General features: G+C 71.3%; 53 protein-coding genes (1 of these 53 running past the window's edge). 20 read left to right on the top strand and 33 right to left on the bottom strand.

Features of this window, described 5'->3' with window-relative positions; all coding sequences use genetic code 11:
* Positions 1-78, bottom strand: the 5' end (the start) of a protein-coding gene (locus ABD211_RS02330; protein WP_344125671.1) for a TraR/DksA family transcriptional regulator. It extends 267 nt beyond the left edge of the window; the window shows 78 of its 345 coding nt (coding positions 1-78); its start codon is at positions 76-78; its stop codon lies beyond the left edge, outside the window.
* Between the two features lie 666 nt (positions 79-744).
* A complete protein-coding gene (locus tag ABD211_RS02320; protein WP_344125667.1) occupies positions 745-1962 on the bottom strand; it encodes an NADP-dependent isocitrate dehydrogenase in 1218 nt (405 codons plus the stop codon).
* Positions 1963-2097: 135 nt separating this feature from the next.
* Between ABD211_RS02320 and ABD211_RS02315 the strand changes: the two genes are divergently transcribed.
* Positions 2098-2844 (top strand): neutral zinc metallopeptidase, encoded by a 747-nt coding sequence (locus ABD211_RS02315; protein WP_344125665.1) that lies wholly within the window; start codon positions 2098-2100, stop codon positions 2842-2844.
* A 10-nt stretch (positions 2845-2854) separates the two neighbouring features.
* Here the strand turns inward: ABD211_RS02315 and ABD211_RS02310 are convergent, their stop codons facing one another.
* The 3 genes from ABD211_RS02310 to ABD211_RS02300 all read right to left on the bottom strand — a co-directional run bounded on the left by ABD211_RS02310 (position 2855) and on the right by ABD211_RS02300 (position 5289).
* Complete coding sequence (locus ABD211_RS02310) at positions 2855-3106, bottom strand: hypothetical protein (RefSeq protein WP_344125663.1); 252 nt, start codon at positions 3104-3106, stop codon at positions 2855-2857.
* 288 nt (positions 3107-3394) lie between these two features.
* The gene (mdh, locus tag ABD211_RS02305; RefSeq protein WP_344125661.1) at positions 3395-4345 is read right to left on the bottom strand and encodes a malate dehydrogenase; all 951 of its coding nucleotides are present in this window, start codon (positions 4343-4345) and stop codon (positions 3395-3397) included.
* A 77-nt stretch (positions 4346-4422) separates the two neighbouring features.
* Positions 4423-5289 carry a bifunctional methylenetetrahydrofolate dehydrogenase/methenyltetrahydrofolate cyclohydrolase gene (locus tag ABD211_RS02300; protein WP_344125659.1) on the bottom strand — a complete coding sequence of 289 codons (867 nt, stop codon included), beginning with the start codon at positions 5287-5289 and terminating at the stop codon, positions 4423-4425.
* 275 nt (positions 5290-5564) lie between these two features.
* On the opposite strand from ABD211_RS02300, the gene ABD211_RS02295 reads away from it, so the two are divergent.
* The 7 genes from ABD211_RS02295 to ABD211_RS02265 all read left to right on the top strand — a co-directional run bounded on the left by ABD211_RS02295 (position 5565) and on the right by ABD211_RS02265 (position 13249).
* Positions 5565-7208, top strand: a complete 1644-nt coding sequence (locus tag ABD211_RS02295; protein ID WP_344125657.1) for a peptide ABC transporter substrate-binding protein — start codon at positions 5565-5567, stop codon at positions 7206-7208.
* 142 nt (positions 7209-7350) lie between these two features.
* Positions 7351-8286, top strand: a complete 936-nt coding sequence (locus ABD211_RS02290) for an ABC transporter permease (RefSeq protein WP_344125654.1) — start codon at positions 7351-7353, stop codon at positions 8284-8286.
* 87 nt (positions 8287-8373) lie between these two features.
* On the top strand, positions 8374-9360 hold the full coding sequence (locus ABD211_RS02285; RefSeq protein WP_344125652.1) for an ABC transporter permease: 987 nt from the start codon (positions 8374-8376) through the stop codon (positions 9358-9360).
* Positions 9361-9371: 11 nt separating this feature from the next.
* Positions 9372-10418, top strand: coding sequence for an ABC transporter ATP-binding protein (locus ABD211_RS02280; protein WP_344125649.1), 1047 nt, complete (start codon positions 9372-9374; stop codon positions 10416-10418).
* A complete protein-coding gene (locus ABD211_RS02275; RefSeq protein WP_344125646.1) occupies positions 10402-11421 on the top strand; it encodes an ABC transporter ATP-binding protein in 1020 nt (339 codons plus the stop codon). Before ABD211_RS02280 ends, ABD211_RS02275 begins: the two co-directional genes overlap by 17 nt.
* A gap of 176 nt (positions 11422-11597) precedes the next feature.
* Positions 11598-12563 (top strand): hypothetical protein, encoded by a 966-nt coding sequence (locus ABD211_RS02270; RefSeq protein WP_344125644.1) that lies wholly within the window; start codon positions 11598-11600, stop codon positions 12561-12563.
* A gap of 86 nt (positions 12564-12649) precedes the next feature.
* Positions 12650-13249, top strand: a complete 600-nt coding sequence (locus ABD211_RS02265; protein ID WP_344125641.1) for a hypothetical protein — start codon at positions 12650-12652, stop codon at positions 13247-13249.
* 27 nt (positions 13250-13276) lie between these two features.
* Here the strand turns inward: ABD211_RS02265 and purH are convergent, their stop codons facing one another.
* The gene (purH, locus tag ABD211_RS02260) at positions 13277-14836 is read right to left on the bottom strand and encodes a bifunctional phosphoribosylaminoimidazolecarboxamide formyltransferase/IMP cyclohydrolase (RefSeq protein WP_344125639.1); all 1560 of its coding nucleotides are present in this window, start codon (positions 14834-14836) and stop codon (positions 13277-13279) included.
* On the bottom strand, positions 14833-15441 hold the full coding sequence (gene purN, locus ABD211_RS02255; RefSeq protein WP_344125637.1) for a phosphoribosylglycinamide formyltransferase: 609 nt from the start codon (positions 15439-15441) through the stop codon (positions 14833-14835). Before purN ends, purH begins: the two co-directional genes overlap by 4 nt.
* Positions 15442-15536: 95 nt before the next feature.
* Between purN and ABD211_RS02250 the strand changes: the two genes are divergently transcribed.
* Positions 15537-15821: a CD225/dispanin family protein gene (locus ABD211_RS02250; protein ID WP_344125635.1), complete on the top strand. Its 285-nt coding sequence runs from the start codon at positions 15537-15539 to the stop codon at positions 15819-15821.
* Positions 15822-15890: 69 nt separating this feature from the next.
* On the opposite strand, the gene ABD211_RS02245 is transcribed toward ABD211_RS02250, so the two are convergent.
* The 4 genes from ABD211_RS02245 to icmB all read right to left on the bottom strand — a co-directional run bounded on the left by ABD211_RS02245 (position 15891) and on the right by icmB (position 20186).
* Complete coding sequence (locus ABD211_RS02245; protein WP_344125633.1) at positions 15891-17174, bottom strand: cell division protein PerM; 1284 nt, start codon at positions 17172-17174, stop codon at positions 15891-15893.
* Between the two features lie 78 nt (positions 17175-17252).
* Positions 17253-18137, bottom strand: a complete 885-nt coding sequence (gene sucD / locus ABD211_RS02240) for a succinate--CoA ligase subunit alpha (RefSeq protein WP_344125631.1) — start codon at positions 18135-18137, stop codon at positions 17253-17255.
* Between the two features lie 4 nt (positions 18138-18141).
* On the bottom strand, positions 18142-19320 hold the full coding sequence (sucC, locus tag ABD211_RS02235; RefSeq protein ID WP_344125629.1) for an ADP-forming succinate--CoA ligase subunit beta: 1179 nt from the start codon (positions 19318-19320) through the stop codon (positions 18142-18144).
* 455 nt (positions 19321-19775) lie between these two features.
* Positions 19776-20186 (bottom strand): coenzyme B12-dependent isobutyryl CoA mutase small subunit, encoded by a 411-nt coding sequence (gene icmB, locus ABD211_RS02230; protein ID WP_344125627.1) that lies wholly within the window; start codon positions 20184-20186, stop codon positions 19776-19778.
* A 242-nt stretch (positions 20187-20428) separates the two neighbouring features.
* Between icmB and ABD211_RS02225 the strand changes: the two genes are divergently transcribed.
* Together ABD211_RS02225 and ABD211_RS02220 are read left to right on the top strand one after the other, a co-directional pair.
* Positions 20429-21151, top strand: coding sequence for a M23 family metallopeptidase (locus ABD211_RS02225; protein ID WP_344125625.1), 723 nt, complete (start codon positions 20429-20431; stop codon positions 21149-21151).
* 315 nt (positions 21152-21466) lie between these two features.
* A complete protein-coding gene (locus ABD211_RS02220; RefSeq protein ID WP_344125623.1) occupies positions 21467-22240 on the top strand; it encodes a M23 family metallopeptidase in 774 nt (257 codons plus the stop codon).
* A gap of 63 nt (positions 22241-22303) precedes the next feature.
* Here the strand turns inward: ABD211_RS02220 and pcrA are convergent, their stop codons facing one another.
* A complete protein-coding gene (pcrA, locus tag ABD211_RS02215; protein ID WP_344125621.1) occupies positions 22304-24670 on the bottom strand; it encodes a DNA helicase PcrA in 2367 nt (788 codons plus the stop codon).
* Positions 24671-24933: 263 nt separating this feature from the next.
* On the opposite strand from pcrA, the gene ABD211_RS02210 reads away from it, so the two are divergent.
* On the top strand, positions 24934-25254 hold the full coding sequence (locus ABD211_RS02210) for a chorismate mutase (RefSeq protein WP_344125619.1): 321 nt from the start codon (positions 24934-24936) through the stop codon (positions 25252-25254).
* Between the two features lie 89 nt (positions 25255-25343).
* A complete protein-coding gene (locus tag ABD211_RS02205) occupies positions 25344-26081 on the top strand; it encodes a PIG-L deacetylase family protein (protein WP_344125617.1) in 738 nt (245 codons plus the stop codon).
* A gap of 4 nt (positions 26082-26085) precedes the next feature.
* Here ABD211_RS02205 and ABD211_RS02200 read toward each other — a convergent pair whose 3' ends face one another.
* The gene (locus ABD211_RS02200; protein ID WP_344125615.1) at positions 26086-26745 is read right to left on the bottom strand and encodes a response regulator; all 660 of its coding nucleotides are present in this window, start codon (positions 26743-26745) and stop codon (positions 26086-26088) included.
* Positions 26742-28028 carry an ATP-binding protein gene (locus tag ABD211_RS02195; RefSeq protein ID WP_344125612.1) on the bottom strand — a complete coding sequence of 429 codons (1287 nt, stop codon included), beginning with the start codon at positions 28026-28028 and terminating at the stop codon, positions 26742-26744. Before ABD211_RS02195 ends, ABD211_RS02200 begins: the two co-directional genes overlap by 4 nt.
* A 163-nt stretch (positions 28029-28191) precedes the next feature.
* Between ABD211_RS02195 and ABD211_RS02190 the strand changes: the two genes are divergently transcribed.
* From ABD211_RS02190 to ABD211_RS02180, 3 genes are all read left to right on the top strand, one after another.
* Entirely contained in the window at positions 28192-29628 is a 1437-nt protein-coding gene (locus ABD211_RS02190) for a PspC domain-containing protein (protein WP_344125610.1), read from the top strand.
* Positions 29625-29885, top strand: a complete 261-nt coding sequence (locus ABD211_RS02185) for a hypothetical protein (protein WP_344125608.1) — start codon at positions 29625-29627, stop codon at positions 29883-29885. Before ABD211_RS02190 ends, ABD211_RS02185 begins: the two co-directional genes overlap by 4 nt.
* A gap of 113 nt (positions 29886-29998) precedes the next feature.
* Positions 29999-31258 (top strand): phosphatidylserine decarboxylase, encoded by a 1260-nt coding sequence (locus ABD211_RS02180; protein WP_344125605.1) that lies wholly within the window; start codon positions 29999-30001, stop codon positions 31256-31258.
* 51 nt (positions 31259-31309) lie between these two features.
* On the opposite strand, the gene ABD211_RS02175 is transcribed toward ABD211_RS02180, so the two are convergent.
* The 13 genes from ABD211_RS02175 to guaA all read right to left on the bottom strand — a co-directional run bounded on the left by ABD211_RS02175 (position 31310) and on the right by guaA (position 44560).
* Positions 31310-32260, bottom strand: coding sequence for a CDP-alcohol phosphatidyltransferase family protein (locus tag ABD211_RS02175; RefSeq protein ID WP_425560319.1), 951 nt, complete (start codon positions 32258-32260; stop codon positions 31310-31312).
* A gap of 252 nt (positions 32261-32512) precedes the next feature.
* Entirely contained in the window at positions 32513-33535 is a 1023-nt protein-coding gene (locus tag ABD211_RS02170; protein ID WP_344125601.1) for an NUDIX hydrolase, read from the bottom strand.
* A 57-nt stretch (positions 33536-33592) separates the two neighbouring features.
* Positions 33593-34525: an NUDIX domain-containing protein gene (locus tag ABD211_RS02165; RefSeq protein WP_344125599.1), complete on the bottom strand. Its 933-nt coding sequence runs from the start codon at positions 34523-34525 to the stop codon at positions 33593-33595.
* Positions 34526-34600: 75 nt separating this feature from the next.
* Positions 34601-35524: a type II secretion system F family protein gene (locus ABD211_RS02160; RefSeq protein WP_344125597.1), complete on the bottom strand. Its 924-nt coding sequence runs from the start codon at positions 35522-35524 to the stop codon at positions 34601-34603.
* Positions 35525-35537: 13 nt separating this feature from the next.
* Positions 35538-36557, bottom strand: a complete 1020-nt coding sequence (locus tag ABD211_RS02155) for a type II secretion system F family protein (protein WP_344125595.1) — start codon at positions 36555-36557, stop codon at positions 35538-35540.
* Positions 36558-36578: 21 nt separating this feature from the next.
* On the bottom strand, positions 36579-37934 hold the full coding sequence (locus tag ABD211_RS02150) for a TadA family conjugal transfer-associated ATPase (RefSeq protein ID WP_344125594.1): 1356 nt from the start codon (positions 37932-37934) through the stop codon (positions 36579-36581).
* A gap of 8 nt (positions 37935-37942) precedes the next feature.
* Complete coding sequence (locus ABD211_RS02145; protein WP_344125592.1) at positions 37943-39133, bottom strand: CpaE/TadZ family protein; 1191 nt, start codon at positions 39131-39133, stop codon at positions 37943-37945.
* 35 nt (positions 39134-39168) lie between these two features.
* A complete protein-coding gene (gene cpaB / locus ABD211_RS02140) occupies positions 39169-39945 on the bottom strand; it encodes a Flp pilus assembly protein CpaB (protein WP_344125590.1) in 777 nt (258 codons plus the stop codon).
* Positions 39946-39984: 39 nt separating this feature from the next.
* Positions 39985-41145, bottom strand: coding sequence for a pilus assembly protein TadG-related protein (locus ABD211_RS02135; protein WP_344125588.1), 1161 nt, complete (start codon positions 41143-41145; stop codon positions 39985-39987).
* Positions 41146-41168: 23 nt separating this feature from the next.
* A complete protein-coding gene (locus tag ABD211_RS02130) occupies positions 41169-41555 on the bottom strand; it encodes a TadE family protein (RefSeq protein WP_344125586.1) in 387 nt (128 codons plus the stop codon).
* Between the two features lie 209 nt (positions 41556-41764).
* Positions 41765-41965, bottom strand: a complete 201-nt coding sequence (locus ABD211_RS02125) for a Flp family type IVb pilin (protein ID WP_344125584.1) — start codon at positions 41963-41965, stop codon at positions 41765-41767.
* Positions 41966-42170: 205 nt separating this feature from the next.
* Positions 42171-42986 (bottom strand): prepilin peptidase, encoded by an 816-nt coding sequence (locus tag ABD211_RS02120; RefSeq protein WP_344125582.1) that lies wholly within the window; start codon positions 42984-42986, stop codon positions 42171-42173.
* Positions 42987-43006: 20 nt separating this feature from the next.
* Positions 43007-44560 carry a glutamine-hydrolyzing GMP synthase gene (gene guaA, locus ABD211_RS02115; protein ID WP_344125580.1) on the bottom strand — a complete coding sequence of 518 codons (1554 nt, stop codon included), beginning with the start codon at positions 44558-44560 and terminating at the stop codon, positions 43007-43009.
* Between the two features lie 84 nt (positions 44561-44644).
* Here guaA and ABD211_RS02110 point away from each other — a divergent pair, with 84 nt between their 5' ends.
* Complete coding sequence (locus ABD211_RS02110; RefSeq protein WP_344125578.1) at positions 44645-46009, top strand: hypothetical protein; 1365 nt, start codon at positions 44645-44647, stop codon at positions 46007-46009.
* Between the two features lie 83 nt (positions 46010-46092).
* A complete protein-coding gene (locus tag ABD211_RS02105; RefSeq protein ID WP_344125576.1) occupies positions 46093-46911 on the top strand; it encodes a TolB family protein in 819 nt (272 codons plus the stop codon).
* Here ABD211_RS02105 and ABD211_RS02100 read toward each other — a convergent pair.
* Genes ABD211_RS02100 through guaB form a run of 4 tightly spaced genes read right to left on the bottom strand, consistent with a single transcriptional unit; the run spans position 46908 to position 52727 of the window.
* Positions 46908-48608: an FAD-dependent oxidoreductase gene (locus tag ABD211_RS02100; protein WP_344125574.1), complete on the bottom strand. Its 1701-nt coding sequence runs from the start codon at positions 48606-48608 to the stop codon at positions 46908-46910. The genes ABD211_RS02105 and ABD211_RS02100 overlap by 4 nt on opposite strands.
* 34 nt (positions 48609-48642) lie before the next feature.
* Positions 48643-50097: a M1 family metallopeptidase gene (locus ABD211_RS02095; protein WP_344125572.1), complete on the bottom strand. Its 1455-nt coding sequence runs from the start codon at positions 50095-50097 to the stop codon at positions 48643-48645.
* Positions 50098-50111: 14 nt separating this feature from the next.
* Positions 50112-51233 carry a GuaB3 family IMP dehydrogenase-related protein gene (locus ABD211_RS02090; protein ID WP_344125570.1) on the bottom strand — a complete coding sequence of 374 codons (1122 nt, stop codon included), beginning with the start codon at positions 51231-51233 and terminating at the stop codon, positions 50112-50114.
* A 12-nt stretch (positions 51234-51245) separates the two neighbouring features.
* Positions 51246-52727 (bottom strand): IMP dehydrogenase, encoded by a 1482-nt coding sequence (gene guaB, locus ABD211_RS02085; protein ID WP_344125568.1) that lies wholly within the window; start codon positions 52725-52727, stop codon positions 51246-51248.
* Between the two features lie 278 nt (positions 52728-53005).
* Here guaB and ABD211_RS02080 point away from each other — a divergent pair, with 278 nt between their 5' ends.
* Complete coding sequence (locus ABD211_RS02080) at positions 53006-53437, top strand: DUF5319 domain-containing protein (protein ID WP_344125566.1); 432 nt, start codon at positions 53006-53008, stop codon at positions 53435-53437.
* A gap of 39 nt (positions 53438-53476) precedes the next feature.
* On the opposite strand, the gene ABD211_RS02075 is transcribed toward ABD211_RS02080, so the two are convergent.
* Complete coding sequence (locus ABD211_RS02075) at positions 53477-54271, bottom strand: LuxR C-terminal-related transcriptional regulator (RefSeq protein WP_344125564.1); 795 nt, start codon at positions 54269-54271, stop codon at positions 53477-53479.
* Between the two features lie 185 nt (positions 54272-54456).
* On the opposite strand from ABD211_RS02075, the gene ABD211_RS02070 reads away from it, so the two are divergent.
* Positions 54457-54903, top strand: a complete 447-nt coding sequence (locus ABD211_RS02070) for a WhiB family transcriptional regulator (RefSeq protein ID WP_344125561.1) — start codon at positions 54457-54459, stop codon at positions 54901-54903.
* Here the strand turns inward: ABD211_RS02070 and ABD211_RS02065 are convergent, their stop codons facing one another.
* Positions 54904-56439 carry a molybdopterin-dependent oxidoreductase gene (locus ABD211_RS02065; protein ID WP_425560318.1) on the bottom strand — a complete coding sequence of 512 codons (1536 nt, stop codon included), beginning with the start codon at positions 56437-56439 and terminating at the stop codon, positions 54904-54906. It lies immediately after the preceding gene.
* Positions 56440-56735 lie beyond the last annotated feature (296 nt).

The following is a 56735-nucleotide window of genomic DNA, read 5'->3' as shown; positions in this document are numbered from 1 at the left end:
GTCGGCGGTGAGCGCGGCGATCTGCCCGACGGTGTCCACCCGGGCGGCATTGAGGCGTTCGCGTGCGCCGTACTCCATGACTCAGGGTAGGTCGATATGCGCGGTGGCCGGGTCGCCACGTGCGACCCGGCCACCGCAGGGAAGGGACGGCAGGCTGTTAGCCAGACACCGGGCGCGACTGCGACCTCGCGGTCGCTTCCGCTGCCCACTGTGGGAGGCGACTGGTGTCGCTCTCACATCCTGTTCAACGAGGGCTCGGCGACCCGGGTAACGGCGGCCCGCTCAGCGGGTGAGGTAGTCGACGATCGCGTCGAACTTGACGTTGAACGTCTCGCCGAGAGCGTAGAAGGAGGCGATCATCACCATGACGATGAAGCCGAGCATGAGCGCGTACTCGACGGCGCTCGCGCCCCGGTCGTCAGCCCGTGACGTGGCCTTCCGCCGCGCTCGTGGGCGACTCCCTTGTGGCAACACTCCGCCAGGCTTCCTTACAGTCGTACCCCGCACCATCGGTTGAGGGTGGCGGTGAGGTGGACGATCGGCCCTTGCGGCGACACAAAGGGTGTTCGTCGGTCAGCCATTCTGACCAGGAGTCCCTGACGAAGGGCCAGCGGCGCCAGATCCCCCTGTGGGGGTCACACTAGGGCACCATCGGGACGAGCGCACCCTGGTGAATACGCACCATACGCAACAGCCCCGGACCCCGTCACGTAACGGGGTCCGGGGCTGCGGCTGTGCGCAGGGTCAGGCGCCCAGGGCGCGGGCGAGGTTCTCGTCGAGCGCCCCCATGAACTCGTCGGTGGTCAGCCACGGGGCGTCCCGCGAGATCAGCAGGGCCAGGTCCTTGGTCATCTGGCCACCCTCGACGGTGGCGACGCAGACCTTCTCCAGCGTCTGGGCGAACTCGGTCACCGCCGGGGTGCCGTCCAGCTTGCCGCGGTGGGCCAGGCCCTGCGTCCAGGCGAAGATCGACGCGATCGGGTTCGTCGACGTCTTCTCGCCCTTCTGCCACTGGCGGTAGTGCCGGGTGACGGTGCCGTGGGCGGCCTCCGCCTCGACCGTGCGGCCGTCCGGCGTCATGAGCACCGAGGTCATCAGGCCGAGCGAGCCGAAGCCCTGGGCCACCGTGTCGGACTGCACGTCGCCGTCGTAGTTCTTGCATGCCCAGACGAACCCGCCCTCCCACTTCAGGGCGGCCGCGACCATGTCGTCGATCAGGCGGTGCTCGTAGGTGATACCGGCGGCCTTGAACTCGTCGGCGAACTCGGTCTCGAACACCTCGGCGAAGATGTCCTTGAACCGGCCGTCGTACGCCTTGAGGATCGTGTTCTTGGTCGACAGGTAGACCGGCCACTGGCGGGCCAGGCCGTAGCGCAGCGAGGCGCGCGCGAAGTCGCGGATGGACTCGTCGAAGTTGTACATGCCCATGGCGACGCCGCCGCCGGTGAACTTGGCGACCTCCATCTGCACCGGCTCGCCGCCGTCGGCCGGCGTGTAGGTGATGGTCACCGTGCCCGGGCCGGGCACCACGAAGTCGGTCGCCTTGTACTGGTCGCCGTGGGCGTGACGGCCGATGACGATCGGCCTGGTCCAGCCGGGGACGAGCCGGGGCACGTTCGACATGATGATCGGTTCGCGGAAGACGACGCCGCCGAGGATGTTGCGGATGGTGCCGTTGGGCGAGCGCCACATCTTCTTGAGACCGAACTCGGCGACGCGCGCCTCGTCGGGGGTGATGGTGGCGCACTTCACGCCGACGCCGTGCCGCTTGATGGCGTTCGCGGAGTCGATGGTGACCTGGTCATCGGTCGCGTCGCGGTGCTCAATGCCGAGGTCGTAGTAGTCCAGCTCAACGTCGAGATAGGGCAGGATGAGCTGCTCGCGGATCTGCTTCCAGATGATCCGGGTCATCTCGTCGCCGTCGAGCTCGACGACCGGGTTGTCCACCTTGATCTTGGCCATGGCGCCGCGCGCTCCTTCTCCAGAGGTCACTAACAGTACGAGCGTACTGCAGCCCGATTCACCCGTGCGGGGGGTGTGGCGACTTCGTTCCGTGGGCAAGGAAACACCGACCCGATCCCCCTATCGGAGCCCACGATGCCCACCCCCTCGGTCCGCCGCCGCACCGCAGTCTGGCTCGGCGCCGCCCTGCTCGCCGCGGCCTGCGGGCTGCACGCCTTCGACGACGGCGGCTCCGGCGAGGGCGCCAACCCCGACCCATCGAGTACGCGGTCGCTGGAAGGCGCCTTCGACTACGAAACCATGGATGACTACGTCGACGAGGTCGTTCCGATGATCACGGAGTGGCAGCGGGCCACCTGGCCCGACCTGCCCTCGCCCCGGAAGGTGACCTACGTCCCGCACGGCGCCAGCGGACCCGAGGGCTGCCAGGACCGCGAGGGCCGCCAGGCGGTCTACACCTCCGAGTCGTACGAGTACTGCGGCGGCGACCAGATCGTCTACGTCGGCCAGGACCTGCTCTGGGCGCTCTACGACCGGGCGGGCGACGCCGGCCCGGCGGTGGGTCTGGCCCACGAGTGGGGCCACCACATCCAGAGCCTCGTCGGCGTCCCGGCCCCGCAGACCCCGGAGGCCAGCATCCAGCTGGAGAACCAGGCCGACTGCATCGCGGGCGCGTGGGTCCTGTTCACGAAGGAGAAGGGCTACCTGGAGCTGCCCGACGACATTGAGGACATCGAGCAGCTGTTCCCGCTGATCGCGTCCGCGGAGAGCGCCGACCGCGACCACGGCACGCTCGCCGAACGCGAAAAGTCCTTCAACCTCGGCTACACCAAGGGCGTCGAGCAGTGTGACCGCTTCTTCCCCGACACCCCGCTCACCTGATCAGCGCAGTTCAGGCGAGCAGCTCCTCAACCGAGGCAACCGTGGCAACCCGCCGCAGCCAAAGATCAATCTGGTCGACGGCGGTGCATTCGGCGATCTGCGCACGCGCCGCATCGGAGATCTCGATACCTCGAGCATCAAGGACCTTCAGCACCGCCAGCGCCTCACCGCGGGCCTCACCCTGGGCCTCACCCTGGGCCACGCCATCGTCGTAGTGACGGCGGCCGAAGTCGCTCAGCGGCCGCCCAGTTGCGATCGACATCAACGCCTCCGGGTCCCTCCGGGTCGCCTCGCGCACTGCCGCGCTGACGATGTCATAACCTCGTCGAACTCCGGAATGGTCAGGCCCAACTGGTCCACCAGGAGTTGGGCCGCCAAGGTGGGCCGTTCGCGGAACATCTCGATGAGGATCTCGTGAAGCGGTGAGGGCACGGCGCCGACGCTGGCGGCGGTCGACTTTGGCGCCGCAAGCCCGCGTGGCGGCATTCACCCGAAAGCGCGACGCGGCCCGGGCGTCCACAGGGGACGCCCGAGCCGCGGTCGGTTGGCCCTACAGGTCGGCGACGTCCGACTGCTTGGCGCGGACGGCCTCGGCGGCCTCCTTGAGCGACGCGAGCTCCGCGTCGGTGAGCGGCGTCTCGACGACCTTGCGGACGCCGGTGGCCCCCAGCTCGGCGAGCACGCCGAGGTAGACGCCGGAGATGCCGTACTCGCCGTCGACCCAGGCGCAGACCGGCCAGACCTCGCCGCTGTCCTCGGCGATCGCCTTGGCCATGCGGGCGGCGGCGGCCGACGGGGCGTAGTACGCCGAGCCGGTCTTGAGCAGCGCCACGACCTCGGCGCCGCCGTTGCGGGTGCGGGTGACCAGCTCCTCGATCTTGTCGGCCGGGAGCAGCTCGGTGAGCGGCCTGCCGTCCACAGTGCACTGCGACGGGACCGGGACCATGGTGTCGCCGTGCGAGCCCAGGGTCAGCGTCTTGACCGACTTCACCGGCACGCCGAGGGTCTCGGCGACGAAGTTGGTGAAGCGGGCGGTGTCGAGCACGCCGGCCTGGCCGAGCACCCGGTTCTTCGGGAACGCGGTGGCGATCTGGGCCAGCGCGGTCATCTCGTCGAGCGGGTTGGAGACCACCACGACGACGGCGTTCGGCGCGTACTTGGCCACGTTCTCGGCCACCTGGCGAACGATCTTCGCGTTGACGCCCAGGAGGTCCATCCGGCTCATGCCCGGCTTGCGGGGCAGGCCCGCGGTGATGACGACGACGTCGGAGCCCTCGATCGCCTCGTAGCCCTCGCCGTTCGGGCCGGTGCTGACACCGACCACCTTCGTCTCGAAGCCCTCGATGGCCCGCGACTGGTTGAGGTCGAGGGCGAGACCCTGCGGCTTGCCCTCGATGATGTCGGTGAGCACGACCGTCTCGAAGACGTCGTACTCGGCGAGGCGCTGTGCGGTCGTGGAGCCGTAGAATCCGGCGCCGACGACGGTGACCTTCTTGCCCATGGCGTGGTGTCTCCCGCGTTAACCGGCGTTAAAAAACCTGCTGTTTCTGCACAGTAACCCGCGGTGGTGGACGCCGCTCAGCCGGCCGCGCGTTCGGCGGTCTCCACCACATTCGACAGGAGCATCGCCCGCGTCATCGGGCCGACGCCGCCGGGGTTCGGGGTGAGGTAGCCGGCCACCTCGGCGACGCCCGGGTGCACGTCGCCGGCCAGGCGCGACACGCCGTCGTCGCCGACCCGCCGGCCCGTACCGAGGTCGACCACGGCCGCGCCGGGCTTGACCATGTCGGCCGTGAGGATGTCCGGGACGCCGGCCGCGGCCACCACGATGTCCGCGCGGCGGGTGTGCGCCACGAGGTCGTGGGTGCCGGTGTGGCAGTACGTGACCGTCGCGTTCTCCGAGCGACGGGTGAGCAGCAGGCCGAGCGGGCGGCCCACGGTGATGCCCCGGCCGATGATGACCACCTCCGCGCCCTCGATCGGCACCCCGTAGCGGCGGAGCAGTTCGAGGATGCCCTTGGGCGTGCAGGGCAGCGAGCCCGGGACGCCCAGGACGAGCCGGCCGAGGCTGACCGGGTGCAGGCCGTCCACGTCCTTGGCGGGGTCGACCGCCTCCAGCACGCGCTGCTGGTCGATCTGGCGCGGCATCGGGAGCTGGACCAGGTAACCGGTGCAGGCGGGGTCGGCGTTGAGCTCCGCGACGGCCCGGTCAACCTCTTCCTGGGTGGCCGTCGCGGGCAGGTCCTTGCGGATCGAGACGATCCCGACCTCGGCGCAGTCGCGGTGCTTCATCGCGACGTAGGTGTGCGAGCCGGGGTCGTCACCGACCAGGATGGTGCCCAGCCCGGGCTGGATGCCGCGCTCGGCGAGCGCCTTCGTCCGTACCCGGAGCTCGTCCTTGATCGTGGCGGCGGTGATCTTGCCGTCCAGAAGCGTCGCGGTCACCCCCCGATCCTGCCACGTGGCCGGTTCGCGCCCCCGGCCCGGCCCGGCCAAGCTGATAACTCTCTGTAATCGACCCGATAGCTCGCTATGAGCATCGGCGAATCAATTGCCGCCGTCCTACCAAGTGTTGGGAGAATCTGTGGTGATAATTCCTGATAAGTAGACCCTGGTCACGGTGAGTGCTGCCCGGAGAAAGTCCACCGGCCGCCGCCGTTGACCACCGGAGCGTGAAAGCGCCCGCCCGAGCCTCGGCGCCGGCGCGGCAAGGAGGAACCATGCAGGTCCGCAGGCGTGCCGCCTGGGCCGTGCCCGCAAGCCTGATCGTCGTGACCAGCGCACTGGCCGGCTGCGGCGGGGACGACGAGGGGGGCGGCAGTGCGAACACCAGCGCGGTGGTCACCATCGGCATCGCCGAGCCGCAGTTCCTGATCCCGACCAACACCAACGAGACCAGCGGCTCGCAGGTCCTCGCGGCGCTGTACACACCGCTGGTGGACTACGACGCGCAGAACAAGCCGTACGAGGTGGCGGCGGAGTCGATCACCCCGTCCAACGGCAACAAGACGTGGACCATCAAGCTGAAGGACGGCTACACGTTCCACAACGGCGAGAAGGTCACGTCCGACAGCTTCATCGACTCCTGGAACTACGGCGCCTACGGCCCGAACGGCCAGAACAACAACTACTTCTTTGACAAGATCGCCGGGTACGCCGACATGAACACGTCGGACCCCGACGGCGACGGCCCGAAGACGGCGCCCGTGCCCAAGGCCAAGACGCTGTCCGGCCTGAAGAAGGTCGACGACCTGACGTACACCGTCGACCTGACCAACCCGTTCATCGACTTCAAGACGCTGCTCGGCTACACCGCGTTCTACCCGCTGCCGAAGGCGGCGTTCGAGAGCGACGGCAGCGTCAAGAAGGACTTCGAGAACGCCCCGGTCGGCAACGGCCCGTTCAAGATGAAGGGCACGTGGCAGCACGACCAGCAGATCGAGGTCGAGCGCTACGACGCGTACCCGGGCACCAAGCCCAAGGTCGCCGGCGCCATCTTCAAGGTGTACCTGCAGCCCACGGCCGAGTACAACGACCTGCTCGCGGGCAACGTCGACGTGATGAAGCAGATCCCGACGGAGAACCTGACCACCGCCCCGAACGACCTGGGCGACCGGTTCCTCAAGAGCCCGGCGTCGTCGCTGCAGATCCTGGCGTTCCCCACGTACGACCCGAAGTTCGCCAAGGTCGAGGTCCGCAAGGCCATCTCGATGGCGATCGACCGGGACGAACAGGTGACCGCGATCTTCAAGGGTTCGCAGACCTCCGCCAGGTCGTTCGTGTCGCCGGTCGTGGCCGGCTACCGGCCCGACACCTGCGGCGACGCGTGCAAGTACAACCCGACGGCGGCCAAGGAGGCGTACACGGCCGCGGCCGGGCCGTCGAGCCTGGTCATCACGTACAACGCGGACGGTGGGCACAAGGACTGGGTCGAGGCGACCTGCAACCAGCTCAAGAACAACCTGGGCGTGACCTGCACCGCGCAGCCGGAGGCCAAGTTCGCGGATCTGCTCACCAAGCTGGACAAGAAGCAGAACGTCGGCATGTTCCGCATGGGCTGGGTCATGGACTACCCGTCCATGGAGAACTACCTGGGCCCGCTGTACACGACCAACGGCTCGTCGAACTACTACGGGTTCAGCAACAAGGAGTTCGACGACCTGGTGGCCGCCGGCCAGCAGGCCGAGACCGCCGAGGCCGCGATCGTCAAGTACCAGGCGGCGGAGGACATCCTCGCCAAGGAGATGCCGGTCATGCCCATGCGGTTCGGGCAGAACGTGTTCGGTCACTCCGAGCGCACCCGCAACGTCGCGATGGACCTGTTCAACCGGGTCGACCTGCTCCAGATCGAGGTCGTCTCCTGACCTCGTGACCGGGTCCGCGCCGGCGGGCCGCCCCTCATCGGGGCGGCCCGCCGGCGCGTAGGGGATACATCCCCGAAGCCTGAATACCGTCTTTTCCGCCGATAAGCCATGCTTAAGGGCGATCTGCGGAGAGACTAGGGGCATGTTCCGCTACATCGTGCGGCGGCTGCTCCAGATGGTCCTTGCCTTCTTCGGCACGACCTTGATCGTCTTCGCCCTCATGTTCGCGGGCCGGGGCGACGCGCGCAACGTCGCGCAGTCCCTGGCCGGCGAGCGGCCGGTCAGCGAAGCGCAGCTGAACGCGATGATCCAGGAATTCCACCTCAACGAGGGCTTCTTCGCGCAGTACTTCTACTACATCGGCGGACTGCTGCACGGGGACTTCGGCACCTCGCTCACCGGCCAGCCGATCAACGAGATCCTGGCCCGGGCCTGGCCGGTCACCGCCAAGCTCGCCGTCGTGGCGATCCTCTTCACGATCATCTTCGGCGTGACGGGCGGCGTGATCGCCGGCATCCGGCGCGGCGGCATCCTCGACAACAGCACGCTCGTGCTGACCCTCGTCGTGATCGGCATCCCGTCGATCGTGCTGGCGCCGGTCGCGCAGTACCTGTTCGCGGTGAAGTGGCCGATCTTCCCGGCCACGGCGGGCGCCGATCCCAGCCTGTACCAGATCCTGCTGCCCGGCATGGTCCTCGGCTCGTTGTCGCTGGCCACGGCCCTGCGCCTGACCCGCGCGTCGGTCGGCGAGAACCTCCGCTCCGACTACGTCCGCACGGCCCGCTCCAAGGGCCTGCAGCCGCGCCGGGTCATCGGCGTCCACGTGCTGCGCAACTCGCTCATCCCGATCGTGACGTTCCTCGGCGTCGAGCTGGGAAACCTCATGGGCGGCGCGATCGTGACCGAGGGCGTGTTCAACGTCCCCGGCGTCGGGCAGTACCTGTTCCGCTCCATCCGCACCGGCGACGGGCCGCTGGTGATCGGTTTCGTGAGCGTCCTCGTGGTCGTCTACCTCGTCATCAACCTCGTCGTCGACGTGCTCTACGCCGTACTCGACCCGCGGATCCGGTATGAGTGAGGTGGAGGCAGTGAACGAGCGTCAGCGAGTGAACCGTCAGCTCAGTGATGACTCACGCCAACGCCGGAGCGCAGCGGAGGTGTTGGCGTGAGCGACTTCGAGACGGTGGCGGCTACCGAGTTGCACACCGCCACGCCCGGGCCGGCCGGCAATCCGAACGCGCCCGGACAGCCGTCGGACATCGGGGTGCCGCCGACGCCCAGCGCGGTGCCCGGAAGGCCGCGCAGCCTGGCCGGCGACGCGTGGCGCGACCTGCGCCGCAACCCGCTGTTCTGGATCGCCCTGGTGATCGCGCTGATCGCCCTGCTCATGGCGATCGTGCCGCAACTGTTCACCTCGGCCGACCCGAACGACTGCGCCCTGCGTATGCAGCACCACGGCCCGCAGGGCGCGGCCATCTTCGGGTTCGACTTCCAGGGCTGCGACGTCTACGCCCGCGCCGTCTACGGGGCCCGCGCCTCGCTGCTCGTCGGCGGGCTCGCGGCGCTCACCGCGGGGCTCATCGCGATCCTCGTGGGCATGGTCGCCGGCTTCTTCGGTGGCTGGCCCGACGCGGTCCTGTCCCGGATCGTCGACATCGTCCTGGGCATCCCGCTACTGCTCGCGGCAATCGTGGTGATGGGCCGGGTGCCGAGCGGTCACGAGAAGACGCGCATCGCCGCCGTCGTCCTCGTCCTGGGTCTGCTCGGCTGGACCACGGCGGCGCGCGTCATCCGCTCCTCGGTCATCACCGCCAAGCAGCAGGACTACGTGCAGGCGGCGCGCATGCTCGGCGCGGGCAACGGCCGCATCATGTGGCGGCACATCCTGCCGAACTCGATCGCGCCCGTACTCGTCATCATCACGATCGCGTTGGGCTCGTTCATCGCCACCGAGGCCACCCTGTCTTTCCTCGGCATCGGCCTGCAGAGCCCGACCATCTCGTGGGGCATCTCGATCGACAGCGGCCGGCTGCACATGCGCGAGGCGGTCACGCCGCTGATCGTACCGTCGGTGTTCCTCGCGCTGACCGTGCTGGCCTTCATCATGCTGGGCGACGCGATCCGCGACGCCTTCGACCCGAAACTGCGCTAGCGGAGGCGGGCATGACACACCTGACAGTCGAGGCGTCCGGCGGGATCGGACCCGCCCCTCGTGGCGCCGCGCCGCACCTGCTGGAGGTCCGGGACCTGTTCATCGAGTTCCACACCCGCGACGGCGTGGCGAAGGTGATCAACGGCGTGTCGTACCACCTCGACCCCGGGGAGACGCTGGCCGTGCTGGGCGAGTCCGGCTCCGGCAAGTCGGTGACCGCGCAGGCCATCATGGGCATCCTCGACATGCCGCCCGGCAGGATCACCGGCGGACGGATCCTGTTCAAGGGCAACGACCTGCTGGAGATGGAGGAGGCCGACCGGCGGCAGGTGCGCGGCCAGAGCGTCGCCATGATCTTCCAGGACGCGCTGTCGGCCCTGAACCCCGTCTTCACCGTCGGCTACCAGATCACCGAGACGCTGCGCCGCCGCGCGGGGATGAGCAGGTCCGACGCGAACGCCCGGGCCGTCGAGCTCATGGACCTCGTCCGGATCCCGGCGGCGCGCACCCGGCTCGGCGACTTCCCCCACCAGTTCTCCGGGGGCATGCGCCAACGCGTCATGATCGCCATGGCGCTCGCGCTGAACCCCAAGGTGCTCATCGCCGACGAGCCGACCACCGCCCTCGACGTGACCGTCCAGGCGCAGGTCATGGACCTGCTCGGCGACCTGCGCCGGGACCTGAACATGGCGATGATCCTCATCACCCACGACCTCGGCGTCGTCGCCGACGTGGCCGACCGCATCGCCGTCATGTACGCCGGCCGCATCGTGGAGCACGCCGACGTGCACAGCCTGTACGCGAACCCGGCCCACCCGTACACGAAGGGTCTGCTCGAGTCGATCCCCCGGCTCGACACCCGCGGCACCGAGCTGACCACCATCAAGGGACTCCCGCCGAACCTGATGCATCCGCCGAGCGGCTGCACGTTCCACCCACGCTGCCCGTACGCCGAGGAGATCTGTGTCGAGCAGGTGCCCCCGCAGATGGAGCTGGGCAACGGCCGCACCAGCGCCTGCCACTTCGCCCAGGAGGTCCTCGATGGCACCATCCGGTGACCCCATCCTGACGGTCGAGGGCCTGGTCAAACACTTCCCGATCACCCGCGGGATCGTGTTCAAGAAGAAGATCGGCGCCGTCAAGGCGGTCGACGGGGTGAGCCTGACCCTGCACAAGGGCGAGACGCTGGGCGTCGTGGGCGAATCGGGCTGCGGCAAGTCGACGCTGGCGAAGCTGCTCATGCGGCTGGAGACGCCGACCGCCGGCCGGGTGCGCTTCGGCGACCGGGACATCTTCGCGATGTCCGGCCCGGAGCTGCGCCGGCTGCGCCGCAACGTGCAGATGGTCATGCAGGACCCGTACACGTCGCTGAACCCCCGGATGACGGTGGGCGACATCATCGGTGAGCCGTTCGACATCCACACCGACGTGGCGCCGAAGGGGTCGCGGGCGACGCGCGTGCGGGAGCTGCTCAACTACGTGGGCCTCAACCCCGAACACCTCAACCGGTACCCGCACCAGTTCTCCGGCGGGCAGCGCCAGCGCATCGGCATCGCCCGCGCGCTCGCCCTCCGCCCAGAGATCATCATCTGCGACGAGCCGGTCTCGGCGCTCGACGTGTCGATCCAGGCGCAGGTCATCAACCTGCTCGAACGCCTGCAGGGCGAGCTCGGCCTGTCGTACCTGTTCATCGCCCACGACCTGTCGGTGGTGCGGCACATCTCCGACCGGGTCGCGGTCATGTACCTCGGCAAGGTCGTGGAGATCGGCACCGAGGACGAGATCTACACGCGCGCGACGCACCCGTACACGCAGGCGCTGTTGTCGGCGGTGCCGGTGCCCGACCCGACGGCCCGCGCGCACCGCGCGGTGATCCGGCTGTCGGGCGACGTGCCGTCGCCGGCGAACCCGCCGTCGGGGTGCCGCTTCCGTACCCGTTGCTTCAAGGCGCAGGACGTCTGCGCCGTCGAGGAGCCACCCCTGGCGGTACGCGACGCCGACCCGCACCCGAGCGCCTGTCACTTCGCTGGCCTGCTGTCGGAGCCGCCCACGCCGGCGTAACCGATCCGCGACGGTGGATACCGAACGTCGTGGACGCGACGCGGACCCGTCCGAGGCCCTATACTCCGTGGCCGGGCGGGGGCCGGTCGGATGGAGGCGGCGACGTGGGTTCACCGGGCACTCGGAGGCGGCACAGCCGTTGGGGTCGACGCGGCATCGTCCGCCTCGGCGCCGCGATGGCCAGCGGCACGCTCGCGGTCGGCACCCTGGCCGTGCTCACCACCGCCCCGACGGCACTGGCCTCGGACGATGAGCGTAACTGGGCGGCGCGTTCGGGCTTTTCCCGGACCGATGACCGTTCGTTCCGCAACGAGCCCCGGCACGCGGGCGTCAACGACACTCCCCGCGTGTACGCGTACTGGGTCGACGCGCGCGACCCGCGCGCCAGGGTGGCGCGGGGCACCACGGTGAAGGTGCCCTTCGGGGCGTACGCCCCCGAGGGCGTCAGCCGGGTGACCGTCGTGCTGGAGACCGCCGGCCTGGACGCCCGCAAGGTGACGGTCAGCGGCGTCGCCACGACGTGCGCCCAGGCCCGCACGAAGATCACCTGCAACTTCACCGTCTCGCGCGCCGGTTGGCAGACCGCCGAGGTGACCCTGCGCGCCCCGCGGGAAGCGTCGACCGGCTGGGCCGGTTGGGTCGCGCTGACCGCGGGCGCGGACGGCCGCACGGGCTGGCTGCCGACGTTCGGCCGGGTGGACGTCGTGGCCGCGCCACCGAGCGGCTTCGCCCCTCCTCGCCCGCGTCCGTCCGAGCCGCCCGCGCTCAACCCGCCGGGCCGGCCCACGATCGGGGCGACAGCGAGCGCCCCCCGGGACGGCGACGATGACGGCCGCACGGCCGGCGACAACACCGGGCCCACCCGTGCCGCGCCGACGACCACCGCCGCACCCACGTCCGCCGGGGCCCCCCAGGTCGTCCCGCCGACCAGCGACGCGGCGGGCGGCGTGATCGCCCTGCCCAACGGCGGCGACGCCGCACCCGACCTGGCCGACCTGGCGGCCCGCCCGCGACAGGTGACGAACTGGCCGGCCACGTTCGGCGCGTTCGGATTCCTGCTCGTCATCGTGCTCACCATGATCGCCGTCGCCGGCAACCGGCTCGGCTGGTTCGAGGAGAGCACGGCCGCCCACCGCGCCTGACCTGCCGTTTCTTGACAGAGGCCGGGAGGTCCCGTCAGGATGTCCCTCCGTCCACGGGGGCGGCGCGCACGCGGACGGAAGGCAACATGATCATGCGAGCTGCCCGGACCCGGGCCGCACTGGCGTGCGCCGTCGGCGTCGCGGGCCTGACCGCCGCCTGCACCACCCAGGCCGCGCCGCCCACCAGCACCGCCACCGTCGCCGCCACCCCGGTGGTGACCCCCGCGGCCTGCGCCGACCCGCGGGTCACCTGGACGCACGTGGAGACAACGCCCCTGCTCGCCCAGCGCACGGCGGCGGTGACGGTCAAGAAGGGCGACGTGGTGCCCTGGGTCCCGATCACCGTCTGGCAGCCCGTCGTCGGCGCCACGACGTCGGACGTCAGCGTCGAGGCGCTCGTCCAGTCGCTGCGCGACCGGGAGGAGCGGCATTTCGCCCTGCCGGGCGAGGCGCTGTCCGACACGGGCACGACCGTCGCGGGCGGCCCCGAAAGGGTCGCGCTCTTCCTGGCCGTCAACCGGGTCAGCGCCGACTTCACCTACACGTGCGCGGGAACGACCGGCAGCGGAACCCTCATGACCTGGAACGAACGCGCCGTGGGCATCGTCGGCTGCGACAGCACCACAAAGGACCTCGCCAGGATGACCCCGTACGCCCGGGAGACGTTCCGGCTGTCCTGCACCTGAGCGGGCGCGGGACAGCCGCGGCGCGCGTCAGTGGAAGAAGTGGCGGGTGCCGGTCAGGTACATCGTCACGCCGGCCCTGGCGGCGGCCGCGATGACCTCCTCGTCCCGGACCGAGCCGCCCGGCTGGACGACGGCGCGCACGCCCGCGTCGAGCAGCACCTCAAGGCCGTCCGGGAACGGGAAGAAGGCGTCGGACGCGGCCACCGAGCCGGCCGCCCGCTCGGCACCCGCCCGGGCCACCGCGAGCTTCGCGGAGTCGACCCGGTTGACCTGCCCCATGCCCACGCCCACGGCGGCGCCGTCGGACGCGAGCAGGATCGCGTTGGACTTCACGGCCCGCACCGCCCGCCAGGCGAACGCGAGATCGGCCAGCGTCGCCTCGTCGGCCGGCTCGCCGGTCGCCAGCGTCCAGGTGGCCGGGTCGTCGCCCTCGGCGTCGATGCGGTCGCGCTGCTGGGTGAGCACCCCACCGGAGATCTCGCGCACCTCGGCGGGCGTCGGGGTGAACGGCGGCGCGACGAGCACCCGCAGGTTCTTGCGGCCCGCGAGGACGTCCACGGCACCGTCCGCGTAGGACGGCGCGACGATCACCTCGGTGAAGATCTCCGCGACCTGGTTGGCCAGCTCGACGCTGACCTCCCGGTTGACGGCGATCACCCCGCCGAACGCGGACACCGGGTCGGTGGCGTGCGCCTTGCGGTGCGCCTGCGCCACGTCGGCGCCGACCGCGATGCCGCACGGGTTGGCGTGCTTGATGACCGCCACGGCCGGGTCGGCGAAGTCGTTGCAGGTCCGCCAGGCGGCGTCCGCGTCGACGTAGTTGTTGTAGGACATCTCCTTGCCGTGCAGCTGCTTGGCCTGGGCCAGGCCCGGCGGCAGGTCGGGCGCGGTGTAGAGCGCCGCGCCCTGGTGCGGGTTCTCGCCGTAGCGCAGCACGGCCTTCTTCGTCAGCGCCAGACCCGCGAACTCGGGCCAACCGTCCTCGGCGGGCGCCAGGTGCCCCGCCCACCAGCGGGCGACCGCCACGTCGTACTCCGCGATGTCCGCGAACGCCCGGCCTGCGAGGGCGCGGCGCTCGCGCAGCGTGAGGCCGCCGTCGGCGATGGCCTTGATAACCATGGGGTACGCGTCGGGAGAGGTCACGACGGCGACGTTGGCGTGGTTCTTCGCGGCGGCCCGCACCATGGCCGGCCCGCCGATGTCGATCTTCTCGATGCACTCGTCGTCGTCGGCGCCGGAGGCGACGGTCTCGCTGAACGGGTACAGGTTGCTCACCAGCAGCTCGAACGGCGCGATGCCCAGCTCGGTCAGCTGCTCGCGGTGCGAGTCCAGCCGCAGGTCGGCGAGCAGGCCGGCGTGCACCTTCGGGTGCAGCGTCTTCACCCGACCGTCGAGGCACTCGGCGAAGCCGGTCAGGTGCTCGACGCGGGTCACCGGGTAGCCCAGCGCCTCGACGCGCACGGCGGTGTTGCCCGTGGACACGATCTCGACGCCGGCGTCGCCGAGCGCGCGGATCAGCTCGTCCAGCCCGGTCTTGTCCCACACGCTCAGCAGCGCACGGCGAATAGGAGTGCGGGACTCGGTCATGGAACGGTGACCTTCCTTCCGGTGATCGTCCAACCGTCGCGGACCATCCGGCCCACGTACTCGACGAGCTGTCGGCGCTCGACGTCCTTGATGCGCTCGGTGAGGGTGTCCTCGGTGTCGTCGTCGTGGACGGGCACCGCCACCTGCGCGATGATCGGCCCGGTGTCCACGCCGTCGTCCACGATGAACAGGGTCGCGCCGGCGATCTTCACGCCGTACTCCAGCGCGTCGCGCGGGCCGTGGATGCCGGGGAAGCCGGGCAGCAGCGCGTTGTGCGTGTTGAGGTAACGCCCCGCGAAGGTGGTCAGGAACTCCTTGCCGACCAGCTTCAGGAACCCGGCCGAAACCACAAGATCCGGAGCGTGCGCTTGGCAGCGGGCGGTGAGCTCGGCGTCCCAGTCCTCCCTGCTTGCGAAGTCAGGGACCCGGCAGACGAAGGTCGGGATGCCGTGCGTGGCGGCCCGGTCGAGGCCCGCGATGCCGTCCCGGTCGGCGCCGACGGCCACCACCTCCGCGCCGTACGCGGGGTCGGCGCAGGCGTCGATAAGAGCCTGCAGGTTGGAGCCGGAGCCGGAGATCAGAACAACGAGACGCGCTTTCCCCACGCGAGCAGCCTAACGTGGCCATTTTGGGACTGTGCGGACGGGCACCGGCCTAGTACCCTGCCGTAGTTCGGCTTCATCCCTCACAAGGAGCATCCATGGTGCAGCCCGGTTACTCCGGCCAACCTCAGCAGATCGACAACAACATGACGATGTCGATCGTCGCCATCTTCCTTTTCTGGCCGCTCGCGATCCCGGCCATCATCAACGCTTCCAAGGTGAACCCGCTGGTCCAGCAGGGCGACATCGCGGGTGCGCAGGCCGCGGCCGCCGAGTCGAAGAAGTGGTCGAAGCTGGCCCTCATCATCGGTCTGGCGTGGTACGCCATCGTGATCGTCTGCTGCCTGCTCGGTGGCCTCGGCAGCATGATGAGCACCACCTGAGTCAGCCAATGGCTGCACGGCGGCGGGTCTCCCTCGGGAGGCCCGCCGTTCGCGTTGTCGGGGCGCGGATCAGTCGTCGCGCGGCCGCACGCCGCGGTAGCCGGCGGCGCCGATCACCGTGCCCACGCTGACGATGCCCGCGGCGCACAGGGCCACGAGCCACGGCACCGGGCCGAGCTCGGCCATCCGGCCGTCGCCGAGCCCGCCGCGCGAGACGAATGCGGCCACCCCGAGCAGCGCCCCGGCCACCGGCCCGGCCAGCACCCCCGACCAGATCAGCATGGGCAGCCGGACAGCCCGCGAGCCGGACACCCGCAGGCGGCGCCGGGTGGCCAGCGCGCTGGCCAACACCGCCGCGACCAGCGGCCCCGCCACCAGCACGGCGGACGGCCCGGACACGGGCGCCGACGGCAGCGCCGCCAGGATGGGCAGCCCCGGCAGCGGTCCGCTCACCACGGCCCACGGCGTGACGGCCGCGCCCACGCCGACGACGAACCCCGGCCCCAACAGGTAGCTCGTCGCCCACACGGTGAGGTTCGGCAGGTACGCCAGGCAGGCCAGGGTGACCCCGGCCTGGCCGAACACGCCCGTCTGGAACCCGTCGAGCATGTCGACGGCGTCGCCGCCGTGCACGGCGAGCGCCAGACCGGCCGTGCCCGCGCCCGTGGCCACCACGAGCAGTGCCGCCACCACGCCGACCCGGATGGCGTCCTTGACCAGCAGCGGCAGCCGGGCCACGGCCGCCCGCGCCGACCGGCTGGACCGCAGCGCCCCGGCGAGCGCCCCGACCAGCCCGAACAGGCCACAGGTCAGGGCCGCGCGGGGCGGGTGGGCGGCCAGGTCGGGGCCGGTCATCAGGGCCGCGATGAGCGTCCCCCAGCCCGCGTAGCAGATCGCCACCGCCACGGCGGCCGCCACCGCCGTGCGTACCCGCCGGCTCTTGTTTCCGCCCTGCGACCGGCTCGCGTGCACCCCGGCGCGGACCACCCGCCAGGCGCACAGCGCGGTGACCACCAGCGGCGCCAGGGAGATGTGATCGGTCGCGGTGGTCAGCGGAACGCCGTGCGACAACAGCCACGCGGCGGAGGCGAACCTCGCCACGTCCGCGAGCGAGAGCGAGGACCCGAGCCCACCCACCGCGACCACAAGGAACATCAGCGAGTACGACGTGAGAGCCGCCCAGCCGCTCGCGATGGCGGCCGACAAGGCGAGCGGCGCCCGGTGGCGGACGCGCCGGGCCGCCGCCGGCACGCGGCGGGTGCCGCCGCTGGTCGCGGGTTCGCTTCGCGGCGCGGGGACCGGCACTGTGTCGCGGGTGGCGAGGGTGGCGTCGTCGTCGGTGGGCGCGGGCATCGCCCTTCACTTAAACAGAGATCGGGGCGACCGGTCATCCCGACCGGCCGCCCCGACGTCGCGAATAGCTCTTTGGAACTAACCCTGCATCAGGGCGCGCATGATGTTCGCCGTCTCGGTGGGGGTCTTGCCCACCTTGACGCCGACCGCCTCCAGCGCCGCCTTCTTCGCGTCGGCGGTGCCGGCCGAACCGGAGATGATGGCGCCCGCGTGGCCCATCGTCTTGCCGGGCGGCGCGGTGAAGCCGGCGATGTAGCCGACGACCGGCTTGGTCACGTTGGCCTTGATGAAGTCCGCCGCGCGCTCCTCGGCGTCGCCGCCGATCTCGCCGATCATCACGATCGCGTCGGTGTCGGGATCGTCCTGGAACGCCGCCAGGGCGTCGATGTGGGTCGTCCCGATGATCGGGTCGCCGCCGATGCCGACGCACGTCGAGAAGCCGATGTCGCGCAACTCGTACATCATCTGGTAGGTCAGCGTGCCCGACTTCGAGACCAGGCCGATGCGGCCGGACCCGGTGATGTCGGCCGGGATGATGCCGGCGTTGGAGGCGCCGGGGCTCGCGATGCCCGGGCAGTTGGGGCCGATGATCCGCGTCTTGTTGCCGGTGGCCACGGCGTGCGCCCAGAACGCCGCGGTGTCGTGCACCGGGACGCCCTCGGTGATGACGACGGCGAGCGGGATCTCCGCGTCGATCGCCTCCAGGACGGCTGCCTTGGTGAACGCCGGCGGCACGAAGATGACGCTGACGTCGGCGCCCGCCTCGGCCATCGCCTCGGCCACCGTGCCGAAGACGGGCACGCTGTGCCCCTCCAGCTCGACCTTCTGGCCGGCCTTGCGCGGGTTCGTGCCGCCCACGACGTTCGTGCCGGCGCGCAGCATGCGGGCCGCGTGCTTGCTGCCCTCGGCGCCGGTGATGCCCTGGACGATCACCTTGGATTCGCTGGTGAGCCAGATAGCCATTGCGTCACACCCCCGCAGCCGCGAGCTCGGCCGCGCGCTTCGCGGCACCGTCCATAGTGTCCACCCGCTCGACCAGCGGATTGTTCGCCGAGTCCAGGATCCGGCGGCCCTCCTCGGCGTTGTTGCCGTCGAGGCGCACGACGAGCGGCTTGTCGACCGTCTCGCCGCGCTCGGTGAGCAGCGCCAGCGCCTGAACGATGCCGTTGGCGACCGCGTCGCAGGCGGTGATGCCGCCGAACACGTTGACGAACACGCTCTTCACGGCCGGGTCCGACAGGACGATCTCCAGACCGTTCGCCATCACGGCCGCGCTCGCGCCGCCGCCGATGTCGAGGAAGTTGGCCGGCTTCACGCCGCCGAACTCCTCACCCGCGTACGCGACCACGTCGAGGGTCGACATGACCAGGCCCGCGCCGTTGCCGATGATGCCGACCTCGCCGTCGAGCTTGACGTAGTTGAGGTCCTTGGCCTTCGCGGCCTGCTCCAGCGGGTCGACCGCCGACTTGTCCTCCCACGCGGCGTGGTCGGGGTGGCGGAAGTCCGCGTTCGCGTCGAGGGTGACCTTCGCGTCGAGCAGCAGGACCTTGCCGTCGTCGACCTTGGCCAGCGGGTTCACCTCGACGAGCGTGGCGTCCTCGGCCACGAACGCCTGCCACAGGCCCTGGGCGATCTCGACGATCTGCTCGGCGACCTCTTCAGGGAACGCGGCCTTCGTCACGATCTCGCGCGCGGTCGCCTCGTCGACGCCCTTGTTGGCGTCGATCGGCAGCTTCACGACCTTCTCGGGCGCGTCGTGGGCGACCTGCTCGATCTCCATGCCGCCCGCGGTGCTGGCGATGCAGAGGAAGCTGCGGTTCGCCCGGTCGAGCAGGTAGGAGAAGTAGTACTCCTCGGTGATGGCCGCCGTGGTGGTGACCATGACCTTGTGGACCGTGTGGCCCTTGATGTCCATGCCGAGAATGTCGGTCGCGCGGGCCTGCGCCTCGTCGACGCCGTCGGCGAGCTTCACGCCGCCGGCCTTGCCCCGACCCCCGACCTTCACCTGAGCCTTCACGACCACCCGGCCGCCCAGACGCTCCGCGATCTCGCGGGCCTCGGCCGGGGTCGTGGCGACGCCGCCGTCCAGAACCGGCAGGCCGTGCCGGTCGAACAGCTCGCGTCCCTGGTATTCGTACAGGTCCACGTAAACCTCTTCGCTGACGTATACGCGCCGCTCACTTTTTCGGGCGGGCCTTATCGTCCCGCAGCCTAGCGAGCCGGACACCGCGCGCATCCCGGCAGGCACGTCCTGTGCCCAAGCGCACACCCCAAGTCCACACCAGGCGGCGACCGCGTGGGCAGGTTTCCCGCGCCGGGAAGCCGAAATCCGACAAACCGCGTAACCGGCTCCGTCAGGCGTCGTTGAGTGTGATGTCGGTGGCGGAGATCGAAGCCGGCGACGAAGACGGCCGATGCCCTGTCGGTCGAGGGGTGGCGGCGGGGCATCGTGCATAGAGAGGCCGGACGTGTGAGGGGTGCGTCCGGCCTCTCACTTCGCGCGCCCACCCCCCCGCACCCAAACCGGCAAAGTCGCAACTTTGCCGGTTACCCGGAGCCGGATAGCCAGCAGAGTTGTGACTTTGCCGCATCGGACGGGCGTTAGGCGACGGCGGTGGGGACGTTGGCGCGGACCCAGTCGACGATCGCCTGGGTGGAGGCGCCGGGGGTGAAGATCTTGGCGACGCCCATCTCGGTCAGCTCGGGGATGTCCGCGTCGGGGATGATGCCGCCGCCGAACACCACGATGTCCTCGGCGCCCTGCTCGCGCAGCAGCTCGACGACCCGGCGGAACTGCGTCATGTGCGCGCCGGACAGCACCGACAGCCCCACGACGTCCGCGTCCTCCTGGATGGCCGTCGCGACGATCTGGTCCGGGGTCTGATGGAGGCCGGTGTAGATGACCTCCATGCCCGCGTCCCGCAGCGCCCGGGCCACGACCTTGGCCCCGCGATCGTGGCCGTCCAGGCCCGGCTTCGCGATGACGACCCGGATCCGCTGCTGCTCGCTCATGAAACCTCCTGAACGTTTCCTCAGGAAACTACGCTAACGCGCCGCCGCGCTTCTTGGCTTCCCCACGTGTGCGCAGCTCCCCGCCCCGGCACGACCGTAACCGTCTGTAACCGTTTGGTCGCCCGCGTGCCAGCTTGTGACGACGGGCACCTGTTCGCTACCGTGTCGAGCGGTGTGCGTGGAGGCAACTCCCGTACACCCGTGACACACAGTGCTCACGTGTCCGACGAGACGGAGGGCGTGTGCAACCCAAGGCGCAGGACGGGCGCTACACCGGCCGTCGTCGCGTACCCACACCCCCTCGTAGCCGCTATGCGGCCGTCGTCACGACCGCGGTCGTCGGCGCGGGTGTTGTCGTACTCGGCGCGGGCGCAGCCGCCCCCGACGCGGGTCCCAGCCACACCGACGCCTACTCAGTCGACCCCGCCGCCACGAGCATCACGACCGTCGAGGACCGCGTCGCCGCGCAGGACCGGGCCAACCGGGCCGCGGACCGCGCCGGACCCGCCTCGACGGTGGAGCAGGCCGCCCCCGATGTGTGGTATCTGCCGCTCCGCCGGCAGTACGAGATCACCACGCTGTTCGAGATGCGCTGGGGCGAGATGCACACCGGCCTGGACCTCGCCGTGCCGTACGGGACGCCGGTCTACGCGGTGCACGCCGGCACCGTCACCCTCGCGCGGTACAACGGCGGGTGTGGCAACGCCGTGGAGATCGACCACGGCAACGGCATCCTCACGAAGTACTGCCACGCCTCGAAGCTGCTGGTCAAGGAAGGCCAGCACGTGGACGCCGGCACGCCGATCACGCAGGCGGGCAACACGGGCTTCTCATTCGGGGACCATCTGCACTTCGAGGTGCACATCAACGGCAAGCCCGTCGACCCGATGCGCTGGATGCGGGAGCGTGGCGTGGACATCGCCAACCGCCTCGAAGCCGCCAACGGCGCCATCATCATCTCCTAGGGTCTTGACACTGCGTTGAGGTCGCGCCGGACTCGGGCGGACAACGGCGCCGCTGTGCCCGCGCGTCCCATTCCGCAAGGCCCTTGCCCGCGCAACTACCGGCCGGCAGTGACGAACCTCATAGGGGAATCTGGGAGTCAGGTCACATCCGGCATGGCCGAAAAATCGGAAAAACGCTCACGTACGAGTCGGTAACCCACGCGATCCGGGATGGTTCGAGGCACCTGTGCCGGCCCTGAAAACAGATCTTCGGCGCGTCGCCAAGCACCATGGTCACAGTTCGTGTCCATGACGACGACGCTGGAGTAACCCCCCGTGCACAACAGCACCACCCCCGAGGGCCAGACCGACCGCCCCGTCATTAAGAACCGCGTGGCCCAGCTCCGCACCGCAGTACAGCTCCGACTTGCCAAGCTCGACAGCAGTAAGCGACTTATGGCCAGCGGCCTCGCCGTAGCCGCTCTCGCCGCGATCGGCGTGACCGCCGCCGGCACCGCCCCGTCGTCCGCGCACGACGCGCAGGTCGCCCTCGTCGGCGACCGCACCGGCCTGCGGGCCGACCGGTCCAGCCGCGACGACGCCGCGCTGAAGACCAGCCAGGAGGCGGCGGCCAAGAGCGCCGAGGCCGCCAAGAAGGCCGCCGCGGCGAAGAAGGCCGCCGCGAAGAAGGCCGCCAACCAGTGGGTCTACCCGATGGGGAAGTTCGACGTGACGTCCTGTTACGAGTACCGGACGGACCCCTACCCGCAGTACCACAAGGGCATCGACTTCGCGAACGTCTCCGGTACGCCGATCCGCGCCGCTCACGCCGGCACCGTGATCGCGGCCGGCGACATCGGCGACGGCTACGGCAACAAGGTCGTCATCAGCCACGGCAACAGCACCTGGACCCTGTACGGGCACGCCTCCCGCCTGGCGGTGCACGCCGGCCAGAAGGTGGCCGCCGGGCAGACCATCTCCTACGAGGGCAGCACGGGCGACTCCACCGGCCCCCACCTTCACTTCGAGGTGTGGCGCGGCAGCCAGTGGAACCAGGTCGACCCGGCCAAGTTCCTCCGCGCGCACGGCGTCAACATGCGCACCTGCTGAGCTTCCCCACCCCCGGATAGTCGAGGGCCCGGCCGATACGGCCGGGCCCTCGACTCGTTCGGCTCAGAGCTTGTCGATCGGGGCGTGCCGCAGCACGATCCACATCACCTGGTCGCCGAAGTCGATCTGGGCCTGCGCGCGGGCACCGGCGCCCTCCACGGCCACCACCCGCCCGACGCCCCACCGCTGGTGGTTGACCCGGTCGCCGGCCGCCAGGCTGGGCACGTCCGAGCGCGCCAGCTCGCTCGCGGTGGTGAACTTCGACGGGTCGAGCCCGAGCCGCGAGGCGATCTCGGTGGCCTTCGGGGTGCCCCCCACGAAGCGCGACTCGACGGGCGCGCCCCGACCACCCACCCCGGACCGCCCCGACCAGCTCGTGTAGGCGGCCTCGGTGCGCTTCCAGTCGACCAGGTCGGCCGGCAGCTCGTCGATGAACCGGCTGGCCGGGTTGTGCTGCGGCGCGCCCCACGCGGACCGGGTCACCGACCGGGACAGGTAGAGCCGCTGCCGCGCGCGGGTGATGCCCACATACGCCAGGCGGCGCTCCTCCTCCAGCTCGGTGCGGTCGCCCAGGGAGCGCAGGTGCGGGAAGACGCCGTCCTCCAGGCCGGTCAGGAACACGACGGGAAACTCCAGCCCCTTGGCGGTGTGCAGCGTCATGAGGGTGACGACGCCCTGGTGGTCGGGGTCGTCCTCGGGGATCTCGTCGGCGTCCGCGACCAGCGCGACCTGCTCCAGGAACCCCGCGAGGCTCGGGCCCGCCGCGTCCTCGCCCTCGGCGGCCGCCGCGATGGCCTCGGCGCGCTCCGTGTACTCCCGGGCGACGCTCACGAGCTCCTGGAGGTTCTCCACCCGGCCGGCATCCTGCGGGTCGGGGCTGTCCTCCAGCTCGACCAGGTAGCCGGAGCGCTGCAGCACCGCCTCCAGGACCTCCTCCGGCGGCGCGACCACGGTCATCTCGCGCAGCTCGCCGAGCATGGCGACGAAGTCGGCGATGGAGTTCGCCGCCCGGGCGGAGATCCCGACCGCCTCGTGGGCCCGCGCCAGCGCCGCGCCGAACGAGATCCGCTCGCGGCTGGCCAGCGCCTCCACGCACGCCTCGGCGCGGTCGCCGATGCCCCGGCGGGGCGTGTTGAGGATGCGCCGCAGGCTCACCATGTCGTCGGGGTTCGCGATCGCGCGCAGGTACGCCAGCGCGTCGCGGACCTCCTTGCGCTCGTAGAAGCGCACCCCGCCGACGACCTTGTACGGCAGGCCGAGGCGGATGAAGATCTCCTCGAACACGCGCGACTGCGCGTTGGTGCGGTAGAACACCGCCACGTCGCCGTAGCGCACGCCCCCGTCGTCGACGAGCCGGTCGATCTCGCGGGCCACCCAGTCGGCCTCGCCGTGCTCGGTGTCCGCCACGTACGCCGTGATGGGCGCGCCCTCGCCGGCCTCGCTCCACAGCCGCTTGGGCCGCCGCTCGCTGTTGCGCGCGATGACGGCGTTGGCCGCGTTGAGGATGGTCTGCGTGGAGCGGTAGTTCTGCTCGAGCAGGATGGTGCGCGCGTCCGGGAAGTCGCGCTCGAACTCCAGGATGTTGCGGATCGTCGCGCCGCGGAACGCGTAGATCGACTGGTCGGCGTCGCCGACGACGCACAGCTCGCCCGTCTGCCCGACCAGCTCCTTGACCAGCACGTACTGAGCGTGGTTGGTGTCCTGGTACTCATCCACCATGACGTGGCGGAACCGGCGACGGTAGTGCTCGGCGGTGTCGGGGTGCTCCTGCAGCAGACGCACCGTCATCATGATCAGGTCGTCGAAGTCGAGCGCCTGCGCCTCCGCGAGCCGGCGCTGGTACAGCACGTACGCCTCCGCGACGGTGCGTTGGTGCGGGCCCTGCGCCCGGTCGGTGGCCGCCTGCGGGTCGATGAGCTCGTTCTTGAGGTTGGACACCTCGGCGGCGAGCGCCCGGGCCGGGTGCCGCTTCGGGTCGAGGTCGAGCTCGCGCGCGACGAGCTGCATGAGCCGCCGGGAGTCGTCGGCGTCGTAGACGCTGAAGGTGGACTTGAGCCCCAGCTGGGCATGTTCGGCGCGCAGGAGGCGCAGGCAGGCCGAGTGGAACGTGCTGACCCACATGAACCGCGCGCGGGCGCCGATGATCGCGGCGACCCGCTCCTTCATCTCGGCCGCGGCCTTGTTGGTGAACGTGATCGCCAGCACCTCGCCGGGGTGCACGTCCCGCGCGGCCAGCAGATAGGCGATGCGGTGGGTGAGCACGCGGGTCTTGCCGGAGCCGGCGCCGGCGACGATGAGCAGCGGCGCGCCGGCGTGGGTCACCGCGGCGCGTTGCGCGTCGTTGAGGTCGTCCAGCAACGGGTGCGACTCGGGCTTCCGCTGTGCCGCGACAGGCGGATCAAAGAGCGGCGGATCAAAGAGAGTGGGCATCGTTGAGCGAGTCTATTCCCGCCCCCCGACATGAGGCGCACGTCCCAAAGGGTGGTTCGGGTATCGCGCGGGTGATCGCCGATGGCATACTTGGCGACGTGCAGCACCGTCAGGCGCGATTTTATGGCTACGGCACCGGGATCCCGGCAGCCGTAGGTCGCCCCTGAGCACAGAGACCTACCGCAAGCCCCGGCTCCCACGAGTCCGGGGCTTTTTGGCGCTCCGGGTCGTGTGACACTATCGGATCCATCGAGGAGCATGACATGACCGCCGCACTCACCCCGGCCCCGAACGCCATCACCACCCCGCCCGGCACCACGATCGCTAGTGTGGATGCCGTGCCCGACGAGCACATCTCCGCGCTACGAGAACGGATCGACGAGATCGACTCGGCGATCATCGAGCTGTGGCTCGAGCGTGCCGCGATCTCCCAGGAGGTCGGCAAGACGCGCGTCGCCTCCGGCGGCACGCGCCTCGTCCTCGCCCGCGAACAGCAGATCGTGGCCCGCTTCCGCGAGGCTCTCGGCCCGGACGGCGTCCAGGTCGCCATGCTGCTCCTGCGCGCCGGCCGCGGCCCGCTGTAGCCGTAGCATTCGAGGCGTGAGCGAGCGCAGCGAGCGAACCATCAGCCCAGTTGTCCACGCCGGCACCGCAGCGAAGCGAAGGTGACGGCGTGTGCTTTCCGCCGTCTGCCGCCGCTCTGACCGACGTCACCCGCGCTCTCGGGGTGTTCGCGCATCCCGATGACGTCGACTTCGGCGCGGCCGGCACCATCGCCGGTTGGGTCGACGCCGGCATCGACGTGACGTACGTGATCGTCACGCGCGGCGACGCGGGCGGCTTCGACGACACCCCGCGGGAGCACATCCCGGCGATCCGCGAGGCGGAGCAGCGGGCGGCGGCGTCCGTCGTCGGCGTCAAGACCGTGGAGTTCCTCGACGGGTACGCCGACGGCACGGTGACGGCGAGTCTCGGCCTGCGGCGCGACATCATCGCGGCGATCCGCCGCCACCGGCCAGACCGCGTCATCACCAACTCCCCGCTGCGCCGGTGGGACCGCATCGCGGGTCCCAGCCACCCGGACCACCTGGCCGTCGGCGAGGCGACGACGTGCGCGATCTACCCCGACGCGCGCAACCCGTTCGCCTATCCGGAGCTGCTGAGCGAGCACGGGCTCCAGCCGTGGACGGTGCGGGAGGTCTGGTACACGGCCGGGCCGTCGCCGGACCACGTCGTCGACATCACCGACACGTACGACACGAAGCTCGCGGCCCTGCGCGCGCACGTCTCGCAGACCAGCCACGTCGACCTCGACGCGATCCTGCGGCACCGGCTCGCGGAGACCGCGACCGCCGGCGGCCTCGGCGCGGGGCGCCTCGCCGAGGCGTTCACGGTGCTGCGCACGGAGTAACGCCTCAGACCAGGCGGCGGTCCGCGGCCCAGCGGGACAGCTCGTACCGGTTGGACATCTGCAGCTTGCGCAGCACGTTGGAGACGTGCGTCTCGACGGTCTTGATCGAGATGTACAGCTCCTTGGCGATCTCCTTGTACGCGTACCCGCGCGCGAGCAGGCGCAGCACCTCGCGCTCGCGGTTGGTGAGCTGGTCCAGCTCGGGGTCGACGACGGGCACGTCGGGCCGGGTGGCGAACGCGTCGAGCACGAAGCCGGCCAGGCGCGGGCTGAACACCGCGTCACCCTCGGCGACCCGGCGCACCGCGTCGGCCAGCTGCTCGGGCGAGATGGTCTTGGTGACGTAGCCGCGGGCGCCCGCGCGGATCAGGCCGATCACGTCCTCGGCGGCGTCGGACACGGACAGCGCCAGGAACTTGATCTGCGGGTGCGACCGGCGCAACGCCTCCAGCACCGTGCGGCCACCGCCGTCGGGCATGTGCACGTCGAGCAGCACCACGTCGGGCGCGACGGCGGGAACCCGGGCGATGGCCTCGGGGACGGTCGCCGCCTCGCCGACGACGTCCACGTACGTCCCCAGCTCGGCGCGCACCCCGGCCCGGAACATCGCGTGGTCGTCCACGAGAAACACCCGCAGCCGCTTGCTCTCAGTCCCGTCGGTCATGACGTCGCCTTTCTGTCCCGGCCGCGCGGCAGGTGCAGCGCGACCTCGGTGCCCTCGCCGGGCGCGGTACGGATCTCCGCGGTGCCGCCGTGGCGGTCCATCCGACCGATGATCGACCCCTTCACGCCCTGACGGTCGCCATCCACAGTGGTCAGATCGAACCCGGCGCCACGGTCGCGGACGTACGCGCTGATCTGATCCTCCTCCATTTCGGCGTAGAGCGACACGCTGGGGACCTTGGCGTGGCGCGCCGCGTTCACCAGCGCCTCGCGCACGGCCGCGACCAGTGCCGCCGTGTCGTCGTCGGAGGGCGCGTCGCCGACGATGACGGTCTCCACCGTGATGGCGTAGCTGTCCTCCACCTCGGCGGCGACCTCCTCCAGCGCGGCGGTGACCCGCTCGGTGGGCGACGCGGTCGGCTTGTAGAGCCAGTTGCGCAGGCTGCGCTCCTGGCCGCGGGCCAGCCGCTGGACGCTCGTCGAGTCGCCGGCGTTGCGCTGGATCAGGGCGAGCGTGTGCAGCACCTGGTCGTGCACCACGGCGGCGATCTCGGCGCGCTCCTGCTCGCGGATGCGGGCCACGCGCTCCTCGCGGAGCTGGCCGAAGATCCGGTAGATCAGCGGGGCGAGGATCATGACGACGCCGGCCAGCGCCAGCACCGCGAAGGCGAGGCTCAGCAGGATCGACCCGAGGCCGACATTGCTCAGCGGCGCCGCGTACACGGTGAGCAGGGCGATGATGCCGGTGATGATGAGCAGCCCGCCGCCGATGACCCGCAGCAGCGACCAGCGCCGGTCCTTGTCGGTCTCCTGGTCGAGGCCGCGCACCAGGCGCTGGGTCCACGGCAGCTCCGCCTCGGCGGGGTCGACGCCCGAGCGGCGGCGCGCCGGGTCGGCCTGGTGCCAGATGATGCCGGCTCCCGCCGCCACGAGCGCCAGCAGCGCCACCACGGTCGCGTTGAGGCCGAACCAGCCGAGATGCAACTGCAGCAGGAAGACGCCCGCGATCAGCCCCAGGAACGGCAGCAGCTCCACCGGCCGGCGCTTGCGCGTCGCCGGCGTCGGGGTGGCCTTCGTGACGGGCAGCACCGCCCAGAACGCGACGTAGAGGAGGATGCCCAGGCCGTTGGCCACGACGAGCGCCACGAACCCGATCCGGACGGCGGCCACGGGTAGGTTGAGGTGCTCCGCCAGGCCGGCCGCCACGCCGGCCACGAGCCGGTTGCCCCGGTCGCGGTAGAGGCGACGCGGCTGGTATCCGGCGGCGGCGGCCGTACCATCCATGGTTTTGATCTTTCTGCTCCTGTCGTGCGCGCTGGCGTCCCACCGATCGTCACATGCCACCGGGCGACCGACCAGCCGCGGCGACCCTGATCCGGTAAACCCAGGGTCAGCTCAGGGTCTCCTCCTGAGGCACGCAGGGGCCGCGCGGGTCCACGATCGGTATATGACAGACGACCGTCCCCCACAGCCGCCTGGGACCCCGGACGCACCCGAGCCGGCGACCGCGGGCGCGTCATCCCCGCCTCCGGCGGATGATCTTCCTCCGACACCCCCCGGTGCCGACACCACCGACCCCGGCGCGGGCGCCTACGGCGAGCAGCAGTCGGCCCCGCTGCACGCCTTCGCCGTCCGGCACGGGCTGATCCGGCCCGCGCACGGCCGCGTCTTCGCCGGCGTCTGCGGCGCGTTCGGGCGGGCCACGAACACCGACCCGGTGCTGTGGCGCATCGTGCTCGCCGTGCTCACCTTCTTCGGCGGCGTGGGCCTGGTGGTCTACCTCATCGGCTGGCTGACGCTGCCGTCCGAGGGCGACACGGGCGCGCCCGTCGAGGCCGTCCTCGGCCGCGGCAGGTCGAGCACCCCGACCGTGGTCACCGTCATCGTCGCCTGCATCGTGCTGCTGACGCTGGCGGCGTTCCTCGGCGGTCGGGCCGAGCCCGGCGTGTTCATCGTGCTGCTCCTGCTCGGCGGCGGCTACCTGCTGCTGCGCGAGCGCGGCAAGATCACGGGTCCGCCGCCCGCCTATCCGCCGACCCCGGGCTATCCGCCCGCCCCCGGCTATCCGGTGACACCGCCGCCACCGGCCGGGTACTACCCGCCCACGTCACAAGGAGCCACCATGTCCTCCCCCGCCACGGCGACCACGCCGCTGGCCCCGCCGCCGCCCGGTGCCCCGCCGCGGGCTCCGTTCGCGCCCCACGGGCCGTACGGCCCGCCGCCGGTGCCGCCCACGTGGAACCGGCCCGTGCCAACGCCGCCGACCCCGAAGCCGCCCCGCTCGCGGCTCGGCGGCCTGGTGATCTCCGTACTGCTCCTGGTCCTCGGCGTCGTCGCGCTGATCGACCTGGCCGACAACTCGGTGCCGGGCGAGGTCTACGTGGCCGCCGCGCTGGCCACCGTCGGCCTCGGCCTCGTCATCGGCGCCTGGATCGGCCGGGCCCGGGGCCTCATCGCCCTCGGCATCGTGCTGTCGCTGGGGCTGGGCCTCACGGCGGGCGTGGACCGCGTCCACAACGACGACTGGGGCCACATGGGCAACATCGAATGGCGCCCGCACAACGTGGCCGAGATCGAGGACCACTACCGCCAGGGCGCGGGCGACACCAGGCTCGACCTGTCGAACGTAGACTTCGCCGGCCAGGACGTGACCACCCGGCTCACCACCCGCGCCGGCAACGTCACGATCATCCTGCCCGACAAGGTCGATGCCGTCGTGAACGCCAAGGTGTTCGCCGGCAACGCCGAGGTGCTGGGCGAGCAGTGGGAAGGGCTCTTCAACCCGAAGCGCACCGTCACCGACCTCGACACGGACGGCGCCGGCGGCGGCAAGATCACCATCGTCGTCGAGGTCAGCGCGGGCAACCTGGAGGTGCACCGATGAACCGCCACCGCACCGACGCCGTCTCCCTCGGGTTCGGCCTGATCTTCCTGTTCATCGTGGTCGCCTGGCTCGGCGGCAGCTATCTCGACGTGGGCCTGCCCAACCTCGGCTGGCTCCTGGCGCTCGCCCTGATCGGGCTCGGACTGTTCGGTGTACTCGTGAATCTGCGGCCGCGACGCGAGCCCGCAGCCGCCACGCCGACCTCAGGCGCCCCAGCGGTCGCGGACCCGGACGACAAGCCGGAGCCGACGATCTGACGGGGTCCACCCGCGGGGGTGGGCCGGCCGACCGGCCGGTCCACCCCCGCCGCATATGCTGGCCCTGGCGGGGCCATCCGGGCCCGCCAACCAGTCTTGCCGAAGGGGTCACGATGACCGAGTCAGCCAACGCGCCCGCGCAGACCGGCCTCGCCGGTTTCAGCCGGGTCGACGGCCGGGCCGCCGCCGCCCTCGCCGCCGACTTCGCCCGCCGGACGGGCCCCGCGTCGGGCCTGCTCGTCGGCGTCAGTGGACCGTCCGAGGTGCTCAGCGCCGCGATCGAGGCGCTCGGCGCGGGCGGCGAGCTGACCGTCGTCGCCGGGTCCGCCTCCGACGAGGTCCGCGCCCACGTCGCCGCCGCGTCGGCCCTGGTCGATGCCCGGGTACGGGTGGTCGAGTCGCTCGCCGAGGCCGACCCGGCCGACGCCGTGATCGTGGCGGAGCCGCTGCGCGGCTCCGCCGAGTCCGCCCGCGCCGAGATCGACGGCCTCGCCAAGCAGCTCACCGCCGGCGGCGTGCTCAGCCTCGCGGTGCCCGCCGCCGAGTTCCTCGCCGGGCCCGCGGGCGCCGAGGTGGCCCGCTACGCCGACAGCCACGGCATCGGCAGCGACCTGGTCCTGCTCAACCCGCCGCCGCTGCGCGTGCACCGGCTGCGGTTCACCGCGGCCGACCCGGCGCTCGCCGAGTCCCTGGCCCCCCTCGCGCGCACGAGCAGCGTGAAGCTGTCCCGCACGATGAACATCGACTCCAACGGCGTGGCGGCGGCCGCCATCTCGCTCGGTGCCGCGGCCCTGATCCGCTCGGTGCGGCCGCGCTCGCGTGCCTGGCTGCTGCCGGCGCTCGCCGCCGGCCCGGTGGCCGCGTTCTTCCGCGACCCGCAGCGCGACGTGCCCGCCGACCCGAGCGCCGTGGTCGCGGCCAGCGACGGCAAGGTGCTCTCCGTCGAGCGGTTGCACGACGACAAGCTCGGCACCTGGGGCGACCAGGAGTACCTGCGCATCGCCGTCTTCCTGTCGGTGCTCGACGTGCACGTGAACCGGGCGCCGGTCGCCGGCCGGGTGGCCGACCAGTTCGTCGTCGACGGCGGGTTCGCGGCGGCCATGAAGCCGGAGGCGGAGCACAACGTCGCGGCGTACACGGTGCTCGACACCACGCGCGGGCGGGTCGTCGTCGCGCAGCGGACGGGGCTGATCGCCCGCCGGATCGTGCACCGGGCGCCGGTCGGGGCGCTGCTGGCGAAGGGCGAGCGCTTCGGCCTCATCCGCTTCGGCTCGCGTACGGACGTCTACCTGCCGGCGGACCTCGCGACGGCCGAGGTGGCCGTGGGCGACCGCGTGGTCGGCGGCGAGACGGTCATCGCCCGCTGGATCTGACATGACGAGAGGGGCCCCGCGTGAGCGGGGCCCCTCTCGTGTGCCTGTTGTCTAGGCGATCGCGCGCCGGGTCTGGCGCTGGTGCAGCCAGATGAACGGGCCGCTGACCAGGTAGGCGAGCACCACGACGACGAACGTCACCGCCGGGTTCAGCAGCACGCCGACGAGGGGCAGCAGCCAGACCCAGATGGGCAGCCGGATCACGCGGGTCAGCTTCGCGTACGGGAACGAGCTGACCATCGCGAGCGCGGCGAGCGCCACGACCGCGACCCGGGCGCTGGCCGGCATGGCCGGGCTCAGCTGGGTCGCGAGCGCCAGCACGGCGGCGATCATGGTGGTCGGCACGCCGGTGAAGAACCGGCCGTCCTTCGGCGAGACGTTGAACCGGGCCAGGCGGATCGCGGCGCAGACCGCGACCAGCGCGCAGACCGGGGCGGCCGCGCCGACCGGCGCGCCGTTGGTGATCAGCCACTGGTAGACCACGATGCCGGTGGCCACGCCGAACGAGCTCAGGTCGGCCAGCGAGTCCATCTGCGCGCCGAACGGGCTGGCCACGTTGAACTTGCGGGCGAGGCCGCCGTCGCAGCCGTCGAAGGCCACGCAGCCGAGCAGCGCCACGGCGGCGAAGGTGATCTCACCGTTGATCGCCAGGAAGACCGCGACCATGCCGAGCACGAGGCTCGCCACGGTGCAGCCGTTCGCGATGGCGAACTTGAGCCGGCGCATGGGCGTCCGCTCGCCGGGCAGCAGCGGGATGCTGACCGGGACCGCGTCGTCGAGCGCCGCGTCCGGCCGGCCCAGAACGGGCGGCAGCGCGGGGCTGACGGGTGCGGTCGCGGCGGCCCGGCGGCCGAGCAGCGAGCGGAACTGGCGCTCGACGAGCACATCGGCCTCGGAGATCTGGGCGGTGACGCCGTCCTTGTCGCGGCGCCGACCGACCCGGCCGACGATGCCGCGTCCTTCGACGAGAACCTGTCGAGCGAGCGATCCGCTGCGGCGCAGGCGTCCCCACCGGCGGCCTGCGGGCCCGGGATTGTCCATGCTGCGTCGCCGACGGAACCTGGGTCTCGGCACGTTATCCCTCCAGTAGGACAGCCAAGTCCGGGTCCGCCCGGGTTGGCGTCCTACACAATCGCATACAGGAGGCGAGTTGGCGATGCCCGAACCCGGCAGTCTTTAGCCGCGAACGTATCGGAATCGGACTTATCGCCGCGAAGGTCGATTACGCTTCGCTATCTCCTGGTCACTCGCTGTCTATTGTCCCTCGCCGTGGTCGGCATTCCCAGCGCTGTGACCGGATGCACTCCCCCGGAGGTGGCCCGCGATCGACTCCTCGGCGATCTCCGTGAGCGGCAGGCGCAGCGCGTCGGACACGGAGAACCAACCCGCCTCCGCCGTCGAACCGCCCGGCGCCTCCGTCACGGCCGCCGCCGTCGGCTCGTCCACGACCACCCGGAACACCACCCGTACGCCGTGCCAGTCGATCGGCACGCCCTCCGGGCCCAGCGCCGGACCGTTGTAGCGGTGTGAGACCGCCAACAGGGCCGTCACCCGGCCGTGCTGGCCGGTCTCCTCGTACATCTCGCGCAGCAGGCCGGTCGCGGCGTCCTCGCCGTGGTCCGTGCCGCCGCCCGGCAGGTGCCAACGGCCGCCGCCCGGGTAGCCGGTCGCGATGCGGGACAGCAGCACCCGGCCGGCCGGGTCGGTGACCAGCCCGTACGCCGCGAAGCGCTGGAAGCGGCCCGGCACGCCGTCGGGGCCGGCGACGCCGGTGGCCGCTCTGGCCGGTGCGGTCGCCGCGTGGGCGGCGTCGATGCGCGCGGCCACGGCCTGCGCGGCGTCGCGGGCGGCGGCGGACCAGACCTCATCCGGGGCCACCCCGAGGGCTGCGGCCACGAACGGCAGCAGGGGCAGGGTCGCCAACTCCTCCGGCTCGAACCAGGCCGCCGCGTCCGTAGAGCCGGCCAGTTCGTCGCGCAGGTCGCCGGCGACGACGTCGACGTCGAAGATCAACCGGTCGTGGTGCACGAGCGCGCCCCGCCGGTCGACAACCAGGTCGTGGCGCACGTCGCGCGGCCTCCGTACGCGCACCCGCAGGCCGGTCTCCTCCTCGACCTCGCGGACCACCGCGGCGGCGGGGTTCTCGCCGTGCTCGATGCCGCCGCCCGGCAGGATCCACCGGCCCGGCTCGGTCGACCGGGTGGACAGGCGCACCAGCAGCACCCGGCCCTCCGGGTCCAGACAGACCCCGTACGCCCCGATCCGCCGCCGTCGCACCCGCGCCACCCCCTCGGTCAGGCCCCGTCGCCGGGACCCTCCGATGATGCCACCGTCTCAGCCCAGCGGTGCCCGCGCGAGCGCCTCCTCGGTCACCTCGGTCAGCGGGAGGCCGGTGAGCTGCTGCGGGTCGAACCAGCGGGCCTCGGCCGTCGAGCCGCCGACGTCGTGGACGGTCGGCGACGTCGGCGCGTCCACCATGACCCGGTAGAACGCGCGCACGCCGTGCCAGTCGATGGGGTAGCCCTCGGGGCCGAGCGACGCCGCGTCGCGGTGGCTCGCGACGCCGAGCAGGTCGAGCAGGCGCCCCTGCTGACCGGTCTCCTCCACGAGCTCGCGGATGAGGGCCGGGCCTGGCTGCTCGCCGTAGTCGGTGCCGCCGCCGGGCAGGTGCCAGCGGCCGGCGCCCGGGTAACCGTCGGCGATGCGGGTCAGCAGCACGCGGTTGGTCGGGTCGGTGACCAGTCCGTACGCCGCGAAGCGCTGGGTGCGGTGCAGGCCGTCGGGGCCGGGCACCGCGTAGAAGGAGGGCAGATCGGGCGTCTCGTCCGGGGCGGCGTCGCCCGCCGGCAGGGCCAGCCCGAGGGCGGCGGCGGTGAAGGGACGCAGGGGCATCGCGACGAGCTCGTCGCGGTGGACCCAGCGGGCCAGGTCGGTCGGCTGGTTGACCCGCTCGCGCAGCGCCCCGCCGCGCAGCGTGACCGCGTAGATGAGCCGGTCGGTGTGCAGCGCGATGCCGGGCAGCGTGCGCAGGTCGGCGACCACGTCGAGGAGCCGGTCGACGCTCACGGAGAGCCCGGTCTCGGCGGCCGTCTCGCGGACGACGGTGTCGTAGGGGTGCTCGCCGTGGTCGACGGCGCCGCCCGGGAGTGACCACGCGCCGGGGGTGCCTGACGTGACCGAGGCTCGGACCAACAACACTCGGTCGTCGGAATCAGGACATATGCCGTAGGCGGCAATCCTCCGCAACGGCTCGGTCGCGCCGGTCACCCGAAGAATTCTGCCCGGTTTCCGCCCTGGTGAGCAGCCGACTGTCAGATCAGTGACATCCCCTTACGGATGGCGTCAGATCAGTGAGAGGCCGTTGATGATGTTGATGACGCCCGGCCCGATCACCACGATGAACAGCGACGGGAACAGACAGAAGATCAGCGGGAAGAGGATCTTCACGGGAATCTTCTGGGCGATCTCCTCGGCGCGCTGCCGACGCCGCACGCGCATCTCCTTGGCCTGCTCCCGCAGCACCGTCGCGATCGGCACGCCGAGCTCGCTCGCCTGGACGACCACCGAGCAGAAGGTACGCAGCTCCGTCACCCGGGTGCGCGGCGCCAGCGCGCGCATCGCCTCGACCCGGGACAGGCCGATCTGCATCTCCTGCAGCGACCGGGCGAACTCGCCGACCAGCGGGCCCCGGCCGTAGCGGGCGACCTGCGCCAGCGCGGCGTCGAAGCCGAGGCCGGCCTCGACGCTGACGGTCAGGATGTCCAGCACGTCCGGCATGGACTGGCGGATCATCTCCTGCCGGTTGTAGCCCATCTGGTAGATGATCAGATCGGGCACGTAGTAGCCCACGACGCTGCCGGCCAGGCCGCCGAGGATCGCCCCGACCAGACCGTTGAGCACGAGGCCGGCCAGCGCGCCGATGACGCCGAGGCCGAGCAGGCTCAGGCCCTTGAGGCTGAAGATCCGGTCAACGGTCCAGAACGGCGGATTGCCGGCGTAGTTGAGCCAACGACGGAGGCGGTTGAGCGTGCCGCCGGGGGTCAGCTGACGACCGATCCGGGTGACCCGGCCGGACATCGGCGCCACCACGCGGTTGCTGAAGCCGTCGTCCTGCGGCGCCGCCGTCGTGCCGCCCGCCGCGTACACCTCGCTGATCGCGTGGAGACCGCGCGAGACGCCGCCCCGGCGCCCGCCGGACGTGGCCAGGGATACCACCAGGATGGTCAGGCCGATGAACAGCGCGAGGCCGCCGGCAACCAGAACCATGGAGCCCATCGCGTCAGACCTCGACCTTCACCACACGCACGATCCAGAAGATGCCGGCGACCAGCAGTGTCACACCGACCAGCAGCATCACGACGCCGAGCGGGTCGGTGAACAGCGGCATGAGGTAGTCGCGGCGGGTGAGGAACATGAAGACGGCCAGCACGATCGGCAGGCCGATGAGGACGTACGCCGAGAGCCGGCCCTCGGCGGAGAGGCTGCGCACGTGCCGACGCAGCCGACCGCGCTCGCGCATCGTCTCCACGGCCGTCTGCAGCACCTCGGCGAGGTTGCCACCGACCTCGCGCTGGATCCGCACCGCCATGAGAGCCCAGGTCAGGTCCCGGTTGCCGGTGCGGGCCGCGACCCGTTCCAGGGCGTCGGCAAGGTCGCCACCCAGCCGGTACTCCGTAAGGGCCCGGCCGAACTCCTGCGACAGCGGCTCGGGCGTCTCGCGCACCAGCGAGTCCAGCGCCTGCGGCAGCGAGAAGCCCGACCGCAGCGAGCCGACCACCAACTGCAGGCCCTCGGGCAACTGCTCGGCGAAGAGCTCCCCTCGCCGGCTGACGCGGATCGACTGGTAGAGCATCGGAATGAGCGCGCCGAGCACCATGCCGAGCACCATGCCGATCCAGCCCACCAGGAACAGGCCGAGCACCGCGCCGCCGATGACGCTCAGCCCGCGGACCAGCACCCACTCGTGCGGGCGCAGACCCATGCCGGCGCGCTCCAGCTTGAGCGCGATGCCGGCCTCGTTGCCGCCGACGCGGACGAGCTCCTGCGCCGCCTTGAGCGCGGTACGCGACAGCGCGTTGCCGTCGTCGTCCTGGGTCTGCGTCGGCGTGGGCAGCGTGCGGGCAGGGCCGAACTGCGCGATCTGCTTGATCCGCTCGTGTCGGCGCGACCTCGGCCAGATGAGCGCGATCACCAGCAGAATCAGCGCCACGAAGACGACGGCGCCGGCGACGAGCGCCGCCCACCGGGGCGGCGCCGGGATCGACAGCTGTTCGGTCAGCGCGGGCAGGGAGATGTCCATGGGTGCGTGTTGATCCTGTCGTCAGGCGGCCGCGCCGCCGCCGAAGACCTCCGGCCCGACGGTGACGCCGACCTCGGCCAGCCGCTCCAGGAACTGGGGACGCACCCCGGTCGGGCGCAGCTGACCACGGAACCGGCCGAACTCGTCGGTGCCGGCGCGGAAGTCGAAGACGAAGATGTCCTGGAGGGTGACGATGTCGCCCTCCATGCCGAGCACCTCGGTGATGTGGGTGATCCGCCGGGTGCCGTCCTTGAGCCGGGTCTGGTGGACGATGATGTCGACCGCCGCGGAGATCTGCTCGCGGATGGCCCGCATCGGCAGGTCCATGCCGGCCATCAGCACCATCGTCTCGATGCGGGCGAGCGAGTCGCGGGGCGAGTTGGCGTGCACGGTGGCCAGCGAGCCGTCGTGGCCGGTGTTCATGGCCTGCAGCATGTCGAGGGCGGCACCGTCCCGGACCTCACCGACCACGATGCGGTCGGGGCGCATACGCAGGGCGTTGCGGACGAGGTCGCGGACCGTGACCTGGCCCCGGCCCTCGATGTTCGCCGGCCGGGACTCCAGCCGCAGCACGTGGTCCTGGCGCAGCTGGAGCTCGGCCGCGTCCTCGATCGTGACGATGCGCTCGTCGTCCGGGAGGAACTGCGACATGACGTTGAGGGTCGTGGTCTTGCCGGTGCCCGTACCGCCGGTGATGAGAATGTCGAGGCGGCCCCGCACGCACGCGTCGAGCAACGCGGCGACCTGTGGCGTGAGCGTGCCGAAGCCGATCAGATCGTCGATCGTGTACGGGTCGGCGGAGAACTTCCGGATGGTCAGCGCCGCGCCGTCGAGCGCGATGGGCGGCACGACCGCGTTGACACGGCTGCCGTCGGGCAGGCGGGCGTCCACCATCGGGCTCGACTCGTCGACGCGCCGACCGACCCGGGCGACGATCTTGTCGATGATGCGGCGCAGGTGGTCCTCGTCGACGAAGGCGGCGTCCACGGGCACGATGTGGCCGAACCGCTCGACGTAGATCTTGTCGGGGCCGTTGACCATGATTTCGGAGATGTCCGGGTCGCGCAGCAGCGGCTCCAGCGGGCCGTGCCCGAGGATCTCGTCGCAGATCTCCGAGGCGATCCGGCTGCGGTCGGCCGACGTGAGGGGCGTCTCCTCCCGGGCGAGGACGGCCTGCAGCGTCTCCTTCACCCGGTACTCCAGGACCTCCAGCGACCGCTCGTTGTAGAGCTGCGGGCCGAGGATCTCCTGCAGTTCCTGGTGGACGCGGCGCCGGATCTCGGCGAGCGGCCCGGTCGTGCGCGACGCTGTGCCGCGCGGCCGCTCGGCCGCCTCGACCACCACCTTCCGCTGCGCAAGGCGATCAGCAAGGCTCATGCTTCAGGTCATCTCCCTCGACCGAGGAGGCCGCGCAGGCCACCGGCGCGGGACGGCTCGGCCGGCCCGCTCGGGTTGGTCAGGCGACCGAGGGCGAACTCGCGGATCGACTTGCTCACGGGATGCTGCGGACTGTCGACCATGATCGGTACGCCCCGGTTGATGGAGACGGGCACGTCACGGCTCGACGGGATGTGGGCGCTGACGCTCGCGCGCGTGGCCCGTTCGATGTCGCTCGCTGAGAGCCCGACCTTCGCGTCGGACCGGTTGAGCACCACGAGCCGGTTCTCCTTGGGCAGGTCGAGCAGGTCGAACGTGTCCAGGGTGATGCGCAGGTTCTTCAGGGCCGGCATGTCCGGCGTCGTCAGCAGGACGTGCACGTGCGACGCGTCGAGCGCCGCCAGCACGTGGTCGGTGAAGGCCGGCGGGGTGTCGATGACGAGATAGTCGAACATGCCGCGGAGCAGGCCGAGCACCTCGACGACCAGGCCCTGGGTGATCCGCTCCGCCTCGGCCGGCCCGGCCGGGGCGAGCAGCGTGTCCAGGCCCGGGCTGTGCGGGGTGAGCAGCGCGCGCAGCGACACCTCTTCGAGCTGGTCACCGAGGGCGACCGCGTCCGCGATGCTGCGCTCGGGCACGAGCTGCAACATGATGGCGACGTCACCGAAGGCCAGATCCAGGTCGACGAGGCAGACCCGGCGCGCACCACCGGCGGCCAGCGCCGCCGCGATGTTGGTCGCCATCGTGGTCTTGCCGCACCCGCCCTTGGCGGCGAACACGGTGATGACCTTCGCGTCCCGCCCGCCGAACCCGGCGCCGCCGATGCGCCGCCCGGTGGTGGGGGCCATCTGCCGCGAGATCTCCATCGACCGGGCGCACGCCGCGAGCAGCGCGGCCGGGTCGTTGGTGGGCACGACCTCGCGCACGCCGGCGCGGATCGCCTCGCCGAGCAGACCCACGTCGACCCGGTGCCGGATGAGCACGACGCCCAGGGCGGGCCGGCTGAGCCGGTAGTCGGCGGCGATCGCCAGCGCGTCGCCGAGCTCAACGCCCGGGCCCAGGATGACGAGCTGCTCACCCGGGTACTCCGCGAGGAGGCGCGCGAGGTCCGCCGGCGCCACGGCGACGTGGACGTCGCTGCCGAGGAGCACCGCGAACTGTTGCGCCTCGCGCCTGTGCGGCTCGAACAGGACCGTCATGCCACCTTCTCCGTCCCTACCTGCGTCGCCGAGGCCTAGCGGAAGATCGGCGCCGAGCCGGCACCGGCGTCCCGATTGTCCACCCCGGCGCCTGCTTTGACGTCGGTTGAGTCACCGAGCAGACCAAGATAGAGGCTACCCACGCTGAGCCCCTCAATGAGCCGCTCGGCCTCAGCCTGGTTGACCGCGACGGTGATGAGCAGCGCACCGTCGCCCTCGCCGCCGCCACCGGTCGCCGCCTGCCCCGAGTTGCTCCCGCGCGGGGTGTACGTGCCGACGGCCAGCACCTCGACCTTCGGCAACAGCACCCGGGTACGGGTGAGCCCGACGGCCTCGCTGTCGCCGGCCGCCACCTTGTACGTCAGGAAGATGCTCACCTCCGAGCCCGGCTGCACGTAGCCGGCGACCTGCTCGGGCGCGCCCGTCTCCACCGTCACCGCGAGCTGCCCGCTGGGCAGCGCGAGTCCACTGTTGAGCTGGCTCTGCTGGCCGAAGTTCGCCGCCATCAGCACCTGGCCGGCCGCCACATTGGACGTGAGGACCAGCTTCGCCTGCTCCGGCCCGATCTGGCTGAGCGCGTCGGAGGGCACCGCGCCCTTCGGCATCTTCTCGAAACGCACGAGCTTGCGCGCGTTGATCTGGTCACCGGACGTGCCCGCCGGGATCGCCTGGGTCGCGACCGCCACCGTCACCGGGTTCGTGATGCGGTCCTGCGCGCGGGTGTCGGCGCTGAACGCGTAGTACAGCACCGCCGCGGTGCCGAAGGCCGCGAGGACGATCGAGACGGCGATCGCGAGGAGACGACGAGTCATGTGAGGAAGTCCTGATCTAGGTCGTGACGTGCGGACATGCTAGCCGGTGAGGGTGACGCTGCGAGTACGCCCGCCGCCGCTGGTGCTCGCGATGAGGGCGGTGGTTACCTGCCCGACGATGCATTCGTCGCCAGGCGGGCAGGCGTAGTCGGGTGCGGGTGGTTGCCAGGGGAAGTTGGGCACCCAGTTGGGCGCCCGGTCGAATGGCGCGGCCCCGCCCCGGTAGCCGAAGACGTAGAACTCCACGTACCCGATGACGTGGTACTCGGCGCTCGGGCCCGTGCCCTTCATCCCGTCGTACACCGGCAGGCGGATCCGGTCGTGGCCGAGCCAGGCGTCGTGCAGCAGGTTGGTGCAGGCCGGCGACCAGCGGGGACCGGTGTCGGCGGAACCGCCGACGAGCGTGGTCAGGCAACGACTGTTGGACGCGAACCAGGCGAAGTCCGGCGGCTCGTTCCAGCCGGTCGGGGGCCCGTCCGCACAGTCCTCCCGGTGGTCACCCGATGGCGGCGGCGGATTGCTGCTGCCGTAGTCGAACTGCCCGCTCGTGTCGAAGACGTCCATCTTCGCGATCTCGGGAGTGGTGGCGAACCCACCGTTGGCGCTGGCCCAGCTGTACATGCAGAAGGAGATGCCGAAGCCCAGGAAGCCGGTGGTGGTGGTCTGCCAGGACGCGCGCGCGCAGGCGCCGACCGACGTGCCGCCAACGCCGATGCCGCTGGAGAACACGGGCGGCAGCAGGGTCTGCCCGCTGCCGCGCAACGTGCCGACGTACACCTCGACGTACCAGTCCGTGGAGCCGGACGGCCGGTTGCCGACGCACCGCGTCAGGTTCGACGGCGGGGGGTACGAGTTGCAGGACGGCAGCGCGCCGCGCCGGTCCCGGCCGCAGACGTGCAGCACCTCCGTCGTGCCGTCGTCCGCGTTGGCGTTCGCCCACTGCCGGGCCAGCGGCAGGACGCCAGGATCGTTGAACTGGTCGCACGCCGTCCGGCGGCGGGCGCAGGCGTTGCCTACGGCGAGCGCCGCCGAGTCGGCGCCGCTCTGCAGTTGCTGCCGCTCGACGTACAGGGTGCCCACGTCGACAGCCAGCGCGGCGAAGCCCAGCAGCGCGCCGCTCGCGAGCAGGATGAGCACCGTCACCGCCACCGCGCCCCGGTCGCGGCGGCCCAGCCTGCGCGACAGCCAGCCGATCAGCACCGGCGGACGGGACGGGCCTGACGTCAACGGATGCACGGACTCACCGATTCGGAGGTCAGCGTCATCGTGCTGCTCGAGCCGATGAGCGCGCCGATCGGGGTGACGAACGTGAAGTCGTAACTGACCCGCACGCGCGCGGCGACGCGGGTCGCGTCGTCGGCGCACGACTCGACGGTGGGGTTGAGCGTCCCGAGCGAGCCGTTGGCCGCGTCGCGGGTCCACTTGACACCGTTGGCGTAACTGCTGACGGCGGCGGCCCGGGCGCCCTCACGGGCAGCCTGGGTAAGGGTGATCTTCGCGTTGAGCATCCGCCCGAAGTCGATGATCCCGAAAACCAGAATCAGAAGTACGGGCAACACAAGCGCGAACTCGACTGCGGCGGCCCCCCGGTCGCGCCGTCTGTGCACCATCGTCAGACCCACCTCGGAACGTGTCGCCCTATGCCGGATGTCCGCGGCGAACGGCACATCGCCCCACGTCACGGCAGGTCACCGCGCGCGCGACGATCACTATGCCGGGCCCGATAGCACACCCGCAATCGGGCACCTGACAGGAGAACAGGGGACAGAGAGGCCGCGCCGACGAGATCGACTCTCATCGGCGCGGCCACGCCGATGGATCAGCAGTTGGCGCTGGGCGCGTTCTTGGCGACACACTGCTGCACGGTGTTGAACCGGTCGCTCAGGGTGTCACCGAGCAGGTACACCGCGCCCGCGATCACGACGGCGATGAGCGCGACGAGCAGGCCGTACTCGACCGCGGACGCGCCCTTGTCGCGGCGCGCGATCGGGGTGCGCAGCCTAGCCTGAAGCTTCTTCACAGGACTTCTCCAATGTCGTGCAACCGCCCGAGCGGCGACCCGGGCGACCGCGCGTCGCGCGGAACCTGACGACGGTCCCGCATTCGTCCACAGCGTCGCTGTCAGGTAGCCGACTATTGGCCCTGGGTCGCTCACCTCGTCTTTAACCACCGATCAGCAGGTTTGAGCAGCCATTCGGCTGACTCGATCGCAAGGCGGTGAGGACTCATCCGACGAGCAACGCCATGACCAGCGCACCGACGAGCATGAATGGGCCGTGTGGCAACTCATCCTTGCGGCCGACCCGCCGCACGGCCATTAGGACCAGCGCGGCAAGACCCCCGAGAAGGATGCCGAGCGCCGTGCCGTACACGGCGACCACCCAACCGGCCCAGCCGAGCGCCGTTCCGGTGCTCAGTCCGAGCTTCACGTCGCCCAGTCCCATGCCGGCCGGCGAGATGAGCACGAGGACAAAATAGAACGCGCAGACGCCCAGGCCGGACAGGAACGCGACGCCGAGCCGCCCCGGTTCGCCCGCCACGAGCGCCGCGATGGCGAGCAGCGCCAAGAGGCCGACGTACGTGGGCAGCGTCAGCGGATCCGGCAGTCGGTGCACGGCGACGTCGACGAAGGTCAGCGCGACGCCCGCCAGCGCGAACCAGCACAGCGCGGCGAGCGTCCACGGTTCCGCGATCCGCCAGGCCAGCAGGCCACACACCGTGCCCGCCATGATTTCGACCAGCCACGGTGCGGGCCCGATCCGCGCGGCACAGCCAGGGCACCGCCCGGTCGGGGCGAGCGGCCCGGCCACACCGCGCCACCGGGCGCCGGGCAGCGCGCGCTGGCACCCGGGGCAGTCCCGACGCCACGCCGGCGGCTCATACGCGTCGGGCTGGCCCGGGTCGGCGTCGGCATGGGCCGCCGCCGCAACCGGCTCCGGTTCGCTGACGTGCGGCACCGAGTACCGCACGATCAACCCTCGCAGCACCGGCCCCGTGGCGGCGGCGAGCAGCGCGACGCAGGCGACGACGACAGCGGACACCCGGGCAGCCTACGGCCCGGTCACTCCCATTCGATGGTGCCCGGCGGCTTGCTCGTCACGTCGAGCACGACGCGGTTGACGCCCGGCACCTCGTTGGTGATGCGGTTCGAGATGCGCGCGATGAGGTCGTGCGGCAGCCGCGACCAGTCGGCGGTCATCGCGTCGTCGCTGGACACGGGCCGCAACACGACCGGGTGGCCGTAGGTGCGCCCGTCGCCCTGCACGCCGACCGACCGCACGTCGGCCAGCAGCACGACGGGGAACTGCCACACGTCGCGGTCGAGGCCGGACGCGGTCAGCTCCTCGCGGGCGATGTGGTCGGCCTGGCGCAGCAGGTCGAGCCGGTCGCGGGTGACCTCGCCGATGATCCGGATGGCCAGGCCGGGGCCCGGGAACGGGTGCCGCCACACGATCGCGTCCGGCAGCCCGAGCTGCGAGCCGACGGTGCGGACCTCGTCCTTGAAGAGCGTGCGCAGCGGCTCGACCAACGTGAACGCCAGGTCGTCGGGGAGGCCACCCACGTTGTGGTGCGACTTGATGTTCGCCGTGCCGGTGCCGCCGCCGGACTCGACCACGTCCGGGTACAGCGTGCCCTGCACGAGGAACTCGACGTGGCTCTCCGACTCCAGCTCGCGCGCGGCCTGCTCGAAGACCCGGATGAACTCCCGGCCAATGATCTTGCGCTTGGTCTCGGGGTCCGTGACCCCGGCCAGCGCGCCGAGGAACCGGTCGGCCGCGTCGACGACCTTGAGGTTGATGCCGGTCGCCGCCACGTAGTCCTTCTCGACCTGCTCGGCCTCGCCCGCGCGCAGCAGCCCGTGGTCGACGAAGACACAGGTCAGCTGGTCGCCGACGGCCTTGTGCACCAGGGCGGCGGCCACCGCCGAGTCGACCCCGCCGGACAGCCCGCAGATCACCCGCCCGCCGCCGACCTTGGCCCGGATCGCCGCGACCTGCTCGTCGATGATGTTGTCGCTGGTCCAGGCAGGCGCGATGCCGGCGACCTCATGCAGAAACCGCTCGAGTACGGCCTGGCCGTAGGGCGTGTGCGCGACCTCGGGGTGGAACTGCACCCCGGCCCGGCGGGTCGCCAGGTCCTCGAAGGCGGCGACCGGCGCGCCGGCCGTACTGGCCGTCACCGCGAACCCGGCCGGGGCGGCCGTGACGCTGTCGCCGTGGCTCATCCACACCCGCTGCTCGCCGGGGAGCCCGCCGAAGAGCGTGCTCGACTCGGGCGACGCGGTCAGCTCGGTGCGCCCGTACTCCCGCAGTCCGGTGTGGCTGACCGTGCCGCCGAGGACCTGGGCCATCGCCTGGAAGCCGTAGCAGATGCCGAACACCGGCACGTCGCTGTCGAAGAGGGCGGCGTCGATCTGGGGCGCGCCCGGCTCGTACACGCTCGACGGCCCGCCCGACAGGATCACGGCCGCCGGCTGCTTCGCCAGCATCTCGGCGGCCGGCATCGTGTGCGGCACGATCTCCGAATAGACCTTGGCCTCACGCACCCGCCGCGCGATCAGCTGGGCGTACTGGGCGCCGAAGTCAACAACAAGAACCGGCCGCGGAATGCTCATGCGCATGAGCCTACCGAGGCCTGCCGGCGCCTCCTCCGGTGGCGTGACATCATGGCAGCCCTCGACGACCGGGCAGGAGGGGACATGACGGACAGGGTCCGCTGGCTCCTGGCCTGGCTCGCCCTGGCGCCGTCCGCCGCGATCTCCGCCGGCAAGCTCGTCGACTCCGACCCGTGGTGGCAGATCCGGACCGGACAGCTGATCTGGGACACCGGACGCCTGCCAGCCGCGGACCCGTTCTCCTGGACCGTCCCTGGCCGCCCCTGGGTGCTGAACTCGTGGGGCTACGACGTGCTCCTGGCCGGCGCCCACCACCTCGGTGGGATGGCCGGTGCCGCGCTGCTCGGCGCGGTGTTCGCCTGGCTGGCGCTGGGCGCCATGCTGCTGCTGGCCCGCGCCTGGGCAGCCCCGCCGGCGGCGGTGGTTGTGGTGCTGGTTGCCGGGACTGTCCTTTTCATTCCCTGGTTCAGTTCACGTCCCCATCTGGTGGACTACGCGGCAGTGCCGCTGCTGATCCTGCTCGTGGGACTCGTTCTCAACCGTGCACGGTCCGCGCTCGCCGGCCTGGTCGGCGTGGTCGCCCTCCAGGTGGTCTGGGTCAACCTCCACGCCGCCGCGACCCTCGGCGTCCTCATCGTCGCCATCCTCTGCGCCGCGGACGCCGTCACCGCCGGTCGGCGGTCACCCGCCTGGTGGCGCTACGCGGGCCTGGCCGCCGCGAGCGTGGTCGGCGCCGTCGTCAACCCCTACGGTCTGGACGTGTTCACGCAGGCCTCGCGGGTGCGCGACGCGTCCGCGACCATCAAGGAGTGGGCCCCGATGACCCTGTCGAACTGGCAGGACGTCGCCATGCTCGTGGTCGCCGCGGCCGCCGTCGCGGTGGCGATCGTCCGCCGGTGGTGGGGACCGGCGCTCATCGTCATCGCCTTGGCGGTCGCCGGCGCCACGATGGTCCGGTTCCTGCCCATCACCGGCGCGGTGGCACTGCCCCTCGTCGCTTCTGCCGCCGGTCTGCCGGCCGTGGCGGCCGTCCTGGAACGACGGCGACGCTGGCTGATCGCGGTGGTCTCTGTGGCTGTCGCGGCGATGCTCGCACCAGCCGGGGCGGCGCTGGCTCAACCCGGGCGCTCGGCCTACGGCACGGAGCTCACGGCGGCGCTGCCTTCCGGCTGCAAGCTGTTCAACTCCTACGTGCTGGGCGGAATGGTGATCCTCGCGCGGCCCGACGTGCCGGTGAGCCTGGACTCCCGGAGCGACCTCTACGGCGCCGCACTCATCACGGAGCTGAGCAGCCTGTCGGTCGACGACATCGTCGCCCGTGGCGTCACCTGTGTCCTGGTGCGATCCACCGACTCCCGGGTCGCGGGCCTGCGCACCGACCCACGCTGGCGCCTCGCCGTCGAGGACAAGGCCGCCGTCGTCTTCCTCCGCGCCTCGCCCCGACTATGAGCAAACCTTGGACCCTCGACCGCGAGACGCCCGAGCGGCCGGTGGCACGCGCTGCGCTTGCGGCGCGTGCCACCAGCGCGGGCGTGGAGCGGATCTTGCTCCTGGACGCTGACACCGGCCGCTTTGCAGCCTTCGCGGGCGTTCCTTCGGACGGCATCCTGCGTCCGCTTGCGCTGTCGCACGACGGCCGGTACTTGCTGTTCTCTGTTCTCGAGGACGGCGGCCGGACCATGCTGCTTGTCCTTCACCGCTTGGCAGACGGCCACAATCGCCGCCTCTACAGGCCCGACGGCTACTTCGACGTCCTTGCGGCAGTTGCTCCCGATGGGCGAACCGTCGCGACGCTGAGCGACGACGATGATGAGGTCGTCTGTATCGATCTTGTGGACCTCGAAGCCCTGACCCGGCGGCGCGCTTGGTCGGGCGCTGGAGGAGCTTCGCTGAACGAGGCTGTTATCGCGTGGTCGCCCAGCGGCGACATGGTCGCAGCCACCTACTACCTCACGCATATCGATGGCGTGGCTACGGTGATCGTAAACGTTCGTTCCGGCGCTGTCCTGCGTCACTACGAGCGCCGAGCCATAGTGGGCTGTACGAACGGCTCATGGGTCGACGACCACCACGTGATCCTTGTCGATGAGCCGAGCGAGGAGTTTTCCCCGCCCGCAGATCTCGTGGATGTCCGTGACGGATCCACGCGGCGTCTCCACTCTCAGGATCGGTGGAGGAATTCGTTGGCAATTGTCGACGGCCGGTTCCTGTCCCAGATGTACGGCAGCAGCGACCTGTATCTCACCGATCTCGATGGCAATGACGCCGAGTTGCTCCTGACGGTCGCGGCCGGCCTCGACTTGCTCGACATCGCTCCCGAGGCACTCGCACGACTCGACACGGGGCCTTAATCACGAGGGCGTCGTAGCGCTGCGGGTGCGCCTGCCGGGACCGCCTCGCTGCGCGGCGCTACGGGCGCGACCGGTCTATACGCCTCGCCCAGCGGCGGGCGTGGGTCGGCCTCGCCCACGTTCGGCCAGAACGACATCGCCCGCTCGGCCAGCGCCGCGATCGTCAAAGACGGGTTCACACCGAGGTTCGCCGGCACCGCCGCACCGTCGACGACGTGCAACCCCGGATGCCCGAACACCCGGTGGTACCCGTCCACGACGCCGGACGCCGGGGACGCGCCGATCGCCGCACCGCCCAGGATGTGCGCCGTGACCGGCATCGAGAGGATCTCCGTGACCGAGCCGCCCGGCACCCCGTCGATCTCCTCGGCGAGCAGCCGGGCCGCCCTGTTACCGGCCGGGATCCAGTCCGGGCTCGGGGCCCCGTGCCCCGGCGTGGCCCGGAGCTTCAACCGGCCCACCAGGTTCCGCCGCTGCACCAGGGTCAGCGAGTTGTCGAGGGTCTGCATGACCAGCGCGACGACCGTCCGCTGCGACCAGCCGCGCACCGACAGGGTGCGGGCCGCGGTGACCGGGTGCCGCAGCAGGGTCGCGAGCCAACGCCGGGCCCGCCGCGGGCCGCCGTCGGTCAGCACCGTCTGCAGCAGGGCCATCGCGTTGGAGCCGCGGCCGTAGCGGACCGACTCGATGTGGGTGTCCGCGTCCGGGTGGATCGAGCTGGTGATCGCGACGCCCTCGGTGAAGTCGAGGCCGCGTTTGCGGGCCGCGCGGGTCGGCACGGACGCGCCCAGCACGGCCTCCGAGTTGGTCCGGGTCAGCGCCCCGACCCGGTCCGACAACGACGGCAGCGCGCCGGTGGCCCGCATCCGGTGCAGCAGCCGCTGCGTCCCGAGCGTCCCGGCCGCGAAGATCACCTGAGTGGCTCGCAGCTCGCGACGCCGCCGGCGCAGTAGAGACCCGGAACGAACCGTTGTGACGGCGTACTCCCCAGATCCGAGCGGGACCACCGCGGTGGCCGAGGTGTCCGCGATGATCTCCACCCCTGCACGTTCGGCGAGGTAGAGGTAGTTCTTGACCAGGGTGTTCTTGGCGTTGTGGCGGCACCCGGTCATGCACGAGCCGCAGTGCTGGCAGCCAGCCCGGGAAGGCCCGACCCCACCGAAATACGGGTCCGGCACCGTGACACCCGGCGACCCCAGGTGCACACCGACCGGGGTGAGCTGAAACGACGACGAGACGCCCAGGCGCCGCGCCACGGACAGCAGCGCGTCGTCGGCCGGCGTCATCCGGGGGTAGCGGGTCACGCCCAGCATCCGCGACGCCTGGTCGTAGTGCGGGGCCAGCTCGGTCGCCCAGTCGGTGATCGAGGCCCACTGAGGGTCGGCGAAGACCTCGGCGGGCGGCTCGTAGAGCGTGTTGGCGTAGACGAGGCTGCCGCCGCCGACGCCGGCCCCGGACAGCACGAGGACCCCGCCGGCGCCGCGCCGGCCGCGGATGAAGTCCATCCGCTGGATGCCTCGGCAGCCGAGGGCGGGCGCCCACAGGAACCGGCGCAGCCGCCACGACGTGCGGGGCAGTTCGTGGTCGGCGAAGCGGCGACCAGCCTCCACCACGGCGACCCGGTAGCCCTTCTCCGCGAGGCGCAGCGCGGCCACGCTGCCGCCGAACCCCGAACCGATGATCACCACGTCGTACACGCTGGGAATTGTTGCGCGCGGGTGAATCCCCTGGCTAGGGCTTCGGCGGCTTGGTCGTGCCGTAGGCCCAGGCCTGGAACAGGTCGTCGAGCTGCTTGCCGGAGATCTTCTCGGCGTACGCGATGAAGTCAGCCGTACTGACGTTGCCGTCCCGGTGCTCGACCGGCCAGCCCGTCAGGATCCGGTCGAACGCGGCGTCGCCGATCGCCTCCTTGAGGGCGTACAGGGTCATCGCGCCCCGGTCGTAGACCGAGTCGCTGAACAGGTGCTCGCGGCCCGGGTTGGCCGGCGGGATGGTCCACACCTCCGGCTCGGCCGAGTCGTACGCGTTGTTGAACGAGGTCGCGAGCGGCCGACGGTACTCCTTCTCGGCCCACAGCCAGCCGGCGTAGGTCGCGAAGCTCTCGTTGAGCCAGATGTCGCGCCAGTCGCGCACCGACACGCTGTCGCCGTACCACTGGTGGGCCAGCTCGTGCGCGATCACCGTCACGGGCGGCTTGGGCCCCACGAAGAACGACGACACGTACACGGGTCGGGTCTGGTTCTCCAGCGCGAACCGCATGTCCGTGTCGTCGTGCACGATCCCGCCGACCGTGTCGAACGGGTACGGCCCGAACTTCGTCTCCAGGAAATCAAGGATCTCGGGGGTACGGTCGATGGCGTCGCTGACCGTGTCCGGCAGACCGGTCGCCACAGCGATGATCACGGGCATGCCGTCGTGCGTGCCGGAGCGCACCTCATAGTCGCCGATCACGGCCGTGGCCAGGTACGTCGCCATGGGCGAGTGGGTCTCCCAGCGCCACGTCGTGTGCCCGTCGTGCTTGACCTTGCCCACCAGCACACCGTTGCTCAGCGCCGCGAGGTCGCCGGGCACGGTCAGGCTGATGTCGTAGGTGGCCTTGTCGGAGGGGTGGTCGTTGCACGGGAACCAGGACGCCGCGCCCTCCGGCTGCCCCAGCGCGAGCGCCCCCTCGTCGTGCTGGACGAAGCCCTCCCCGCCGGACAGGCCCGGCTCCCGGTACGCCGTCGGCGCCCCGGAGTACTCGATGACGGTGGTGAACGCAGCGCCCGCGGCAAGCGGGGCGGCCGGGGTCACGGTGAGCTCGTCCCCGGCCCGGGACACGGTCGCCGGCTGGCCGGCCACGGTCGCGGAGGCGACGATGAGGCCGTGCAGGTCCAGGTTGAAGCGGGACAACGCGACCAGCGCCGTCGCCTCGATCGACGCGCGGGCGGTGATCCGATGCCCGGCGGGGTCGTAGGTGAGGCCCAGGTCGTAGTGGGCGACGTCGTACCCGCCGTTGCCGGCGCCCGGGTAGTAGGGATCGCCCAGGCCGGGCGCGCCGACCCCGGGCGCCACCGTCACCGCGGCGCCGAGGGTGGGCGGCTGCCAGACCGGCAGCGGCTCAGCGGCGCCGCAGCCGGCGAGCACGACGGTGACGCCCGCTACGGTCGCCCAGCGCCGCCAACCACCCGTCCCCGTCGATCCCACCCGCACCGTCCGGCTCAACGGTCGAGGACCAACCCGACCTTCTGGAACTCCTTGAGATCACGGTAGCCGCACTTGGCCATCGCGCGGCGCAGGCCGCCGAACAGGTTCAACGAGCCGTCGGGGTCGTTCGACGGGCCGTAGAGCAGCTGCTGCAGCGAGCCGAGCGGCTCGTCGGCCAGCCCGTACAGGCCGCGGGGCAGATCGGGGTGGCTCGCCGCCGAGTGCCACCAGGCGCCGCCGGCCGGGGCGCCCTCGGCCCGGGTCAGCGCGTCGCCGAGCATGACGGCGTCCGCGCCGCAGCCCAGCGCCTTGGCGATGTCGCCGGAGGTGTCGATGCCGCCGTCGGCGATGAGGTGTACGTACCGGCCACCGGTCTCGTCGAGGTAGTCGCGGCGGGCCGCGGCCGCGTCGGCGATCGCGGTGGCCATCGGGACGCGGATGCCCAGCACCCGGTCGGTGGTGGCCAGCTCGTCGGCGCCCACGCCCACGATGACGCCGGCCGCGCCGGTGCGCATGAGGTGCAGCGCCGTCTTGTAGTCCGTGCAGCCGCCCGCGATGACCGGCAGGTCCAGGTCGGCGATGAACTCCTTCAGGTTGAGCGGCTCGTCGGTCGTCGAGACGTGCTCCGCCGAGACGATCGTGCCCTGGATGACGAGGATGTCCACGCCCGCGTCGAGGATCACCGGGGCGAGCGCGAGGGTGTGCTGCGGGGACACCCGCACCGCCACCGTCACGCCGCCGTCGCGGATGACCTTGACGCGCTCGGCGATCAGCTCCGGCTTGATCGGCTCCGCGTACGCCTCCTGGAGGCGGCGGGTCGCCGCGATGCCGTCGTCGTCGAGCCGGGACAGCTCCTCCAGCAGCTTGGACGGGTCCTCGTACCGGCACCACAGGCCCTCGACGTTGAGCACGCCGAGGCCGCCGAGCCGGCCCAGCGCCACGGCGGTGTCGGGGCTCATCGTGGCGTCGCTCGGGTGCGCGACGCACGGGATGTCGAACCGGTACGCGTCCAACTGCCACGCCGTGGAGACGTCGTTGACGTCGCGGGTGCGACGGCTGGGCACGATCGCCACGTCGTCCAGGTGGTAACCCCGCTGCGCGGTCTTGCCCAGGCCGATCTCGACGACATCTCGCACGGCGGCTGCTCCTTAACGGGTGTGGTAGTTCGGGGCTTCGACGGTCATCTGGATGTCGTGCGGGTGGCTCTCCTTGAGCCCCGCCGCGGTGATGCGGACCAGCTGGCCCCGGTTGTGCATGTCGGCGATGGTCTCCGCGCCCACGTAGCCCATGGCCAGGCGCAGGCCGCCGATGAGCTGGTGGGCCACCTGCGACAGCGGGCCCCGGTACGGTACCTGACCTTCGATGCCCTCGGGGACGAGCTTCTCCTCGGCCACGTCGTCCTGGAAGTACCGGTCCTTCGAGTACGACCGGCCCTGGCCCCGGGACTGCATCGCGCCGAGCGAACCCATGCCGCGGTACGACTTGAACTGCTTGCCGTTCATGAAAATGACCTCGCCGGGGCTCTCCTCGGAGCCCGCCAGCAGGCCACCCAGCATGACGGAGTGCGCGCCCGCGACGATCGCCTTGGCGATGTCGCCCGAGTACTGGATGCCGCCGTCGGCGATGACCGGCACGCCGGCCGGCCGGCAGGCCCGGGCCGCCTCCATGATCGCGGTGATCTGGGGCACGCCCACGCCGGCCACGATGCGGGTGGTGCAGATGGCGCCGGGGCCCACGCCGACCTTGACCGCGTCGGCGCCCGCCTCGACCAGCGCGGCGGCGCCCGCGAACGTGGCCACGTTGCCGCCGATCACGTCGATGACGGTGTCCTTCTTGAGCCGGGACACCATCTCCAGGACGGCCCGCTGATGGCCGTGCGCGGTGTCCACGATCACGATGTCCACGCCGGCGTCGACCAGGGCGCGGGCCCGCTTGTAGGAGTCCTCGCCCACGCCGACCGCCGCGGCGACCCGCAACCGGCCCTGGGAGTCCTTGCTGGCGTTGGGGAACTGCTCACTCTTGGTGAAGTCCTTCACCGTGATCAGCCCGCGCAGGCGCCCGCCGTCGTCGACGAGCGGCAGCTTCTCGATCTTGTGCTGGCGCAGCAGGCCGAGAGCCTCGTCCTTGCTGACCCCGACGGGCGCGGTGACCAGCGGCATCCGGGTCATGATCTCGTGGACCGGGCGGCTGTTGTCGGTCTCGAAGCGCATGTCCCGGTTGGTGACGATGCCGACCAGCACGCCGTCGGCGTCGGTCACGGGCACGCCGGAGATCCGGTAGCGGGCGCAGAGGGCGTCCACGTCGCGCAGCGTGTCCTCGGGACCGCAGGTGACCGGGTTGGTGACCATGCCCGCCTCGGACCGCTTGACCTGGTCGACCTGGAGGGCCTGGTCCTCGATCGAGAGGTTGCGGTGCAGGACGCCGATGCCACCCTGACGGGCCATGGCGATCGCCATGCGCGCCTCGGTCACGGTGTCCATCGGGCTCGACACGATGGGCATCGCGATGTCGACACTGCGGGTGAGTTTGGTCGCCGTGTTGACCCGGCTGGGCACGATGTCGGACTCGGCGGGCTGGAGGAGGACGTCGTCGTAGGTGAGGCCGAGCGGCAGCGGCTGGGACAGATCCATGGCGAGTAAACCCCGATCGATTGGCCCGGCACCGCCGGCACCGGTCCCCCGGGGCTGCGATGTCCGGATTCGTCAGCACGGCTTTGCGGGATGCGCCCCCCGCACGTTGCCGATTCATCGTAGCCCGTCACGCGATCAAGCCCGTCGCCGCACGGCGCGCGCGTGGCGCACGTCGCCCTCCCGGGGGTCCGGCACCGGGTCGGACCCCCGGTGCGAACCGCGCCGGGACGCGGGCCGCCCGCCCGGCGGGGCGGCGGCACGGGCGATACCGTGGAGGCGTGCATGACGAGCCGCTCGATCCGTTCCGCGACGATCCCGAGGACCCGTCGGCGGATCTTGAAGAGGGAGACGAGTCTCTCGATCCGTTGACGGACGATGAACGCCGTGACGTCCAGGAGGATCTGTCCGACCTGAAGATCTACGAGGCGCTGCTGCAGCCGGCCGGCGTCCGTGGGCTCGTCATCGACTGCGAGGACTGCCGGGAGCCGCACTACTTCGACTGGGCGCTGCTGCGGGCAAACCTGCGCCACCTGCTCGAGTCGGGCCGCCCGCGCGTGCACGAGCCGGCCTTCGACCCGGACCCGGACCACTACGTGACCTGGGACTACGCCCGCGGGTACGCGGACGGCGTGCACGATTCGATGCTCACCGACGACGACCTCGACGACGAGGACACCGAGGACGACGACACGCCGCCCGCCCCCGCCTGACCCCCGGACACGCGGGGGCCACGCGGCGGGCGGTGGGACTCAGGTGACCATGCCGGCCCGGAAGGCCGCCGCCACCGCGTGGGCCCGGTCGCGGGCGCCGAGCTTGCGGAACAGGCGCCGGGCGTGTGTCTTGACCGTGTCCTCGGAGACGTAGAGCTCCCGACCGATCTCCGCGTTGCTCTTGCCGTCGGCCATCCGGCGCAGCACCTGCAGCTCCCGCTCGGTGAGCGCGAGCCGCCGCTGCGGGCCGGCGTTGCCCCCCGCGCCCGCCCCGAAGGCCGGCCCCTGATTGGGCGTGCCGGGCGCGCCCGCCTGGTAGCCGGCCCCCGACGCGTTCACCGCCCCCGGAACGGGCACGGCCCCGGCGCGCCCGGCTCCCCCGCCGCCGGGAGCGCCGGGCTGGCCCGTCCCCGCCTGTTGCGCCGGCACGGCGTCGAACCGCTGCTGCTGCGGCACGGCCGGCTTGGTCGGTTGGACCAGCAGCATGAACCCCTTGGTCACCGACGTGATGAGGTCGTCGCGCTCACCTCTGACGAACCCGCGCGCGCCGGCCACCACCGCGGCCTGCGCCACCGTGGGCTCCTCCGGCCCGACGAGTACGACGATGGCGCCGGGGGCGCGCTCGCGCACCAGTCGGGTGAATCCGACCGTGTCCGGCCTGGTCAGCGCGGTGTCGGCGAAGACAATGTCGGCCGGCTGTTCGGTCAGCCGGGCCAACGCCTCCGGACCGCTGAGCGCGGTGCGGATCGCCGCACCGAGCCCGAGCCGGGTCGCGCAGTTGGCAATGGTCTGCGCGGCCACCGTTGTGCGGACGCAAACGAGGACTGATCGCACGTGCACTCCTTATCTCTCCCCGGGAGGAAGGAGAACATGAGGAGCACTGATCATTCTCCGGTTTGCGGTAGATGCCTGTCCGTAGTCACGCGATAACGCACAACCAGTCCGGTTTCATCTTCACCCGGATCGGGGTACGGTCCACTGTGTTGTGCGCCCGGCGGTCCGCGCGGGAGGCGAACCGAATGTCGAATGTGACCAGATTGCCCGGCCCTATCGCCGAGGTGTGGGACTGGCAGCGTAACGGCGCTTGCCGTGGGCGCGACAGCGCCCAGTTCTTTCACCCGGACGGTGAACGCGGCGCGTCACGCGCGCGGCGGGAGAACGCGGCGAAAGCCGTGTGCGGCTCCTGTCCGGTGCGCGCCGAATGCGCGGCGCACGCCCTGGCCGCCAAGGAACCGTACGGCGTGTGGGGCGGCTTCACCGAGACCGAGCGGATCCGACTGCTCGCGTCGGGGTGGGAGGACGCCGCCGAACGCGGCCGCTACCGCGTCGACGTGCGCCGCCTGGAGGCGCGTCTCGGCCTGCCCACCCGTGTCATGTCCACCGCGCCACCCGGGGTCATCGCCGCGCAGCGTCGCCGGCCCGGCCGCCGGCCGTCGCTGGGCCGCGTGCCGGTGACGGTGCGCTGATCAGGCCACCGTCACCTTGACGGTGTGGTACCCGGTCGCGCCGTCGGGAATCGGCGGCGTGGTCTGCTCTACCTGCGGCGTGCCGGCATTGTCGCTGGCCCGCACCTGCAGCTTGTACGTCCCGGGGGTGGCCTGCCACTCCCAACGCCACTGCCGCCACGTGTCGATGGAGACCGTCGCGGCCAGGGTCGCCTTCTGCCAGGCGCCGCCGTCCACGCGTACCTCCACTGTGGAAATTCCGCGGCGCTGCGCCCACGCGACTCCGGCGACCACGACGGTCCCGGCCGCGACCTCGCGGCCGTGGCTCGGCGTGTCGATCCGCGACTGCGTCTTGATCGGCGCCTCGCGCGCCCACCCGCGCGGGATCCAGTAGGCGTCGAAGTCGGCGAAGCTGGTCAGCTCCAGCTCGGCCAGCCACTTCGTGGCGGACACATAGCCGTACAGCCCCGGCACGACCAGCCGCGCGGGGAAGCCGTGGTCGATCGGCAGCGGGCTGCCGTTCATCCCGACCGCGATCATCGCGTCGCGGCCGTCCAGCAGCGCCGCGGTGGGCGAGCCGGCGGTGAACCCGTCGACGGACCGGCTGACCACCTGATCGGCTCCCGCCTGCGGCGCCGCCTCCAGCAACAGGTCCTTCAGGAGTACGCCCTGCCAGCGCGCGTTTCCGATGAGGTCGCCGCCGACGGGGTTGGACACGCAGGACAGCGTCACGTACCGCTCGATCATGGGGCGGGCGAGCAGCTGCTCCCAGGTGAGCGTCATCGGGTTGTCGACCCGGCCGTGGATGCGCAGCTTCCAGTTGGCGGGGTCGACGCGCGGCACCACCAGGGCGGTGTCGATGCGGTAGAACGAGCGGTTGCTCGTCACGTACGGGCTGAGTCCCGGGACGTTGAGGTTGGCCTCCACCGGCGCGGTCGCGCCCGGGTCCCCCGCGGCGGGCAGCACGACCTTCTCGCGCGCGTCGCTGACGCTCAACAGCACGCTGAGCCACCGGCCACCCACCCCGGCCGCCAGCCCGACGACGGACGCCAGGCCGACGCCGCGCAGGAACCGGCGCCGCCCGTGCGCCTCCTCCTCGGCCGCCCCGCTGTCCACCGAGACCCGGCTACGCTCGGCCAGCAGCCAGGTGAGCGCGAACATCCCGACGACGCCGCCGACCAGCGAGGGCAGCGCGGCCGTTGGTCCGACGTCGTGGCGGGTCAGCGCGGCGCCCACGCCGATCGCGGTGAACAGGCCGAGGCCGGCGTACCCCACCCAGCGCCACCGGGCGGCGAGCACGCCGATGACCGCGGCGAACGCCGCGAGCAGCACCGACGTGCCGACGAGCAGGGCCACCTTGTCGTACGTGCCGAACCAGCGGATGGCCAGCTCCTTGCCGGCCTCGGGCACATGGTCGACGACCCACCCACCGACGGCGACGAGCGGCGCCGTACGCGGCCCGGTGAGCACCGCGACCAGCTCCGCAACCCCGATCGCCACCCCGGCGGCGACGACACCCGCCAGCGCCCCGTCCCGCTTAGTCCGCGCCACGCCCACCAGTCTGTCCCTCCCGGCCCCACCCGCCAACGCCCACAAGGCGCGACCGCCCCGCCACGAAGGCCCACGCCCAACTCGCCCGCCCGGTTCAACCCCAGCATCCACCGCGATCCGCCCCGCCTACCACCAACCGCCGCTCGCCGCCGCTCCCGCCGCCCACTGCGCACCGCTCGGCGCCCCGAATCTTGGGGCCAACAGGCCCCCAAGATTCACCGCACCCCAACCGCCCCAGCCCCACCCATTGCCGATCTTGGGACGAAAGTGCCGCCAGGGCAACGTTTTCGTCCCAAGATCCG

Source organism: Luedemannella flava, from assembly GCF_039528515.1.
Taxonomy (GTDB): Bacteria; Actinomycetota; Actinomycetes; order Mycobacteriales; family Micromonosporaceae; genus Luedemannella; species Luedemannella flava.
The sequence above is the reverse complement of the archived record's forward strand: the minus strand, read 5'-3'. Positions and strand labels throughout refer to the sequence as shown.

What these genes read in the sequence shown, in the direction of transcription:
- ABD211_RS02320 (WP_344125667.1), bottom strand. Translation starts at nt 1,962, where the DNA reads ATGGCCAAGATCAAGGTGGACAACCCGGTCGTCGAGCTCGACGGCGAC.
- ABD211_RS02315 (WP_344125665.1), top strand. Translation starts at nt 2,098, where the DNA reads ATGCCCACCCCCTCGGTCCGCCGCCGCACCGCAGTCTGGCTCGGCGCC.
- ABD211_RS02310 (WP_344125663.1), bottom strand. Translation starts at nt 3,106, where the DNA reads ATGTCGATCGCAACTGGGCGGCCGCTGAGCGACTTCGGCCGCCGTCAC.
- mdh (WP_344125661.1), bottom strand. Translation starts at nt 4,345, where the DNA reads ATGGGCAAGAAGGTCACCGTCGTCGGCGCCGGATTCTACGGCTCCACG.
- ABD211_RS02295 (WP_344125657.1), top strand. Translation starts at nt 5,565, where the DNA reads ATGCAGGTCCGCAGGCGTGCCGCCTGGGCCGTGCCCGCAAGCCTGATC.
- ABD211_RS02290 (WP_344125654.1), top strand. Translation starts at nt 7,351, where the DNA reads ATGTTCCGCTACATCGTGCGGCGGCTGCTCCAGATGGTCCTTGCCTTC.
- ABD211_RS02280 (WP_344125649.1), top strand. Translation starts at nt 9,372, where the DNA reads ATGACACACCTGACAGTCGAGGCGTCCGGCGGGATCGGACCCGCCCCT.
- ABD211_RS02275 (WP_344125646.1), top strand. Translation starts at nt 10,402, where the DNA reads ATGGCACCATCCGGTGACCCCATCCTGACGGTCGAGGGCCTGGTCAAA.
- ABD211_RS02270 (WP_344125644.1), top strand. Translation starts at nt 11,598, where the DNA reads ATGGCCAGCGGCACGCTCGCGGTCGGCACCCTGGCCGTGCTCACCACC.
- ABD211_RS02265 (WP_344125641.1), top strand. Translation starts at nt 12,650, where the DNA reads ATGATCATGCGAGCTGCCCGGACCCGGGCCGCACTGGCGTGCGCCGTC.
- purH (WP_344125639.1), bottom strand. Translation starts at nt 14,836, where the DNA reads ATGACCGAGTCCCGCACTCCTATTCGCCGTGCGCTGCTGAGCGTGTGG.
- ABD211_RS02250 (WP_344125635.1), top strand. Translation starts at nt 15,537, where the DNA reads ATGGTGCAGCCCGGTTACTCCGGCCAACCTCAGCAGATCGACAACAAC.
- ABD211_RS02245 (WP_344125633.1), bottom strand. Translation starts at nt 17,174, where the DNA reads ATGCCCGCGCCCACCGACGACGACGCCACCCTCGCCACCCGCGACACA.
- sucD (WP_344125631.1), bottom strand. Translation starts at nt 18,137, where the DNA reads ATGGCTATCTGGCTCACCAGCGAATCCAAGGTGATCGTCCAGGGCATC.
- icmB (WP_344125627.1), bottom strand. Translation starts at nt 20,186, where the DNA reads ATGAGCGAGCAGCAGCGGATCCGGGTCGTCATCGCGAAGCCGGGCCTG.
- pcrA (WP_344125621.1), bottom strand. Translation starts at nt 24,670, where the DNA reads ATGCCCACTCTCTTTGATCCGCCGCTCTTTGATCCGCCTGTCGCGGCA.
- ABD211_RS02210 (WP_344125619.1), top strand. Translation starts at nt 24,934, where the DNA reads ATGACCGCCGCACTCACCCCGGCCCCGAACGCCATCACCACCCCGCCC.
- ABD211_RS02200 (WP_344125615.1), bottom strand. Translation starts at nt 26,745, where the DNA reads ATGACCGACGGGACTGAGAGCAAGCGGCTGCGGGTGTTTCTCGTGGAC.
- ABD211_RS02195 (WP_344125612.1), bottom strand. Translation starts at nt 28,028, where the DNA reads ATGGATGGTACGGCCGCCGCCGCCGGATACCAGCCGCGTCGCCTCTAC.
- ABD211_RS02190 (WP_344125610.1), top strand. Translation starts at nt 28,192, where the DNA reads ATGACAGACGACCGTCCCCCACAGCCGCCTGGGACCCCGGACGCACCC.
- ABD211_RS02185 (WP_344125608.1), top strand. Translation starts at nt 29,625, where the DNA reads ATGAACCGCCACCGCACCGACGCCGTCTCCCTCGGGTTCGGCCTGATC.
- ABD211_RS02180 (WP_344125605.1), top strand. Translation starts at nt 29,999, where the DNA reads ATGACCGAGTCAGCCAACGCGCCCGCGCAGACCGGCCTCGCCGGTTTC.
- ABD211_RS02160 (WP_344125597.1), bottom strand. Translation starts at nt 35,524, where the DNA reads ATGGTTCTGGTTGCCGGCGGCCTCGCGCTGTTCATCGGCCTGACCATC.
- ABD211_RS02155 (WP_344125595.1), bottom strand. Translation starts at nt 36,557, where the DNA reads ATGGACATCTCCCTGCCCGCGCTGACCGAACAGCTGTCGATCCCGGCG.
- ABD211_RS02150 (WP_344125594.1), bottom strand. Translation starts at nt 37,934, where the DNA reads ATGAGCCTTGCTGATCGCCTTGCGCAGCGGAAGGTGGTGGTCGAGGCG.
- ABD211_RS02145 (WP_344125592.1), bottom strand. Translation starts at nt 39,133, where the DNA reads ATGACGGTCCTGTTCGAGCCGCACAGGCGCGAGGCGCAACAGTTCGCG.
- cpaB (WP_344125590.1), bottom strand. Translation starts at nt 39,945, where the DNA reads ATGACTCGTCGTCTCCTCGCGATCGCCGTCTCGATCGTCCTCGCGGCC.
- ABD211_RS02130 (WP_344125586.1), bottom strand. Translation starts at nt 41,555, where the DNA reads ATGGTGCACAGACGGCGCGACCGGGGGGCCGCCGCAGTCGAGTTCGCG.
- guaA (WP_344125580.1), bottom strand. Translation starts at nt 44,560, where the DNA reads ATGAGCATTCCGCGGCCGGTTCTTGTTGTTGACTTCGGCGCCCAGTAC.
- ABD211_RS02110 (WP_344125578.1), top strand. Translation starts at nt 44,645, where the DNA reads ATGACGGACAGGGTCCGCTGGCTCCTGGCCTGGCTCGCCCTGGCGCCG.
- guaB (WP_344125568.1), bottom strand. Translation starts at nt 52,727, where the DNA reads ATGGATCTGTCCCAGCCGCTGCCGCTCGGCCTCACCTACGACGACGTC.
- ABD211_RS02070 (WP_344125561.1), top strand. Translation starts at nt 54,457, where the DNA reads ATGTCGAATGTGACCAGATTGCCCGGCCCTATCGCCGAGGTGTGGGAC.